Genomic DNA, 55,708 nt, shown 5'->3' on the forward strand with positions numbered 1-55,708 from the left:
CATCCAGCAGTCCTTTCGGAGCGAGCGCCAGGACGTCGTGAGCCTTGTAAGCCTTGTAGCGCAGGCGCTCTACCTCGACCATGTCCTCGCTGCTTTCCATGCGGCGGTATTCAATATGGTCTAGAACCTCAAGAAGCTTATTGCTGAAATCGCTCGTTGTTACAGGAGTATCCACCATAGTGCCTCGGCTGATCGGTTAATAATTCATTAATCATCCGAAAACTTATCCGAGGGCAAGGAGAACAAAGACAATTTGCATTATATTTGAATTATTAAGGTTAACGGCGCCCCATAGGACGCGGCGTCGCGCGGGTGCGGATCAACCAGCTAAAAGCGTGAGATTCATGCAACCTTGGGGCGACGACGCGGCGTGGGGCGGCGTATGAGGCTCTGTGAAAGAATCGCGATATTCTGCGCCGGAACAGCCGGCGAGAAGACGTAGCCCTGCACGAGATCGGTGGCGTGATACTTGTTGAGCAGAGCCAGCTGCTCTGTGGTCTCGACACCTTCGGTGACGATCTTCAGGCCAAGCTCGCGCGCCAGGTTGACGGTGCCGCGCAGAAGCTTGAGGCGACGCTCGTCCTCGACGATGTTGCGCAGGAACGACCTATCGATCTTGACGATGTCGAGCGGCAGCGTGTCGAGGTAGCTGAGGCTCGAGAAGCCAGTGCCGAAGTCGTCGATCGCGATCGTGATGCCGCGCGCACGCAGCTCCGCCAGGATGGCGCGAACGGCAGCCGGTTCGTCGATGAGGCAGCTCTCGGTGATTTCGAGATGCAGCCGTTCCGGCTCCAGCCCCGAGGTCGCCAGCGCTTCCGAAACGACGGAAAGAATATCCGCATCCCTCAAATCGCGGGCGGAGAGATTGACCGAGATCGCGATGTGCTCCGGCCAGGTCATGCAGTCCGCGCAGGCCTTCGTGAGGATGAAGCGGGTGATGTCGGAGATGATGCCCATCTCCTCGGCAAGCCGGATGAACACGTCAGGCGGAATGGCGCCCTTCTCCGGATGCACCCAGCGCGCAAGCGCTTCGGCGCACTCGATCCTGGAACCATCGGACTTGAACATCGGCTGGTAGGCGATGCTGAGCCCATGCGTGGTGACGGCGTCGCGCAGGTCGGCCTTAAGCTTCTGTTGCTCGATGTAGCGGCCATCCATCTCGCGCTCGAAGCCGGCAATGCCGCCGCGCTGCTTGGACTTGCTTTCGAACAGGGCGAGGTCGGCCTTGACGCTCCACTCTTCCATGGCGAAGGCGTCGCTTTCGAGAATCGCAAAGCCACCGCTCAGCGAGACCAGGAAGGTGACATCATCGGCTTCGTAATTGCCCTGGATCGCCGTGTGCACGCGGCGGATTTCCGCGTCCAGCGCGTCCTTGTCCTTCGCATGCGGGAAGAACAGGATGAACTGGTCGCCCATCAGGCGACCGACGATCGCCTTGCCGGCCTCCTCTTCGACCCGGTTTGCGATCGCGCAGAGCAGATGGTCGCCGGTGATATGGCCGCGCATGTCGTTGACATGCTTGAACTCGTCGATGTCGAGAACCATGAACCCGACCGGGCCGCGCCGCTTCGGATGCTTGTTCAGGTAATCCTGGACGAGGTGGCTGAAATACTCGCGGTTCGGCAGGCCCGTCAGCGCATCGAAGCGGACCATGTGCAGGATCTTCTGCTCCGCCTTCACGCGGCTCGAGACGTCCTCGAAAATCAGCACTGCGCCCCCATCGGGGCGGCGGCTTGCGGAGAATTCGAGCGAGAGATCCTCGGGGAAATGAATGAGCATCCGTGACAGCTTGCCATCCGCCACATGCGTCATCTGGCGAAGAATAAGCTCCGGCTGCGTGGAATCCATGAAGCTGTAGCGGGCGCCGTAGCGCAGCACCGCGCTGAGATCGCGCTCCTTCAACCGCTCCGGATCGCCGATCTTCAGCAGTTCGCAGGCCTTGCGGTTGATCACCTGGATCCGGTTCTCGGGATCGACCATGACCAGCCCGTGCGGCATGTTGTTGAGCGCCGTATCGAAACGGTCGGCGATCTCGGTAATTTCCCGGCGGGCAATGACGTTCTCATAAAGAAACTCGCGCACGCCGTTGGCCATGGCGCGCGTGGTCAGCCAGAAGGGGATGAGAAAGATCGACAGGATGCCGCGATAGAAATCCAGCACCATCAGGCTGCAGATGATCATCGGCAGGCAACAGGAGAACGTCTGCAGGTCGATCGCCATGCGCGATCCGTAGTTGCGCCCAACGACGGAGACCATGGTGGCCATGGTCACGGCAATACACGCAAGTTCCGCGAACCCATCGCCAAGGAAGAATATCGCGTAACCGCTTGCAAAGCCGAGAAGCGTCGTGGTGCCGGCGGCACCGGTCACCAAAATGCGCTCCCACCGCTTTATGTCGTCATAGGACAACGCCGCCTTGTTCACGCGGTCGTAGGCACGGAAGGTCGCGATGCGGCCTAGAAAGACGACGATAAAACCGATCGCCAGAATGACATAGAGGAGGGAATGGGTCTTGGCCGCAATCGCAAGGCAGGTCGCGGCATGGACGATAACGCCAACGAGCAACGTCATGCGGTTCCCGGAAAGAGAACTCACAAACGACAGATACACATCCGTTGGGACCCTGTTCGGGTTATCTGGCTTCATCCATACTTTCCCTGTGCGGCGAAACCTTACTGCTAACCCTTTAAAAATTGATTTCGGGCACACCATAGATTTTGTTGAATTTTTTAAAACCATAACGCGAATATCGTGGTTTCTTAAAGGTTTACGCACTTAAAAAGAGATGTTTGGTTCCGAACCAGCTCTATCCCTGGTTATCTGGGACACCTTGCATAGGCCGCTGCGTGTATAAGACTATAATCCAACATCCCGGCTTTATCCTTCCAATTTGAAAAACCCTGGTCTACCAATTGGGAGGGGAGAACGTGCCGAAAAAGGCACGAAAAAAGGGGAGAGGCATGTCGGCATTTTTGACCGTCAGCCGGCTGATCGATGCGATCAGCCAATTCATGGGCAAGCTGTCCGAATACATGGTCCTGCTATGCTGCCTGATCAGCGCCGCCAATGCCCTGATCCGCTACTCGTTCAACTACAGCTCCAACGGCTGGCTTGAGATCCAGTGGTATCTCTTCGCCTTCGTCGTGGTGCTCGGTGCGGCACACACGCTGCGCATGAACGAACATGTCCGCGTCGATCTGATCTACGGCGCCGTGTCGGACAAGGCGCGGATCTGGATCGACATCATCGGCCTGATCGTCTTTCTGATACCGGCCTGCATTTTTCTCACCTGGCTCTGCTGGCCTTTCTTCCTCTCCTCCTATCAGCAGCACGAGGTCTCGGCCAATGCCGGCGGGCTCATCCGCTGGCCGGTCAAGCTCGTCCTCCTTTGCGGCTTCGGCCTTCTAGCGTTGCAGGGTGTCTCCGAGCTGATCAAGCGGATCGCGGCCCTGACAGGCCACGTGGATATCGACACGAAATACGAAAAGCCGCTGCAGTAATCAGGACCGGGAGGAATAGCATTTGTTTGATTTCGGCATCATTCCGCCGGCCATGTTCGTGGGCATGGTTCTCTTCATGCTCTATGGTTTCCCGGTTGCCTTTTCGCTGGCCGCCGTCGGCCTGTTCTTCGGCATCATCGGCATTTCAACCGGCCATTTCAGCGAAGCCTTCCTGCAGGCCCTGCCGCTGCGCTTCTTCGGCATCGTGTCCAACGACCTGCTGCTCGCCATTCCTTTCTTCACCTTCATGGGGGCGATCCTCGAGCGCTGCGGCCTTGCCGAGGACCTGCTGGAAGGCATGGGAAAGCTCTTCGGTCGGGTGCCGGGTGGTCTCGCTTATGCGGTGATCCTGGTGGGGGCCGTCCTCGGCGCCATCACCGGCACCGTTGCCGCTTCGGTCATCACCATGGGCGTGATCTCGCTGCCGATCATGCTGCGTTATGGCTACAGCCCGCGGCTCGCCACCGGCGTTATCGCCGCCTCCGGAACGATTACCCAGGTCATCCCGCCCTCGCTCGTGCTCGTCGTCCTGGCCGACCAGCTCGGCAAGTCGGTGGGTGACATGTACCTCGGCGCCATAGGTCCTTCGATCCTGCAGGTCGCGATCTTCATGGCGTATATCCTGATCCTGTCGATCGTGAAGCCAAGCTCCGTGCCGCCGCTGCCGAAGGAGGTACGCGGCGACTTCAGCTGGGCCCTGCTGCTCCGAGTGTTGGCCGGCATGGTGCCGTCGATCGTCCTGATCTTCCTGGTGCTCGGCACCATCTTCATGGGCCTGGCGACGCCGACCGAAGCGGGCGCGCTCGGCGTCGTCGGCGCCATGGCGCTTGCCGCCATGCATCGCCGCCTCACCTGGCCGCTGATGCAGGAGGCGATGCGCTCGACCATGCACATCACCTCGATGGTGGTAATGATCCTGATCGGCTCCACCTGCTTCAGCCTCGTCTTTCAGGGCATGGACGGCTCGCGCTGGATCGAGCACATGCTATCGGGCATTCCGGGCGGCCCCGTCGGCTTCCTGATCTTCGTCAACATCTTCATCTTCGTCCTCGCCTTCTTCCTCGATTTCTTCGAGATCGCCTTCATCGTCATCCCGATGCTGGCGCCGGTCGCTTCGGCGCTCGGCATCGACCTGATCTGGTTCGGCGTGTTGATCTGCGTCAACATGCAGACGAGCTTCATGCATCCGCCCTTCGGCTTCGCGCTCTTCTACCTGCGCTCCATCGCCGATCGTAACGTCAAGACCTCGGACATCTACATGGGCGCCCTGCCCTGGGTCGGCATGCAGCTGATCCTCGTGGCGATCGTGATCTTCTGGCCGCAATCGGTGACCTACTGGCTGGACAAGGGACCGAAAGTCGATCCGAACTCGATCAAGATCGAGGTTCCGGGCTTCGGCGGCAACGGCCTTTCGCTGCCGCCCCTGGGCGCGCCGGGCGGCGCCTCGCCGCAATTGCCCGGGCTGACCCTGCCCCCGATGAATGGCCTGCCCGGACAACCACCAGCGCCAGCAAAGCCCGCGTCGCCGGCAACGGACCTGAGCCAGCCGCCACAGATCAAATGACAAAGAAAAGCCCCGGACGTCGACCCGGGGCTTTCATCTTTAGCCGTTACGAGTGCGATCAGATCTTTCCGGCTCGCTGCTGGATCATCATGAACGTGTCGAAGGTGTATTCGGACAGCTGCATCCAGAGATAAGCGTCACGCTTGAACGCCGTCTGGTCCTCGTAGATCTTCTTGAAGTAGGGGTTGGAGGCCGAAATCTCGCCGTAGATCCCAAGTGACGCCTGGAAGCAGGCTTCCATGATCTCCTGGCTGAACGGACGCAGCGTCGCGCCCTCGGCAACCAGCTGCTTAAGAGCCGGCGGGTTCTTGAGGTCGTACTTTGCCAGCATGTTGGTATTGGCAAAGGCGCAGGCATCGTTGAGGGCCGCCTGGTAATGCTTCGGCAGGCTGTTCCACTTTTCCAGATTGAAGAAGGCGTGAACGGTCGGACCACCCTCCCACCAGCCCGGATAGTAGTAGTACTTCGCCACCTTGTGCAGGCCGAGCTTCAGGTCGTCATAGGGACCGACGAATTCGGACGCATCGATGGTGCCCTTTTCCAGCGCCGGATAGATGTCGCCGCCCGCGATCTGCTGCGGAATGACGCCTACCTTGCTGATCACCTGGCCCGCAAGGCCGGCGATGCGCATCTTGACACCCTTCAGGTCGTCGAGCGTGTTGATTTCCTTGCGGAACCAGCCGCCCATCTGAGCCCCGGTGTTGCCGGCGGGCAGGCCGTAGATGCCCTGTGTGGCATAGAATTCGTTCATCAGCGTATTGCCGTTGCCCTGGTAGAACCAGGCATTGGTCAGGCGCCCGTTGAGACCGAATGGAATGGCCGTGCCAATCGCATAGGTCGGATCCTTGCCGACGAAATAATAGGAGCAGGTATGCGCCGCCTCGACGGTGCCCGCACTGACGGCATCCGCCGCCTGCAGGCCCGGAATGATTTCACCGGCGGCGAAGGGCTGGATGGTGAAATTGCCATCGGTCGACGCGGCAATATGCTTGGCAATATCTTCGGCGCCGCCATAGATCGTGTCGAGACTCTTCGGGAACGAAGATGTCATGCGCCACGAGATCTTCGGGTTCTCCTGTGCGATCGCCGGGGCCGCAAGCGCAGTCGCAGCAACCGCGCCGGCGCCGGCGGTTCCTGCCTTCTTCATGAATGAACGACGATCCATCAAAAACCTCCCAATAGATGGTACTGCGCGGCGAACCCTCATCCCTACCCGCACAATGGTGTGGAGCTAAGCATGTGCACGCATGTGTTTCAAGCGGTGCACTATTAGTCTTTGGGATCACGACGCCAATGTGGCGGGCTGATCATTTCCATCGAAATCAGCAGGTTAGAAAATGATTCCGCGAGCGGGAGAGTGGCAGCTGCCGCAATTTTGCCCGCGATTGGATCGAAACGTTGACTTCGAAGGCTTTCTGGTTTCACACATTAGCCAAGCGCATCATTTTCCGGGGTAGACATGACGAAGCCTATCGTCGCCGTTCCAGCCGACATCCGCACCTTCGACGGCGCGAGCTGGCATGCCGTGCAACATCAGTATGTCCGCGCGGCGCTGAATGCCGCCGGCGTCATGGCCTTCATCATTCCAGCCTTCGAAGAGGGATATGACACCGATGCGATCCTCGATCGTGTCGATGGCGTCCTCGTTTCCGGCTCGGCCAGCAACGTTCACCCCTCCTTCTACGGAATGCCGGCCACCGAGGCCGACGGACCGTTCGACGTCGCCCGCGACATGACCACCCTGCCGCTCATCCGCCGGGCGATCGATCGTGCGATCCCGCTGCTGGCGATCTGCCGCGGCATCCAGGAACTCAATGTTGCGCTCGGTGGCTCGCTTGCCAGCGAGATTCAGGACCAACCCGGCATCTGGGATCATCGCAAGCCGGCGGACGTCGATCGCGACGGCATGTATGCGATCCGCCAGAGCGTCTTCGTCAAGGAAGGCTCCTGCATCGCCCGCATCATCGGTCCTGGCGAGATCAAGGTGAACTCGCTGCATCGCCAAGCGATTGCAAACACCGCGCCGCGCCTGCAAGTGGAAGCCGTGGCCGAGGATGGCACGATCGAAGCCGTTTCCGTCATCGATGCCGCAGCCTTTGCGGTCGGCGTGCAATGGCACCCGGAATACTGGGCCGAAACCGACAAGCCCTCCAACCAGATCTTCTCCGCCTTTGGTGATGCGGTCAGAGATTACGCCACCGGCAAGCTGCCGATGGCACCGTCAAAGGCGATCGCCTAAACCATCGCTAGCCGCGCTTTATCCATCGAAGGCTCACGACAACGGCGATGGCGAGAAGCGGCCAGACCGCCCAGAACACGCCATGCCACGACAGAAGGTTGATGCAGACCAGACCCGCTGCGACAACCCCCAGGCCCGCAAGGCGCGGGTCCAGCCAGGTCTGGCTTCGGCTCCAGTTCATCGCCGCAAGGAAGACAATGGCAAGGAGCGGCCACTCTGCCCAGAACACCCCCTGCCAAGTCAGGATGTTGATCACGACCAGCGCGATGGCGATCACCGCGAAGAAAGCGACAGGCTTGTGGCTGAAGATCGCCGGTCGGCGAGCCTGCGCAACAGGCGCCATAGCAGGGCGGACGTCATCGGTCCTCGGTTGCTGTGGCGCATCCTCGCGCTCGCCGATCCGCACCGCATAGCTGGGCACGGCATCGGCCACGTTCTTCACCGCCAGCGGCCCCAGGAAATCGAAGCCGACAGCCACCTTGTTGCGCACCTGGTCGTAGACGGTATTGGAGATCACGATTCCGCCGGCCGGCGCCGAGCCCTGCAGCCGTGCCGCAATGTTCACGCCATCGCCATAGATGTCGTCGCCCTCGACGATCACGTCCCCAAGATTGATCCCGATCCGAAACAGCATCCGGCCGTCGGCGGGGCGTGCGGCGTTCAAGCCGGCCAATTCGTTCTGGACGTCCACCGCCGTCCGCACCGCTTCAACGACGCTCGGAAACTCGGCAATCAGCCCGTCGCCCCAGGTATTGATCACCCGCCCACCATGCACGCCGATCAGCCGCGACATCGCGTCCCGGTAACGCTTCAGCGTCGCAAGTGTCCCCTCCTCGTCCGCACCCATCAGGCGGGTGTAGTCCTGAACGTCGGCGGAAAAGATCGTCGTAAGCTTCCGCTGCGTCTCGCTCATGCGTCCCCACCCCTCCTCGGTTTCAGTCGGCGCTTCTAGCGCAGCGACTTTTCCATGCGGAAGTTCTGCAACAGCTGGCCCCGCTTTTCAACGCTCTGAGCTGCCAGCACGACGAAGCCTTTCCTCTCGAAGAAGGGCCGTGCCGTCAGGCTCGCCTCGGTGAACAGACGTACCAGTCCCTGATCGCGCGCTGCGGCCTCCACGGTCGCAAGCAGCAGCGAGGCCACGCCGATGCCCTGATACTCGGGATGAACGAACATCATGTCGAGATGTCCATCCGGCTCCAGGTCGCTGAAGCCGATGGACACCGCATCGTGCTCGACAATCCATGTCGGCCGGCTTGCCCGCCGTCTGGCCCAGGCGCCAGGGTCTTCCACCTTGGCCCAGGCGTCCACCTGTGCCGGATCGTAGTCTTTTGACGCAACCTCGCGGATCGATCTCAGGAATATTTCCGCGGTCGCCTCGCTATCAGCCGGACGATAAGTCCTGATGGTCAGCATGCGCGTCTCCGGTCCTTATGAGCATTGATTCCGCAACATCCTAGCCAGACCCGCATTGCTGGCAACGCCTCGCGTGCAGGGATGGAACCGCAACTTTCCCGCAGCGTTTTCTCAAGCAGAGCGAGCGCTACCAGCATCCCGCTGGCACTCCCGTTTTGGAGGTAATCATGAAAACGCTGATACTCTCTATCGGTTTGTTGACCGCAACCGCGTTTTCGGCCGTCGCAGCAGAACCGGCCATGATGGTCGACACGAAGATGGGCAAGGTCATGGCCGACGCAAAGGGCATGACGCTTTACACCTTCGACAAGGACACTGCGGGCAAATCGAACTGCGACAAGGCCTGCCTGAAAAAATGGCCGGCGTTCCATGCCGCGGCAAAGTCCAAGGCTGAAGGCGAATGGACGTTGGTCAAGGCTGCCGACGGCAAGGAAATGTGGGCCTATGGCGGCAAGCCGCTTTACACATTCAGCGGCGACATGAAGGGCGGCGACATGAACGGCGAAGGCATGGGCGGGGTTTGGCACGTCGCCAAATAACCGCCGGCAACGGTAAGCGCGCGATGATCGCCCGATCGTCGCGCGCCTTCAATCGTCAGCCCTTCACGGGCGTTTCCGGAACCGGCGTCAACGCCTTGCCCTTCCCGAACCACTCGACGAGATTATCGACGACGAGATCAGCCATCGCATTGCGGGTCGGGACCGAGCCGGAAGCAAGGTGCGGCAGAAGCACGGCGTTCGGCAGGTTCAGCAGTGCCGCCGGTACATGCGGTTCGTCGTAGAAGACATCGAGGCCCGCGGCACCGAGCTTGCCGGAAGACAATGCCGAGGCGAGCGCCTCCTCATCGACCGTCCAGCCGCGCCCGATATTGACGAAGACGCCATCCGGGCCGAGCGCTGAGAGCACTTCGGCATTCACCGTCTTGTGGGTCTGCGGCGTTTTCGGAACGATGGCGATCATCGTGTCGACGGCGTCTGCCAGTTCCTTCAATGTCGGATAGTAGTCATAGGGCGCGTCGGCATGGCGCGACCGCGTGTGGTAGCTGATCTTCACCTTGAACGGCGCAAGGCGATTGGCAATCTCCTGGCCGATGCGGCCAAGGCCATAAAGCCCGACATGGCGACCCTTCAGCGAGAAACGAGACAGGGGATAGTTCTGCCCCGGCTTCCAGTTGCCTTCGCGCAGCCAGTTTTCGGCGCGGGGAAACTCGCGAACGGTGTTAAGCAGAAGCCCGATCGCCGTATCGGCCACTTCGTCGTTCAGCACGTCAGGCGTGTTCGTGACGATGATGCCTTTGGACGCCGCATGCTTTGCGTCGACCCCATCATAACCGACGCCGAAGCTGGAGATCAGCTCGACATTCGGCAGTGCATCGATAGCCGCCGCACCGAACGTTCCGGAAACCGCAACGCCACGAATGCGCCCGGCGGTCGCGGCATCGAGCGACAAGGGATCGGCTTCGATGACATCGAAGGCTTCCTTCAAGCGCGCAAGAACGCGCTCGTGGATCTTCCCCGGGACGAGAACAGCGATGCGGGACATGGCATTTCCTCTGTGATTTACAGGCGGGCCCGGTATGGGCTGGTGGATTGGCGGATCCGCATCTCCGGCTTGATGAGATGGATCCCATCAGGCTCGTGACTGCCGGCAAGGCGATCAAGTAGCGCGCGAGCGGCAAGCCGCCCGACCTCGGCCTGACCATTCCACACGGTCGTCAGCGCCGGCATCGAAATCGATGCCTCCTCGAGATCGTCATAGCCGGTTACGGAAATATCCTTGCCCGGCACCAAGCCGGCGCGAGCGATACCGTTCATCAGACCGATCGCAACGAGATCGTTCCAGCAGACGGCAGCCGTAGGCTTTTGCGGCAGGGACAGGAAGTGCACGGCAGCCTCGAAGCCGCCCTGCATCGAGCGCGGGCCGGGAATGCGCAGACCCGGATCGACATCGATGCCAGCCTTGCGCAGCGCGTTCACGTAACCCTGGTAGCGATCACGCCCGGTCGACGTCTGGTCGGTGCCGCCGATCATCGCGATCGAGCGATGGCCAAGACCGATCAGGTGATTGGTGGCAAGCGAAATGCCGTAGCTGTCGTCGCCGCGATAAGTCGGCAGATCCGACCCCTCCATCGAGCGGGCAACGAGGATAGCCGGCATGCCGTTGTCTTCGGCGAGCTGCATGTCTTCGGGCGGCGTGCCGATGGCAGGCGACATGATGACACCGTCGCCGCCGAGCTGCAGCAGCGTTTCGATGAAGGTCCGCTGCTTTTCGACCGAGTCATAGTGGTTGGAAAGGATGAACGTGTGCCGGCTCCGGTCGAGCTCGCTTTCGATCGCCTTGAGAATTTCGCCGTAGAACGGGTTCATAATGTCGTGCACGACGACGCCGATAATCCCCGATCGCGATGTACGAAGGCTGGCGGCGCGGCGGTTGTAGATGTAGCCAAGCGCCCGGGCCTGTTCCTTGATCTTGTCGCGCGTGGCGCCGGCGACCAGCGGACTGTCGCGTAAGGCAAGGGATACGGTTGCGGTGGAAATGCCGAGCGTTTCGGCGATGGTCGAAAGCTTGATCTTCTGAGCCACGTGTCCTCCCCAGGCAACGCGCGGGTTTCTCTGCACCCGGCCGATCGGAAAGACGGGAGCTCTTAAAATGTTTAATTAAAAGATTAAATCCGAGGGCGCAATTTGTAATTTCATGAAACTGTCAAATTTCCTCGGGCTCTTCGAGAGGTATGGCTTCCGCCTGAAGATTGCCGTCGATTGCCTTCAGAAGCCGAACGAGGTTGCGGATCTCCTTTTCGGAGAACTCCTGCGTAGCCAGCCTGTCGCAGGCGGACGACGCCATTTCGATTGCCGCGACGCTGCTGCGCCCGAGTTCCGTGAGATAGACCTTGGTCAAGCGCGCGTCGTCGGCATCGGCCTTGCGCTCGAGAAAGCCTTGCGCCTCCATGCGCCCGATGGTGCGGGTCATCGTCGGCGCCTTGACGCCTAGCTTGTGTGCCAGAGCGCCCGCCGTCATGCCGTCGGCTTCGGCAAGCGAGAGGATGACGCCGTCCTGCCCGGCGTAGAGCCCGCTATCCAGCAGGTTGCGGGAGAGCACGGTGCGCATCGATCGGGCGGCCTGCGTCAAAGCCGGCGAAAGATCGACCACCGTATATTCGGTTTGATCCTTCTTCTTGGACTTTTGCTTCTTGCCGTCCTTGTGCTTCTTGCCCATCGCCATCCCTTTGATCTTTAAGCATTGAGAGCGCTGCGTTATGACATTGCGCATGATCTCGTCATAAACAAGAGGCATTAGCCGGATGATTGCGCCTTCACACGACTTGGAAGACAACGATCCGACCCTTCCGCCCGCCGAACGGAGCCGGTGGATCGCTGTCCTGCCGCTCGGCGCCCACGAGCAGCACGGCCCCCACCTGCCCTTCGACACCGATACGCTGATTGCCAGCGGCATCGTTGCCCGGCTCAAATCCGCCCTGCCAGACCAGCTGCCCGTAACATTCCTGCGCACCGAATCGGTCGGCTATTCAATCGAGCATATGGATGTGACAGGCACGCAAACCCTGGGCTACGCGGAGGCTGTCGAGCGCTGGCTTGGCATCGCGGAACGGCTCGCGGCTCAGGGTGTCCGCAAATTCGTGATGCTCAATGCCCACGGCGGCAACTCGCCGCTGATGACGATCGTCGCGACGGAAGCGCGCGTGCGCTTCAACATGCTCGCCGTCGCCACCAGCTGGACCCGCTTCGGCCTGCCGCCGGGGACCATATCGCCCGAGGAAAAGGCGGTCGACATCCACGGCGGCGACATCGAAACCTCGGTCATGCTGGCATTGAACCCCGACAAGGTGGATATGAGCAAGGCCGCGAACTTCCCCTCGCGGCAAAGCGACTTCGCGGAGCGCTTCAAACATCTGCGCGCTTATGGACCGCACGCGTTCGGCTGGAAAATGTCGGATCTCAACGCGCAGGGTGTTGCCGGCAACGCCGCTCTGGCCACGATGGAAAAGGGCGAAGCGCTTATCGCGCACGCGGTGAAGGGGCTGGTGGAACTGCTGCAGGATGTCGATGCATTCGACGCGTCACGGCTCACCTAGTTGCTCCGCTTACGCAATGTGATCTTATAACATACAAAACCCTTTGAACTGCCGGTCGCAACTCCTTATATGAGACCGACGAATTTTTATGCCCGGGTCCTCCGGTCCTTGGGCAAGCCCCCACTCTCGAGGTTCTCATGACCGACGCAATCCCCACTCAGCAGAAGCCGATCCCTGTCACCGTTCTCACCGGCTACCTTGGCGCCGGCAAGACGACCTTGCTGAACCGCATCCTGACGGAGAGCCACGGCAAGAAATACGCCGTCATCGTCAACGAGTTCGGCGAGATCGGCATCGACAATGATCTCATCGTCGAATCCGACGAAGAGATCTATGAAATGAACAATGGCTGCGTCTGCTGCACCGTGCGCGGCGACCTGATCCGCGTCGTCGAAGGCCTGATGCGCCGCCCGGGCCGGTTCGACGGCATCATCGTTGAAACGACGGGCCTTGCCGATCCGGTACCGGTCGCCCAGACCTTCTTCATGGACGACGATGTCCGCGCCAAGACCGAACTCGACGCCGTTGTCGCTCTCGTCGATGCCAAGCACCTGCCGCTGCGCCTGAAGGACAGCCGCGAAGCCGAGGACCAGATCGCCTTTGCCGACGTCGTCCTGATCAACAAGACGGACCTCGTGACGCCGGAAGAACTGGCGCAGATCGAAGACATCGTCCACGCCATCAACCCGTCGGCCCGCGTCTACAAGACCAGCCGCTCCGGTGTCGATCTCGCCCGCGTGCTCGATCAAGGCGCCTTCAACCTGGAACGCGCGCTGGAAAACGATCCGCACTTCCTCGACCATGACCACGATGATCATGTCTGCGGCCCGGATTGCGACCACGACCACCATGGTCATGACCATGATCACGAGCATCACCACCACCATGATCATGGCGCCATGTCGCCGATCCATGACGTGACAGTGCAGTCGGTCTCGCTGCGCGGCGGTGAAATGAACCCGGACCGCTTCTTCCCGTGGATCCAGAAGATCACCCAGACGCAGGGTCCGAACATCCTGCGCCTGAAGGGCATCATCGCCTTCAAGGGCGACGCCGAACGCTACGTCGTTCAGGGCGTCCACATGATCATCGAAGGCGATCACCAGCGTGCCTGGAAGGATGGCGAGAAGCGCGAGACCCGTCTCGTCTTCATCGGCCGCGAACTCGACCGTGAAAAGCTGGAGGCCTCCTTCAAGGCGTGCGAGGCCGCCGCCTGATGCCAACAGTTGCCCCATTCGATATCGACGGCCATATTCTGGCCGTCGAATTTTTAGGTGATATCCCCTTCTTCGCGAATGCCAGCGGCAGCTTTCACCGGCTGGATGGCGGCGAGAAGCTGTCCGAAGCCCATCAGGGCATGATCAGCTGCATTCGCGATCCCTATAGCGAAAGCCTGATCTCGGGCGGCGAGGACGGCAAGGTCCTGCGGATCGCAGCCGACGGCTCCGTGACCGAACTTGCCCACGCGCCGCGCAAGTGGATTTCCCAGCTGGCCGCCGGACCGCAGGGCGCGATCGCCTATGCCTATGGCAAGAGCTCGTTCGTCCGGCTGGCCGACGGCACGACGAAGGAATTCACCGAAGAGCGCACTGTTGAAGGCCTTGCGTTTGCGCCGAAAGGCATGCGCATCGCCGCGGCACGTTATAACGGCGTCTCGCTGCATTGGGTCGCCACCGAAGCAAAGCCCGTCGATCTCGAGTGGAAGGGCGCCCATACCGGCGTGACTTTCTCGCCAGACGGCAACTTCCTCGTGACCACGATGCAGGAAAATGCGCTGCACGGCTGGAAACTCGACATCAAGCCGGGCAGCGAAGCCAGACACATGCGCATGACCGGCTATCCCGCCAAGGTGAAATCTCTCTCTTGGTCCGCCAAGGGCAAGTGGCTCGCGTCATCCGGCGCGCCGGCTGCGATCGTCTGGCCGTTCCAGGGCAAGGACGGACCGATGGGCAAGGCGCCGCTCGAACTCGGCACCCGCGCCAACATCATGGCGACCGCCGTGAAGTTCCATCCGGTCGAGGATATCCTCGCCATCGGCTTCATCGACGGCATGATCCTCGCCGTGCGTCTCAACGACAGCAAGGAAGCCCTGCTCCGCCGCCCCGGCAAGGGCGCGATCACCTCGATGAGCTGGAGCAAGAACGGCAAGCTGCTTGCGTTCGCCTCCGAAGCGGGCGACTGCGGCGTCGTCGATATCGCCGCTTAGAAAAAGACCGGGCGAGATGGGATCAACCGACATCATCTCGCTCGAGGCTCGCCACATGGCAGAGGCGGCAGCGCTGCGGCGGGTCGCACTTGGGGCAAGGCTGCCTTGGCTGCCCGATGTTCATACCCCTGAAGAGGATGAGCATTATTGGCGCACCCATCTCCTCCCCGGATACACCCTTCTCGGCGCAACCGTCGAACATCGGCTTGTCGGCGTGATTGCCTACGGTCGAGGCTGGGTGGAACAGCTGTACGTCCTTCCCGCATTTCAGGACCGGGGCATAGGCTCCCTGCTCCTTGGCGAGGCCAAGGCATCCATGGACGATATCCAGCTCTGGACGTTCAGTAAGAATGCCGGGGCGCGCCGCTTCTACGAACGCCACGGCTTTGTAGCCCAGCGAGAAACGGATGGCGACAACGAGGAGCGCGAGCCCGACGTACTCTATCGCTGGCGCAGGCTTTCGGCCTAGTCAATCGCCGGGATGGCTCAGGCCGCGTGTTCCTGGGCGACAAAGGCCTCGACCCGGTTCCGGCCCTGCCGCTTGGAGAAATAGAGCGCCTCGTCCGCCTCTCTCAAAAGCTGCTCGAAATCCACTATCGGCTGTGCGCTTGCCGCCACGCCGATGCTGAGCGTGGGCGATACCGCGAGCTCCGGCACACGCGAAACGGCGACACTGAATGCCGCCCGGATGCTTTCGGCGGTCGCAACCGCCCCCTCGGCGGACACATCCTTGAGCACGGCCAGAAACTCATCCCCGCCCTGGCGCGACAGCAGATCGACAGGGCGAAGCACATTGCGCACAACGCCCGCGAAAAGCTTCAGCATATCATCGCCGACAACATGCCCATGCAGGTCATTCAGCTGCTTGAAGTGATCGATATCGATTGCCAGCACCGCGACCGGCAGCGACGTCTGGAGTGGAAGGCGCTGCGCGAGGCCGCAGCGGTTCAGCGCTCCGGTCAACGGGTCGTGATGCGCCAGCTCCATCAGCTCGTTCGTGCTGCGCTCCGCCGCCATCAGCACGACCACCATGCTGCGCAGCGCGATGAAGACGACGGCCGTGGTTGCCATCCAGCTGTGAACGGGGCTGCTGCCGAAAACATCGGGGCCGCCGATCACACCGGTCGCCGCAAGCAGGCTGCGGATGAAGAACATGACGGCCGTTGGAACGTAGAGCCAGGCAAAGAGCCACGCCGCGAACGACTTCTCGCGACGATAGATGCCAATGGTCTCGCGCAGGATCGCCAGATCGCAGAGGCAGCAGACGACCGAAACGTAGAAGATCCGCGCCGACACCGCCGTCGGATCGATCGTGAAGATCAGGACGGGCAGACTGATGCAGGCGAGCACTAGCCCGCACCGGCGCCCATCGATCGACCGCCCGGCAAAAATGCGAACGGCAAAAAACATCAGGAGATAGCCGGCGATCGTCGCGACGTTGCCGACATCAAGCGAGAAGAAGGACGGAACGAAGCCCCGCAGAGACACGAGAACCGTGCCCATCCCGACGAGGAGATTGCTGGCGCCCCACCATGCGGGCCAACGCCCAAAACGCCCGGTGTTATAGGCGGCGAGGTGAGCGCAGCCCAACACCAGGCATGTCATGGCAGAAACCACATAGATCGTTCTGAGATCCAGAAGCATCGCAAACCCCGAGGTAAGACGGCTCGCGTTATACACGCGGACATTTGCGATTTGATTGGAGCTACATCTAAGATTTTAACGGTCGATGCGCACCACTGTCAAAGCCGATATCAGTGGTGGATGCAGTTGCGCTTCAGTTCGCTTCGCTTCTGCGCCTTGGTGAATTTCGCGATCATTCCGGCCGGGCAACGCTTGTCGTCGTAAAGCACGGATTGTCCCGGCGACATGTTGGCCAATGTCGGCTGCGTTGTCACGACCTGCGTCGCGCCAGCGGCGGCCGTATCGAGTGCTGACGTCAGCAATGCGGCTGAAGCGAGAATGATGATTGCACGCACCATTAGAACACCTCCAGAAATTTATCGCTTGCTAATATACAATCCTACAGAACATGCCTATGCGCAAGCGGCGCGAGTACAATCGCGACTTGAAATGATTGCCGACGACCCGGATCATTCTCGGCAGCACTGATCACCGCGCGAAGAGCCTCCGCGACGGTCTGTTCAAGGGGAGAATAGGCAGGCAGCTGGGCGTTGATTGTGTGGTGTCAGGCATTGCCGCCTGCCCGATCGCTTGTGGTTTCCGGTCTCCTCAGAGCGGCAGGAGCGTCTCCCGTTCCGGCTATTCCGGACGAATCATTTGCCCTGACGGCATCCGACCCACCATTTTGCGACCGTCATCGAGCGCCGGAATATGAACGGAGGCAGACCGGTTCATGAACCCGGCTCCCTGCTCGATGACCATGCGATCATAGAGGCGCGCTTGTCGGGCGAGCATGATTCCTGCTGAAAATTTCAGCTACTTGATTGAAATAATTGCATTTTATTCGAACAAACCATGAATTTCCTCCCCGCCAAAGGCAAACTCAGGTGTTGCTAAAATATCGTTAAAATTTACCGTCACAGATTTTTGTTCATCTGCCGTTCAGAAAACTCTTGGGAAAGCCGCTTTTTGAGCCCACATTGAACTCCTGAGAATAGGAGTGCATGAATGATTCTAAAGGCCACTGCCGCAGCGACTATATTCGCGGTTTATGCTTTCACGATGTTTTTCATCGCCGCTATACCTGAAAATGTCGTTCAGACTGCCGGAACCCAACTGACGGACGCAAGCGTCGTAAAATGAACGGGTACCCCTCGGGGTAGGCAGGTAAAGCTTAAGGGATAATCGTCCGCCGGCTCTTCCGGCGCCCCTGAATTCTGATTTTCTAAAACCAGAAAACGAAAAAGCCCCTCCCCATCAGGGGAGAGGCTCTACCGATCACGCCGCCCTGCGGACCGGTGCGCTTGTCAGCATCCGCCCCGTCGGGACGATCATGCCGGCCGCGCCGTCAAGCCAGCCTTCGGTGAGCTCCAGCGCCAGGAAGCGCGAGCGTTCGAAGGGACCTGGCATGACGAGATGTTGAGCCTTCTCGGCAAAGAAGCCGAAACGCTCGTAGTAAGGCGCATCGCCGACGAGCAGGATCGCGCCGTGCCCACGGTTCTTCGCTTCCAGAATGGCGGCGCGCATCAGCGCCGAACCGACACCCTTGCCTTCGAAGCTGGAATCGACCGCCAGCGGCCCGAGCAGTAGCGCGTTGATCGCGGTTGCGTCAGCATTCACGCCGGCTTCGACGTTCCACAGGCGCACGGTGCCAATCACATGACCGTCGCGATCACGCGCAACCAGCGCCAGGCCTTCCGCCGGCACGCGGCCGCGGCGGATCTTTTCCGACGACTTCTTGCGGCGGTTCGGACCCATGGCGCGATCAAGCAAGGTTTCTCGAGCCACGACGTCGCCGGCGTTTTCGGCGTCGATGGTGAAGGCAGTAGGCGCAAAGAATGCGCGGACAGAATCAAGAACAGCGGCCATCGTGGCCTCCCGAACTCAAAACCGTTTCAAACGGTATCGTCAGATCATTGTGAGGGTGCCGCCCCGGCTGGCTACGGGGCGAGCTAAATCAGATGATGTAGGCCTTCAGCGGCTCGAAGCCGTTGAACGCGACCGCCGAGTAGGTGGTCGTGTAGGCGCCGGTGCCTTCGATCAGGATCTCGTCGCCGATCGAAAGGGTGAGCGGCAGCGGGTAGAGGTTCTTCTCGTAAAGCACGTCGGCCGAGTCGCAGGTCGGGCCGGCGATGACGCAGGGCTCCATTTCGTCGCCGTCGCGCTCGGTGCGGATCGGGTAACGAATGGCTTCGTCCATCGTTTCGGCCAGACCGCCGAACTTGCCGATGTCGAGGAACACCCAGCGAGCGGCGTCGTTGTCGGACTTCTTCGAGATCAGCACGACTTCCGTCTTGATGACGCCGGCATTGCCGACCATGCCGCGGCCTGGCTCGATGATCGTCTTCGGCAGGTTGTTGCCGAAGTGGTCACGAAGGCTCTGGTAGATCGCACGACCGTAAGCTTCCGCCGACGGAACGTCGCGCAGGTACTTGGTCGGGAAGCCGCCGCCCATGTTGACCATCTGCAGGTGGATGCCCTGCTTGGCCAGCTGAACGAAGACACGCTTGGCATCGGCAAGAGCCGAATCCCAAGCATCGACCTTGGTCATCTGCGAACCGACGTGGAACGACACACCGTAGGACTCGAGGCCCAACTGATGCGCGTAGACGAGAACGTCGACGGCCATCTGCGGCACGCAACCGAACTTGCGCGACAGCGGCCATTCAGCACCTTCGCCATCGGTGAGCACGCGGCAGAACACGCGGGCGCCGGGAGCGGCACGCGAGATCTTTTCGACTTCCTCGTGGCTGTCGACCGCAAAGAGGCTGACGCCGAGCGCATGCGCGCGGGCAACGTCGCGTTCCTTCTTGATCGTGTTGCCGTAGGAGATACGGGCAGCAGTCGCACCGGCGTTGAGCGCCATTTCGATTTCGGCGACGGACGCGCAATCGAAGTTGGAGCCCATGTCGGCGAGCAGCTTCAGGACCTCAGGAGCCGGGTTTGCCTTGACGGCGTAGTAGATGGCGCTGTCCGGCATGGCGTGACGGAAAGCGGAGAAGTTATCACGCACGACGTCGAGGTCGACCACGAGGCAGGGACCGTCGGGACGTCGGGTTGCGAGAAAGTCGCGGATGCGCTGGGTGGTCATATCGATTCCCTCTTCCAATTCCAGAGCTCCGGCAAAAACCGGAGGACAAAGGGCAATCACTCGCTCGCATAGGAACCAGCCGGTGGAGACCCCGGAACCTTAGCAAGCGCTTGATAGCGCGAATGATGAATCAACGCCGCGAAAGCGACATGGATCCGGCTTTGTCTGCCATGGATTGGAGGGAGATTCCCAACCGCACTTCCGGCAATGAAGGTGTGCCTCTTCAGTAACCCCCGCTGATGGAAAGCAGGGAGAGAACAAAAAGGCCCGCACCGTCGTTGCTTCAGGCGTCCTCGCATTTTCCGGTTGGCCGGAATAGCGACTGGAGGGGTTAATTCCAGGTACCTTACCGATTTCCTCACCAATTCGAGGGTTCGGCGGACACCCATGGGCACGTGCGACTTTGGGCTGATCCGGAAATAAGAATATTCGCAGTCATAATCAAGAATTATTTTGACTCACACTCAAAAAAATAAATTGAACAAACAGGCGCAATTTGTTCAACATTCCTCAACAACGGAGGACAGTCATGGACACCCTGACCCGCATACGCGCTTTCATCGATGTCGTTGAAGCGGAAGGCTTTTCTGCAGCCGCTCGGCGCACCGGACGTTCAAAGGCGCTGCTGTCCAAGTACGTGAGGGAGCTGGAAGACGAGTTGGGCGCCCTGCTCCTCAATCGCACCACCCGCCAGTTCTCGATGACCGAGGCCGGCCACACCTATTATCGCACCGCTTCCGACATCCTGAAGGAGATCGACAACCTCGCCGATCTCGTGCGTGAGAACAACGCGCAGCTCAAGGGCCGGTTGAAGGTCTCGGTGCCGCGCACCTTCGTGGACGCCGATGTCGGCCAGTCGCTGATCGACTTCGCCAAGGAGAACCCCGATCTTGCACTGGAGATCGCCGCGGACGACCGTTTCGTCGACCTCATCGAGGAAGGTTTCGACGTCGCCATCCGCGTCACGAAGCTCGAGGACTCGGGCATGATCGCCCGCAAGATTTCCGATTTCCGCGTCCATCTTTGCGCGACGCCCGAATTCGTCGAGCGCCATCCCGATCTCGCGCACCCGTCGGACCTGTCGAACGTCCCCTTCATCGTCGACACCAACTCGCGCAGCCAGGGCAGCATTCGCTTCTACAATCCCGACAACACCTCTTTTGCCGTGGCCGTCACCGGCCCGATGGAGGTCAACAGCCCGCACGCCACGCTGCGCGCCGCCCTTGCGGGCATCGGCGTTGCGCTGATCCCCGACTTCATCGCGCGCAAGCCGATCGAGAACGGCGAACTCGTGACATTGTTCAACGACTATATTCCGACCGATCGCGGCATCTATGCCGTCTACCCGCATCGTCGCTATCTGCCGGCAAAGGTGCGGATCTTCGTCGATTATCTTCACAATTGGTTCAAGAAGCACCCATGACCGGCCGCCACGGGGAACGGTCCCAATTCCGTCCCATTTTCTCGCAAGAAATCAAGGTGAACAACGGGATCGCGCGGTAACCGAACGCATGAAAAAATTGATACTTCTGGCGGCGTCGATGCTGTCGCTGCTACCTGCCGCCGCGTTTGCGCACCCGCACGTCTTTGTCGAAGCGCGATTGGAAGTCGTGGCTGGTGATGATGGAACCGTCTCCGAACTGCGCAACGTCTGGCGCTTCGATGAGGTCTTCTCCTCCTCTGTCGTCATGGATTTCGACAAGAACACCGACCTGAAGCTCGATCCCAACGAGCTTGCCGAAGTCGGAAAAACCGTGCGCGATTCCTTGGCCGATTACGATTACTACATGAACCTCACGATGGACGGAAAGAACATCAAGGTTCAGAAGCCCGACATCATTCATGTCGACTACAAGCAGGGCCAGCTGCTGATGTTCTTCGCCGTCAAGCCGGCCGAGACCATGCCGCTGAAGGGGCGGTTGACCTTCGGCGTCTACGATCCGACGCTCTACACATCGATCGACTTCCCGACGGACAACGAGCTCGTGCTCGTCGGCGATGCCCTGAAAAGCTGTAAGCATCAGGTGGTGCGGCCGGATGCCGACCAGGTGATTTCGGAGAACAAGCAGTCTCTCACCGACGCGTTCTTCAATGATCCGACGGGCACAAACATGTCCAAGCTCTTTGCCACGCGCCTGGACGTGACATGCTAGTGCGCGCGCTGAAGCCGATTGTCCTCGGCGCCGCCATCGCGGTTGTCGCGGGACTGGCTGCCGCCCACGCGCAATCGCCGCTAGGAATCGGCACCTCCGAGCCGAGCTTCCAGCCGATCGGCGGACCGCTTGCGCCGCTTCTTCATTTCATCAACACGCAGCAGCAGGCCTTCTATCGCGCCCTGACAGGCTCACTCAGCGCGATGCGCGAGAACCCCTGGCACCTTTGGACGCTGATCGGGCTTTCCTTTGCCTATGGCGTGTTCCATGCCGCCGGCCCCGGCCACGGCAAGGCCGTCATCTCCTCCTACATGATCGCCAATGAGATCGAGCTGAAGCGCGGCGTGACGATCTCCTTCGTATCCGCTTTCGCTCAGGGAGTCGTCGCGATCGCCTTGGTCGGCTGCGCCTGGGTGGCCTTGCGCGGCACCGGCATCACCTTGACGGCCGCGACACAGGCGATGGAGATCGCGAGCTTTGTGCTGGTCATCCTGTTTGGCGGCTGGCTGCTGCTGCGCAAGCTCTACGCGCTCGCCTCGGGCATGCAGCGGAGAAACGCTGTTGCCGCAACGCCAGCGGGACCGGTGAGCATGATGCTCGACTGGCAGGACAATCCCGCAGGCAAAGACGGCGGCAACTATGCCTTCGGCGATACGCAGGCGCGCGCGGCTGGACATAAGTTCATTTCCGGCATGGCCTGCGAAACCTGTGGCCAGTCGCACATGCCCGATCCTGCCAGCCTCTCGGCGGAGAAATTCAGCGTGCGCGAGGCGTGGTCGGCGATTTTCGCCGTTGGCCTGCGTCCCTGCTCCGGCGCCCTGCTGGTGCTGACCTTCTCGATGCTGAACGGGCTTTATCTCGGCGGCACCCTCTCGGTCTTCGCCATGTCCTTCGGAACGGCGATCACTGTCTCGATCCTCGCAACCCTGGCCGTTACGGCCAAGGGAACCGCCATGCGCCTAGCCGGCCGCGGCTCTGCGGCCTCGGTATGGATCGGCAACGCCATCGAGATCCTCGGCGCACTGCTGGTGATTGTCATGGGTGCGTTGCTGCTCGGCGCGTCGCTGCAGGGATAAGCCCGAGGGCCCTATCGGCCCTTGCTGCGCTGATAACGCGCCCTGAGCCAGAAGACGACGAAGAACGCCAGAACCAGGCAGGTGCCTACGGCGGTCGCGAGGTAGGGCGAATAGTTCCCCAGCCACAGCACGACGGTCGGCATGAAATAGATGACGAGACCCGCGGCGACGAGAATGATCGCTGCGGCGATAGCCGAAGATCGGCTCTCGGGTTTCGGGTCGGTCATGCCATTCACTCCTCCAGATGAGGAGATAGGGCTTAGGCCAGCCGCCCCGGAAAGGCAACCGGCCGTCGCATCAGGTCACAGGCTGTCTTTGGCAGACGAGACCGTGGCGTCGATATGGTCGACAAGTGCGTCGGGAAGACCAAGCCGCCCGGCAAGCAGGTCGAGATAGCCGCGCTCCGCGCGTGAATCGGGATCGATCGTCAGTCGCGAAGCGGTGTAAAGCTCCACGCGCTGTTCCTCGGTCACGGCTGCCGCGATAAGCGCGTCGAGATCCGTCGGCTGCGACAGTTCGCCTTCGATGAACTGCGCCGCTTCGCCGCTGACATCCGCTGCCTTGATCTTGTCGAGGATCAAGGCCCGCTCGCCGTCATCGATATGGCCATCGGCCTTTGCGGCCGCGATCATCGCACGGATCAGCACCAGTACGAACTCGTTGCTCTGCGCCGGTGACGCCGCGCCGAACCCGGATTCCTGGGGTGGTGGCAGAAGCGCAGGCTGTACGGATGGAGCGTCAGGAGGCGTGGCGGGCGACTGGCCAGCCTGATAGTTCTTGTAGGCCTGATAGCCAAGACCGGCGATGGCGGCGAGCCCGCCGATCGTCACGGCGTTGCCGGCAATATTACGGCCTGTCTTCGTGCCGAGAAGCACGGTCGCGAGCGCGCCGGCCTTCCACGGATTATCCTTGGCCATCTGGATCGCATCGCCTGCCCGGTCGCGGACGCTGCCGCCAACACCCGGCACCTGCGAGCCCAGAAACTGCTCAAGAAGCTTCTTCGCGTCGAACATCCGTCGTCATCTCCCTGTTGTGGCTTCTGGGGAGATAGGAGTGGGGACCGGCGAATGCAAATGATGGAGTAAAAGGAGGGCTTGAAGAAGCCCCTTCTGGCCTGCCGGCCATCTTCCCCACAAGGGGGAAGAGAACATTTGGCACCGGCGGCGCCCAGATGAGCCCCTCCCCCTTGTGGGAAGGGGTTGGGGAGGGGTCTTACACCCGCCCCGCTCAGCCCTTGAGCGCAGCAGCCTCGGCAGCGAGCTTGGTGATGCCAGCCCAGTCGCCGGCCGTGATCAATTCCTTCGGAGCGACCCAGGACCCGCCGACGCAGATGACGTTCGGAAGCGAGAGATAGTCCTTGGCGTTCTTCAGCGAGATGCCGCCCGTCGGGCAGAACAGCGTGCCAGCGAGCGGCGAAGAAAACGCCTTCAGCATGGCAGCGCCCCCAGCCTGCTCGGCCGGGAAGAACTTCAGCACCTGATAGCCTTCCTCGCGCAGCGCCATGACTTCGCTGGCCGTCGCAGCGCCCGGCAGGAGCGGTACGGAGGAACCACGCGCGGCATCGAGCAGTTCCTGCGTCGTACCGGGGCTGACGATGAACTTGGAGCCTGCGGCAACGGCCGCTTCCCAATGCGTGGCATTGAGGATCGTGCCGGCACCGACTTCGGCACCTTCGACTTCGTCCGCGACGGCACGAACCGCCTCAAGCGCGGCCGGCGTGCGCATGGTGATCTCGATCGCCTTCAGACCGCCGGCAACGAGTGCCCGCGCCAGCGATACAGCCGACTTGACGTCGTCGACGATCAGGACCGGAACGACAGGCTGAAGTTTCAGGATGGAAAGGAGCTTTTCTGTCTTCTCGCCCATGGCCGATATTTCCTTTGAATCGATTGAATTCCGAGTTGGAAATAGCGCCAAGGGTACACTTTGTCGAGACCGAAGCCATGTTTGGAATCGAATGGGTATCAACGCCTTCTAAATTGCGCTACGGTGCCAAGATCGTCACAAAAGGTTTACTGTCATGGCGAAAGAGATCGAACGGAAGTTCCTGGTACGCAACGATAGTTGGCGTGCAGGCGTTCAGACGCAAGCCAACCTGAGGCAGGGTTACATTGCATCGATGGACGATCGTTCCGTTCGCGTTCGGCTGCTGAATGGCGAGAAGGCCAGGCTGACGATCAAGATCGGCCGCAGCACCATGACACGGGAGGAATTCGAGTACGACATACCTGTCGCTGACGCCGAGCAGCTTCTCGATGATGCGATCGGCATCGTTATTGAGAAGACACGCTATCGCGTTCCGCACGAGGGTTTTGTCTGGGAGGTCGACGTCTTCTCCGGTCAACATCGTGGCCTGGTGATCGCCGAAGTCGAAATGAAGTCGGAAAGCGATCGGCCGAGTCTCCCGGCATGGCTGGGGCGCGAGGTCACCGGCGACTTCCGCTATTCGAACCAGGCGCTTGCCACCGAATTCGAGCATGACAGGCATGCCCTATCGCATTCGGCCTGACCGCGAATTCACCGCAGAATTTCGCAAAGCGGCCAAGGGGCAACTGCATCACGCAATCACCACCATCGAGGAAAAGCCTGACGGGCCGCATGAAGCGATTCATGATGTCCGCAAGAACCTGAAGCGCGTCCGTTCGCTCTATCGACTGGTCTCCAGGGAAATCCCGAAATTTCAGGAGCGCGAAAACGCTCGCCTGCGCGATATCGCGAAAACCATCTCGGCCGTCCGCGACGCCGCGGCCTTGGTTGAAACGGCAACCTACTTGAAGTCGTCTGCGCACGATGACGAGGAGGCGGAGGCACTTTGCCGCATCATAGCGATCCTCGAAGAGCGCCGCGACCGCATGATCGACGCCGAGGGCGGAATGGACGAGCAGTGCGCGCATGTGATCGCGGCCCTTGAAGCAGCGGAAGCCGCAGTTGACGATGTGACCTTCCCGCATGGTCGCCGGAACGCTGCTAGGCTGATTTCGAAAGGGTGGCGCAACACGTTGAGCAAGGCCCAGAAAGCCATGCATGCTTGCCAGAAGCGCTGCTGCACGGAAGCCTTCCATACGCTGCGCAAGCGCGCGCAGGACTACCGTGCCTACCATCTCCTGCTCGCACTGGTTTGGCCGTCGGCGATGGCTGCAAAGTACGACGCGATCAGCGACCTCGTCGATGTGCTGGGCCGGGTTCATGACCTCGACGTGCTGTGCGATCTCGTGGAACAGGAGCCGCGTCTGTTCGAGAACTCCGACGATCTGGCGTGGCTGCTGGCCGCAATCATCTTCCGCCAGCAGGTGGACCGACATACGGCGCTGGATCTGGCCGCGGATGTCTTGGCCGACCCGCCTCGCGAGGAAGCCCGCAGGATCAAGACACTCTGGCTCGCGCTCAGCAAGCCTTGATGGCTCTGGGCTTACAGGAACCGTCACCGCGTCTGAACAGCTCCGGGATCCGTGAGATTGCGGCGAAATGCCCGTCTCTCCGCGTTATTGCGCATTGCAAGCAGGCGCGAGAGCCTGTATTTCCAGCCGCATGACAGACACGTTGCTCCCATCGACGTCTGCGGCGAGCCCATCCCTCGTCGCGGCCCTTTATCATTTCGTATCCGTGCCGCGCTTCGAAAGCCTGCGCGAGCCGCTGCAGGCGCTGTGCGAGGCGAACGGCGTGAAGGGAACGCTGCTGCTTGCCCATGAAGGGATCAACGGGACGATTGCCGGCCCCGGCGAAGGCATCCGCACGGTTCTCGCCTTTCTGCGCGCCCAGCCCGAATTTGCCGGATTGGAGCACAAGGAAAGCTGGGCATCGAAAATGCCTTTCCTGCGCATGAAGGTGAAGCTGAAGAAAGAGATCGTCACCATGGGCGTCGAGAACATCGACCCCAACAAGGTGGTCGGCACCTACGTGGCGCCGCAGGACTGGAACGCGCTGATCTCCGATCCGGATACGATCGTCATCGACACCCGCAACGACTACGAGACGGCGATCGGGATCTTCCGCGGTGCGGTTGATCCGCAGACCAAGACCTTCCGCGAATTTCCGGAATGGGTGCGCCAGAACACGGGCCTGCACAACAAGCCGAAGATCGCCATGTACTGCACCGGCGGCATCCGTTGCGAAAAGGCGACGGCCTTCATGAAGGAACAGGGCTTCGAAGAGGTCTATCACCTCAAGGGCGGCATCCTGAAGTATCTCGAAGAGGTACCGCAGGAAGAAAGCCTGTGGGATGGTGCCTGCTTCGTCTTCGACGAGCGCGTTTCCGTCGAGCACGGACTGAAGGAAGGCGAGCACAAGCTCTGCCATGCCTGCCGCAACCCGATCACTGCGACCGAAGTCACCTCACCCTACTACGAGGAAGGCGTCTCCTGCAGCAACTGCTACCCGACCCGCACGGAAGAAGACCGGCTGCGCTACCGGCAGCGTCAGCACCAGATCGCGCTGGCCAAGAAGCGCGGGCAACGGCACATCGGCACCTAAGCAACTGAAATACGGCGCGCGCCCATCTTCTTGGAGCGCGCGTCCAGAAGCCGTTCGGTGATCTGTTCGGCTGGCATCGGCTTGCCGAAGAAATACCCCTGAAGCGTATCGCATCCGAAAAGGCGGACGGCGACAGCCTGCTGTTCCGTTTCGATGCCTTCCGCGGTCACCGGAATGTCGAGCGAACGCGCCAGGGCCACGGTGGCCTGCAGCATTTCGCGCTGGCCGTCGCTTTCCAGAATCTCCATCACCAGCGAGCGATCGATCTTGATGCGATCGAAGCCGAACTGGCGGAGGTAGCCGATGGACGAAAAGCCCGACCCGAAATCATCCAGCGCCACTTTGACCCCGAGCGTCTTCAGTCGCTCGATCGCCTGACGCGTGCGCTGCGGATTCTGGATCATGTAGCCTTCGGTGACTTCCAGCGTGACCCGCTTGGCTTCGATCTCGGTCTGCCGCAGGACGTAGCGGACATAATCGACGAAGGCAGGATTTCGGAATTGCCCCGGTGAAACGTTGACCGAGATGCGAAGCTCCGGCCATTGCTTGGCGGTCTCGCACGCCTTGCGCAGGACAAAGAGGCCGAGTGCCTCGATCAGCCCGCTTGTCTCCGCGACCGGAATGAAGACTTCCGGTGACACTGGACCATGCCCAGGGCGGTTCCAGCGCACAAGAGCCTCCACGCCCGTCATTTCATGCGTGGCGGCATCGATCAGCGGCTGGTAGGCAAGTGTCAGATCTCCACCTTCGATCGCCATGCGCAGATCGAGTTCAAGCGCATTGCGCTCCTCTCGGTCCGCATCCATCGCCGGATCATAGAGCGTCATCCGCGCGCGCCCTGCTTCCTTCGCCTTGTACATGGCAAGATCGGCGCGGCGAACCAGTTCTTCGCGATCGACCGTACCACCGACCGAAGAGGCAATGCCGATGCTCGCGCCGATAACGACGACGCGGCGTCCGATCTCCAGCGGCTCGGCCAGGAAATCGAGGATCTGCTCGGAGAGCTGCAGCGCCGCGGCATCCCCGTCCTCTGAGGTAAACGCGATCGCAAACTCGTCGCCGCCGATCCGCGCCAGAACGGCGCCCTCGGGGATCAGGACCTTGAGCCCCGCCGCAACCGCGCGGATGAGCTGATCGCCGGTCCCGTGGCCGTAGGCATCGTTGACTTCCTTGAAGCCGTCGAGATCGAGATAGAGGATCAGTACGTTGCGGTTGGTCTGCGCGGCGTGCTGGACAAAGCTATCCACCGCCAGTCGGAGACCGTCGCGATTCAAGAGGCCACTGAGCCGATCGAGAAGCGTTTCCTCGCGAGCGCGAACTTCCTCGGCGCGAAGCCTCCGGCCTGCCAGCAAGCCGATGACGAGCAGCACGACGAAAAAAAGGCCGACAAGGCAGAGCGCCTTGACGACCATCGGGCGAACCTCGCCGTAGCCGATATCACCCGGAGCACGCGACACCCAGACGAGCTTGCCCAGCGAAGCGCCGACCACATCCTCGATCTTCACGAAATAGGTGGCAGCCGTCTCTGCCGGAACCAGCTTCAGTCCGCCGATGACATAGGTCGTGCCGAGGTCATCGATCTTGCCCGCATCGAGGTGCCTCGCAAAGATCAGGTACCGGTGCTGACCGGGAGGCAGGTCGAGCTCGCCCGACTTCTTCCTCACCAGCGCTATGCCAACAGCCGCAATCCCGGTTTTCGTATCGACAAAGCCGGTTGCCTCCGGCGTCTGCCCCGGTCCGGCTGCCTTGACCCGGTCGAACAGCGCCCACAGGGACGGGGCGAAGAAGTCGTCCAGGGTGCCGTCCATCGGCTTACCTTCCTGGTAGGCCATGATCGACTTGCGGTTGTCGTCGACAACGATCGCCATGTCGAAAAGTGAACTGTTGACCGACATCTCGCCGTAGTTCGAAACGGTCCACTCCATGCCGTCGGAGGCATAGACATTGGTGGCTGCATCGTCCCAGGCCGCATAGTCATTGAGGGTCGCGCTCAGCTGTGCCGCGAAGGTGTGCAAGGCACCCGACATCGTCTCGCGTGAACGCTCATCATCCAGCACATTGGATTTGGACGCCACGCGCTCGAGTGCGCTCAAGACCATGATCGTGACGACAGCAACAACCACGGCAAACGAGAACAATACGCCGGTCACGGTCGCGTGCCGACCGATACCTGAACCCTTGTTTTTTGTCTTGAAAAGTGCCGGCATTCCTACTCCCCGATCGGGGAATACTGCCAGCCAAGCGTTCAGAAAACGTTTATGCCGCGCTGTAACGATTAATCATGCGACGACTCTTGAGCGCCGAGGAATATCGGCAAACCATCAGCGGCGCAATCAATATATCCGTTATTTTCCAGTTGTTTAGATAAATGGAAATTGAGTGGAAAGGTCAGCACGCCGATCGATCGCTTTTCGAAACTTTGCAAAGCAATCCGCGAACGCTCCAGATTCTGCAACCTGACAGATCGATGCCGTTTGCTCTTCGTCTGTTTTGCCGAGCACGGGAACGCGGATGAACGCCTCCCCGACAAGGTTGAATGACATCGTCTTCAAGACCTCGGTCAATTGCTCCAGCGCAATGTCCCCGCGATGCGAGGCGTGGGCGATCATGACAGGCTTGAACGGCACCTCGTCGCGCGACACCAGCCAGTCCAGTGCGTTCTTCAAGCCGCCCGGCAGACCATGGGCATATTCCGGGCAGGCAATGATGACGCCGTCGGCTGCGCGAACCTTGGCGGCGAATTCCTCGACGATCGCAGGCGTGTTTTCTCCCTCCCGATCCGGATTGAAGATCGGCAGTTCGCCGATCAGATCCGATATCGCGACGACCACGCCATCCGGCGCATAGTCCCTGAGCGCCTCAAGCAACCGGCGATTGGTTGAGGCCTCTCGCTGGCTGCCGCAGAGCGCATAGAGGAATAGAGGTTTTCGATCCATGCGTCCCGGCTTAGCGCAACGCGCCGATTCGGGCCATCATCCGCCCTTGTGATTGCCTTTCGGGAACTGGGCCGCCAGTTCGCTATACCACTTGCCGCTCTTCTTCACGGTGCGAACCTGCGTTTCGTAGTCGACGTGAACAAGGCCGAAGCGCATGCGGTAGCCTTCCGCCCATTCGAAATTGTCCATCAGGCTCCAGGCGAAATAGCCGCGCATAGGGTAGCCGTCCTTGATCAGGTCGGCAACGACATCGAGATGCTCGCTGTAGTAATCGAGACGCGGCTGGTCATCGACCTCGCCATTGACGACGTCCATGTTGTAGCAGGCGCCGTTCTCGGTGATGTAGCATTCCGGCAGTTCGTAGCGACGATAGAGGTCTTCGACGACGTTCTTCAGGCCTGGCGCGTAGACTTCCCAACCGATATCCGTCTTCACGTCGCTGACGCGCGGCGCCTCGACCGTCCACGGGAAATCACCACTCTTGGCCGGATCATCGGCAACGCGCAACGGCGTGTAGTAATTCAGGCCCCACCAATCGAGCTTCTGGCTGATGGTTTTCAGGTCCGCGTCCTCGACCACCGGCATGCGGTCGCCAAGCGCCTCCAGGAATTCCTTCGGATATTCGCCCTTGAAGACAGGATCGAAGAAGGCGCCGTTGTGGAACTGGTGCGCCCGCTCACCCGCTGCCTGGTCTGCGGCACTGTCGGAGCCCGGCATCACGGACATGGCGTTGAGCACGAGACCCACCGGCACTTTCGGGGCTTCCGAACGGATCGCCTCGACACCGAGACCATGCGCGAGGTTCATGTGATGCATCGCATGCAGCGCCGCCTGCATGTTGCGCTCGCCTGGCGCATGAATGCCGTAGAGATGGCTGAGCCAGACAATGCACCACGGCTCGTTGAACGTCGCCACGCTGTCGAGGCGGTCGCCGAGGCGAGCCATGACAGTCTTGGCATAGCGCTGATAGGCATAAGCCGTCGAACGCGCCGTCCAGCCGCCGTCGCCCGCCAATAGCAGGGGCAGATCCCAGTGGTAGAGTGTAGCGAAGGTCTTGATGCCACGCGCCTTGCAGCCATCGACGAGGCGATCATAGAAATCGAGGCCGGCTTCATTCACCGGGCCCGTGCCGTCAGGAATGATGCGCGGCCAGGCGATCGAGAACCGATAGGCCTCGACGCCCATCGACTTGATCAGGTCGAGATCCTGGTCGAGCCTGTTGTAGTGATCGCAGGCGACATCGCCATTGTGGCGGCCATAGACCCGCCCCGGCATGTTGCAGAAGGCATCCCAGATCGACGGCTTGCGGCCATCGGCCTTGCTTGCGCCCTCTATCTGAAATGCGGCAGTCGCAACGCCAAAGGTAAAATCGCCCGGAAAGCGGGCGGCGAGGGTCTTCGCATCGATCATCTGGAAATCCCGTTCTTCATGGTTTCGACGGCGGTTTAGCCAAGCGGACCGATGTTGTACAGAGCGGAAATGACAGGACTGCAACGTTTCAGTGGCTGGATAGGGGATTGCTCCCGACAGGCTTGAAGAGTCGCGTCCAAGCCCCGCGAGAGCCTTGCCTTGCAATGCACCAATTTTCGCGGAACAACGCTGCCATGAGTATTCCCAAGACGCACCCCTTCCCCTTCGACCCCACCTACGGCATGACGCTTGACCAGTTGCGTGCCATCGCCCCGCCGCCGGCACCGCCAGGTTTCGATGGGTTCTGGGCGAAGCGCTATGAGCGAGCGCTTGCCATCGATCCGCAGCCGAGGTTGAAGAAAAGCGCGTTCACCCACCCCGCCTGGCATGTGCTCGACATCACATACCGCTCGAGCGGCGACGTTGAGATCAGCGGTTGGCTGCTGCTGCCGCGCGACAGACCGGTGCGCCGCGGCGTAATCGTGGGCCACGGCTATGGCGGCCGCGATGCGCCGGATTTCGAGCAGCCAGTGGAGGAAACAGCCCTGCTCTTCCCGTGCTTTCGTGGCATGTCGAAAAGCCAGCATCCGCCGATCCCGTCAGATGCGCCGGGCCATGTGCTGCATGACATCGACAAGCCCGACCAATACGTCATCGGCGGTTGCGTCGACGATCTCTGGCTCGCCGTCTCGACGCTGCTTGCACTCTATCCCTGGCTATCAGGCCGGATCGGCTATATCGGCGCCAGCTTCGGCGGCGGCATCGGCGCGCTGGGCATCCCCTTCGATCCCCGCATCGCCAGGGGCTACCTCGTCGTCCCGACCTTCGGTGACCGCGCCCAATGGCTGACGCTACCGACCGTCGGCAGTGCCGATTCAGTCCAGACCTACCGCAAGACAAACCCCGACGTCCTCGATCACCTGCGCTTGTTCGATGCCGCGACCGCCGCCACGCGGATCAACGTACCCATGCTGGTCGCCCCCGCGCTGTTCGACCCCGCCGTCGCACCGCCCTGCCAGTTCGCCGTGGTCAACGCCCTGCCGGTGTCAAAAGACAACGAGATCTTCGTGCTCGATGCCGGCCACTTCGATTATCCCGGCATGATGGAGCAGAACTACGCCCTGCGCGAAAAGCTCCGCGGGTTTCTGCGCCTGCTGTAGCAGGATACCTCAACAAGCTGCTCTCCCCGCATGAGGGAGACGCCCGGCAGCTCGCCGACCCGATAACGCTGATGTCAGAAGTCGTGAATTGTCATTGCCGCAACCACAGCTAAAGGCTGCAGGCAGTCTTCCTCATGAAAGGTCTGCCATGTTCGCTTCGGTCAGCTCCCTGCAACCGCATCTTCTCAGCCTGCTGCGTATTGTCTCGTCGCTCGTGCTCTTCAGCTACGGCACGCAGAAGATCCTGCATTTCCCCGCCGCCGAGCGGGTGCCTGATGTCGGCTCCCTGTCCTGGATCGCCGGGCTGCTTGAGCTTGTTCTTGGTTTTCTGGTGCTGATCGGCTTCCAGACGCGCGCTGCAGCCTTCGTGCTGTCAGGCCTGATGGCCTTTGCCTATTTCATCGGCCACGCATCGAAAAGCCTGTATCCCGCCCAGAACGGCGGCGTCGCCGCCATCCTGTTCTGCTTCGTCTTCCTCTACATCGTCGCTGCCGGCGCCGGACCATTCAGCGTCGATGCCGTGACGAAGCGCAAGCAGGCGACGGCCTGACCGATACGCGGTTCGAAGCGGCGCATTGCCGCTTCGAACACAGAGCCGAACAACGCTCACGGGTTCTGTTTCGCGTCCTTGAGCTTCACTGCCATCGAGACGGTGCCGCGCACGATTATGTCATTGCGCGAGCCATCGCCTCGAGGATAGCGATTGAGATCAGCGGTGCTCGTAAGATTGGTGATCTGGCAGCTCTCGGCCAGGGTCTGCAGAATGAGATCGCACTGTCCACCCGCCATCAGGTAAAAACCCCTCTGCGCAGTGCTGATCTGCTCAGCAGTATCCTTGTCCGCTTCGACAGGTACGGAGAGCGACATCGTCGCCTGCACGTTGACCATTCCCGGCGTACGCTGCCCGGCATAGAAATTCGGCATGCGATTGGGCATGTCCTGCGACAGTACCGGAAACGCGACAAGCGCGAAGCCGCAGGTCATGACTCTGGCAAAAACTTTCATCGAACGTCTCCCCATCTGGTTGCGTTCGTTTCTGCCACAGCATTGTTAAACGACAATGAGCGCACTCCCTGAGAATGCGCTCAATAGTTGCATTTCATATCTGGATGAGGGATCAGACCTTGACCCAGGCGCCATTCTTCTTAGAGGAAGCCACGCAGGCCTCGACGAAGGCAACACCCTTCACACCGTCATCGACCGTCGGGTAAACCACGGCCTTGTCGACTGCCTTGCCCTTCTTGTGGGCATTGATGGCATGCGCGGCTTCCGTGTAGATCGTCGCGAAGGCTTCGAGATAGCCTTCCGGATGACCGGACGGAATGCGCGAAACGCGGGCAGCGGCAGGGCCGGAGCCGGCGCCGTTGCGGGTGATCAGGCGCTTCGGTTCGCCGAATGGCGTGAACCACAGGTAGTTCGGATCGGCCTGTACCCATTCCAGGCCACCCTTGGTGCCATAGACGCGGACCTTGAGGCCGTTTTCGTGGCCGGGCGCGACCTGGCTGCACCAGAGCATGCCCTTCGCCGGCTTCTCGGACCCCTTGGCCTTGAAGCGAAGCATGACGTGGGCGTTGTCGTCGAGACGACGGCCTTCGACGAAGCTGTCGAGGTCGGCCGCAAGGCTGTCGAGTTCGAGGCCGGAGACAAAGGAAGCGAGGTTATAGGCATGCGTGCCGATATCGCCGGTGGAGCCGCCTGCACCCGACTGCGCCGGGTCGGTGCGCCATACGGCCTGCTTTGCACCACTCTGCTCGACCGCTTCGGTCAGCCAGTCCTGCGGATATTCCGCCTGGACGATGCGGATATCGCCGAGTTCGCCATTGGCGATCATCTCGCGTGCCTGACGAACCATCGGATAGCCGGTGTAGTTATGCGTCAGGATGAAGAGCGCGCCGCTTTCGTCGGCCACCTTCTTCAGCTTCTTGGCATCCGCAAGGTTCGACGTCAGCGGCTTGTCGCAGATGACGTGAATGCCGCGACGCAGGAATTCCTTGGCAGCGTCGTAGTGGACGTGGTTCGGCGTGACGATCGAGACCGCTTCGATGCCGTTCTTCAGCTTCGCCTCGCGGATCGCCATCTCGCGATAGCTCGAATAGGTGCGCGACGGATCAAGACCGAGATCGCGGCCCGAGGCAAGCGCCTTCTCCGGCGTCGACGACAGGGCGCCGGCGATCAGGTCATATTGATCGTCGATGCGGGCAGCGATGCGATGCACCGCGCCGATGAACGCGCCAGCGCCACCGCCGACCATGCCGAGACGGATGCGCGGTTCGCGCGCCTGTTCTGTAGATGCTTCAATTGCCATTGGTTCCTCCAAAATTAGTCCCTGCGGGAAAGATCCCCCTCTGCCCTGCCGGGCATCTCCCCCACAAGGGGGAGAAAACTCGCGGCGGCGCCTCACCTAAGCCCCTCCCCCTTGTGGGGAGGGGTTGGGGAGGGGTTTTAGCTGATCAAAGCCCCAGCATGCGGCGGTTGGCCGCTTGGTCCGTGCCGCTGCCCGCGAAGTCGTCGAACGCCTTCTCGGTGACGCGGATGATGTGCGATTTGACGAACTCCGCACCTTCGCGTGCGCCGTCCTCCGGATGCTTCAGCGCGCATTCCCATTCGACAACGGCCCAACCATCGAAGTTGTTGGCTGTCATCTTCGAGAACACCGCGCCGAAATCGACCTGGCCATCGCCGAGCGACCGGAAGCGGCCGGCACGTTCGACCCAGCCCTGGTAACCGCCATAGACGCCCTGGCGACCCGTCGGATTGAACTCGGCATCCTTGACGTGGAACATCTTGATCCGGTCTTTGTAGATGTCGATGTTGTCGAGGTAGTCCAGGCATTGCAGCACGTAGTGCGAGGGATCGTAGAGCATGTTGGCGCGCGGATGGTTCTTCACGCGCTCGAGGAACATCTCGAAGGTCACGCCGTCATGCAGGTCTTCGCCCGGATGGATCTCGTAGCAAACGTCGACGCCGTTTTCGTCGGCGTGGTTGAGGATCGGCGTCCAGCGCTTGGCAAGTTCGTCGAAGGCGGTCTCGACGAGACCGGCGGGGCGCTGCGGCCATGGATAGATGAACGGCCAGGCAAGTGCTCCGGAGAAGGTCGCATGTGCCTTGATGCCGAGGTGCTTCGACGCCGTCAGCGCCATCTTCACCTGCTCGACAGCCCATTCCTGGCGGGCCTTCGGATTTCCACGCACTTCGGGCGCGGCGAAACCATCGAAGGCTTCGTCATAGGCTGGATGCACGGCGACCAGCTGGCCCTGCAGGTGGGTGGAAAGCTCGGTGATTTCGACGCCGTTCTGGCGCGCAACGCCCGCGAACTCGTCGCAATAGTCCTTCGAGGATGCAGCCTTCTTCAAGTCGATGAGCTGGCCCGCCCAGGTCGGAACCTGCACGCCCTTGTAGCCGATATCGGCCGCCCATTTGGTGATCGAATCCCACGAGTTGAAAGGTGCGGCGTCGCCCGCGAACTGCCCGAGGAACAAGCCTGGGCCCTTGATCGTTTTCATGTCAATTCCTCCCTGAATGACGACCGTAAACGTTTCTGGTAGAGTTCTACCACGCAATTTACCGTCTGCAAGCCGATTTCGGCGAAACAGTGAATTTGCCCGACGGGGCGAAAACCTGACGTGCCAGACTTAATCACGGCATGCCCTCACCCGCAAGATGTACGTACCGCATTTATGCCTTCTCCCGGCGATTGCCGATCGGAACGAGCCGTTTCGATGGACTTCCGGCCGCCCCGTGATACTCTCCTTGCACCAGGAGGTTAGCGCATGACGCGGCGACTGGCAGCAATCTTGGATGCGGACGTCGTTGGCTTCTCCCGATTGATGGGAATGGACGAAGCGGGCACCTTCGCGATGCTGAAAGCTCACAACAGCGAGATCATTGTTCCCGCGATCACGCGCCAGCACGGACGCGTGGTGAAGTTTGTGGGCGACGGCCTGCTGGCGGAATTCGCGAGCGTGGTGGACGCGCTGGCCTGCGCAATGGAAACCCAGATCGCGCTCCGCGAGCGCAATGAGAGTATCGCGTCTGAACGACAGATGCTCTGGCGTATCGGCATTCACGTCGACGATGTTCTCGTGGAGGATGACGACATCTTTGGCGAGGGCGTCAATGTGGCGGCGTGCCTGCAAGGCTTGGCACCGCCCGGCGGGATCTGCGTCTCGCAGCAGGTTCGCGACCAGGTGGGCTCGAGGCTCGCATTTCCCGCGACCGACTTCGGCAACAGGCGGCTGCAACACATCGATCACCCTGTCCGCGTCTGGCGCTGGTCGCCCTACCAGAACGGACACGTGTGGCCGGAGCCCGTGGCGAGTTCTCCGCCGCCTGTTCAGAAGCGCCCCTCGATTGCCGTACTCCCGTTCGCCAACATGTCGAGCATCGAAGGGCAGGAGCATTTTTCGGACGGCTTCACCGATGAGCTGATCGCGACGCTGGCGCGGTGCCGCTGGATGCTCGTCGCTTCGCGCAATTCCTCCTTCAGCTTCAAGGGACAGGCGGTGGATGCGCGAAAGGCCGCGCAGGACCTCGGCGTGAAGTATGTGCTTGAAGGCAGCATCAGGCGGTCGGGCGCAAAAATTCGGGTGACGGCACAGCTGCTCCACGGCAGCGACGGAACGCTCCTTTGGGCCGAGCGCTACGACCGCATGCTGGCGGATATTTTCGAGGTTCAGGACGAGATCGCATCCGAGATCACCGGAACGATCGAACCCGAGCTCGGCGTCATCGAATTCGCCGCCCTTCGCGAGCGCCCGCCGGTCGATATGACGGCATGGGAAATCTATCTGAAGGGGCTCTGGCACCTCTACAGGTTCACGCTCGACGATCTCAACATGGCCAAGGATCTGTTCGAGCAGGCAATCCGCGTCGATCCGAGCTTTGCCCAGGCACAGGCGCGGCTCGCCTACGTGCACATCCAGCTCGGCTGGTACGGCTCCGTGGAGGACCGCGGCGGACGCATTTGCGAAGCGATCGACCTTGCCGAGCACGCAATCCTGCTCGACCAGAAGGAACCGGCCGCGCATATGGCGCTTGGCCGGGCGCTCGCGCTTGACGGTGCGACGCAGGCCGGCATCGCGCATCTGCGCAATGCGATCGCATTGGACAGCAGCTTCGCGCAGGCGCATTTCGCTCTCGGGCAGGCGCTGTGCTACGCGCAACGGCCCGAGGAGGGAATGCCCGAGATCAGGGAAGCCTTTCGCCTCAGTCCGCGCGATCCGCATTTATGGACTTTCTACAACATGCTTGCGATTGCCCATTATCAAATGGGGAACATGAACGAGGCCGCCGAGGCGGCGCGGGCATCGCTGCGATCTCCGAACGTGACCTTCTGGCCCGCGCTGATCCTGGTTGCCATTCTCGGCCGGCAGCGCAAGGCAGACGAAGCCGGCGAGGCCATCGGCATTCTTCATCGTTTTCGTCCGGGAATGAATCTCGCTGCTGCGCGACGGGAATTCTACTTCGGCGACAATGCCACCATGACGGAGGCGTTCGTCGATCAGTTCGCCGCCGATCTGGCGAGCGCCGGACTACCGCAGTGACGAAAAGAGCGCCCGCTCCTTCGAGCGGGCGCTCTCGACTATCAATGGATCAGAACGGCGAATCCGGGAAGTAGAAGTCCTTCGCGTTGTCCTTCGTCACCAGCGTCGCATCGAGGATATAGGTGCCGCGAACCGGAACCTGATCGTAGAGCGAAGCAGCGGTCAGCTCCATGGCCGTGCCCACCATTGCCGGCGGATAGAGAACGTCGACCGGGATCAGCTTGTCGCCGTCCATGACCTTCTTGACCATGTCCTTGGAGCCGGCGCCGGCCACGACATACTTGATGTCGGTGCGCTTTGCCTGCTCGATTGCCTGCAGCACGCCAACAGCCATGTCGTCATCCTGGCACCAGACCACGTCGATCTTCGGATACTTGGTCAGGTAGTCCTGCATCACCTTGAAGGCATCGTCGCGGTTCCAGTTGCCGAACTGGCGGTCCAGAACCTTGACGTTGGAGCCGGCAATGCCCTTGTCGAAGCCATCCTGGCGCTGCTGGTCGATCGGGATCGGCAGGCCGCGGATAACGACAACCTGTGCATCGGGCGTCGTGTCCTTGATGTACTTGCCGGCGACTTCGCCGAGCGCCGGATTGTTGCCGGCAACGTAGATGTCACGGACGGAGTTGTCGTTGGTGCTCGGTGCACGGTCGACCAGCGCCACGAAGGTGCCCTTGTCCTTGACTTCCTTGATGGCGTTGACCAGCGGATCCGGATCCGACGGCAGGATGACCAGCGCGTCCATGCCCTGCGTCGCAAGATCCTGCACCGCATTGGCCTGGCTTGCGGCATCAGGCGACGTCTTGACGATCACGGTGAGGTCAGGGTGCTCGGCCATCAGAAGCTTGGCGACGCGCTCGGCATGGAACACCACGCCGGAGGTCCAGCCGTGGTCGGCCGCCGGGATCGATACGCCGATGGTCTTCTTGTCCGCCGAGTGAGCGACGCCGGCGAGCAGCGCCGCCGTCACGACCGCCAAACTGAATAGTGTCTTACGCATGTCTATTTTCCTCCCATTAAACCCCAGGGCTTGCGAACCTTAAGACCAGGCGCCCCGCCGACCCGGCCAATCCCTTGCTACCTGCGCGCCAGCGACCGCTGTACGAGCATGGCAATGATGATGATCGAACCCTGGATGGCGCCGATCAGATATTCCGAGATGAAGTTGGACAGCAGCATGATGTTGCCGACGAGTTCCAGGATGAAGGCGCCACAAATCGTGCCCCAGACACGCCCTGCCCCACCCTTCAAGGCCGTGCCGCCGACGACGACCGCGGTGATGGCCTGCAGCTCCCACAGGATGCCCGTGGTCGCGGACGTCGAGCCCAGACGCGGCACATAGAGCAGCACGGCGATCGCCACGCAGAGCCCCTGGATGACGAAGGCGATGGTGCGCACGCGGTTGACCGCGATGCCGGAATAGCGCGCCACGTCGCGGTTCGAACCGACCGCCACAACATGGCGACCGTAACGCGTGCGATAGAGAATGAAGGCAGCGACGGCGGTGACCGCGAGGATGACAACGATCGGCACGGGCACGCCGGCGATCGAGCCGAAATAGACCGGGCGATACAGCGCCTGCTGCTCGGCCGAGCGCAGCGTGATCGCTCCACCCTGCGACAACCATGTCGTCAGCCCGCGATATATGCCCATCGTTCCGAGCGTCGCGATGAAAGGCTCAATCTTGCCGAGCGTCGTGATCAGCCCGTTGGCAAGCCCGCACAGCGCGCCGGCAACGACAGTGAAGACCACGGCGACCACCAGCATCAGCACCGGGTTGGCGATGATGCCGGAATTCATCAGCAAGATCATAAGACTGGCCACAAAGGCCACCATCGAACCGACCGAAAGATCAAGATCGCCGGACGAAATGACGAAGGTGGCACCAACCGCGATGATGGCGATGAAGGCGCTGCGGGTGGCGACATTGGCGAGATTGGTAATGCCGATGAAGTTCGGATTGACAAGCGCACCGACGACGAGCAGCAGGGCCAGCGCCGCGAAAGGCGCGACTGCCCTGAGGTCGATATCCCGCCAGGAGCGTCGTCTGATCTCCCTGGTCTCCTCGTTCACAGCCATGTCCAAAACCATCCTCCCGTCGCGTCCCTGCTGGGCACGTAATCTGTCTTGCCGCGTGCGCCGCGGCTGTTGTTATTTGTCGCCTCAGGCGGCCTTCTTCTTCAGGCCCGCGGCATAGCGCATGATCTCCTGTTCGGAGATTTCGTCACCTTCAAGCACGCCGACGACACGCCCCTCGCGCATGACCGCCACCCTCGTACAAAGGCCTATGACCTCCGGCATTTCGGATGACACTACAATGATTGAGCGGCCGTCGCGGGCCAGCGCCGAGATGAAGTGATAGATCTGCTGCTTGGTGCCGACATCGATGCCGCGCGTCGGCTCATCGATGATGATGATCTCAGGCTCGGTTTCCATGACCTTGGCGAGCAGCAGCTTCTGCTGGTTTCCGCCCGACATGCGGCCGGCGACGATATTGGCGTCGCGCACTCTGATATCGAAGCGACGCCGCGCCTTGGCCAGCGCCGACGCCTCGCTGCTGGGGCTGAGATAGCCGTGGCGCGAATGTTGACCGAGCGATTGCAGCGTCAGGTTCGCCATCATGTTGGAGCCGAGCAGAAGTCCCTTCGACTTGCGATCCTTCGTCATGTAGGCAAGCCCGCAGCGGTTGGCTGCGTGCACATCACCGGCCGGAACCGTCTCGCCCTTGATGATGACTTCGCCCGATGTGCGACTGTGCAGCCCGGCGATTGCCTCCATCAGCTCCGTGCGACCCGATCCGATCATGCCGGAAAAGCCGATGATCTCCCCCTTGCGCACCTCGAAGCTTGCATCCTGGACATAGCCGGTCGACACGGATTCGACCCGCAGCACGACCTCCTCGTCGACATCGGGCTCCACCTTGGTCGGATAGAGACTGGAAAGCTCGCGACCGACCATCAGCTGCGCGATCGATTCTCCGTCGAGCAGCGAGGTTGGCGACGTCTTCACCCATTGCCCGTCGCGCAGCACCGTCACGCGATCGGTCAGTTCCATGACCTCGTCGAGCTTGTGCGACACGAAGACGAAGCTCGTGCCCTTGTCGCGCAGCTTGCGCACCTGTTTGAACAGGAAATTGGTTTCTTCCCGCGACAGAACGGCGGTCGGCTCGTCCATGAAGACGACACGGGCATCGCGGCTGATTGCCTTGGCGATTTCGACCATCTGCTTGTCGGCGATGGACAGAGTGCTGATCAGAGCGTTTTCGTCGACGTGCGAACCGAGAAGATCGAGCGCCTTGCGCGTTTCCGCACGCATGTACTTGCGGTCGAGAACACCGAATCGCGTGACCTCGCGGCCGAGAAACAGGCTTTCCGTGACGGTCAGGTGTTCCGCGAGATTGAATTCCTGGTGTATGATAACGATGCCGAGCGCCTCAGCGGCTCCGTTGGGCGGCAATGTCACCGGCTGGCCATCGAGGATGATTTCGCCTGAGGTCGGCTGCTCGAAACCCGACATGACCTTCACCAGCGTCGACTTGCCCGCGCCATTCTCGCCCATCAGCGCATGGATTTCACCAGCGCGAAGATCGAAATTGACGCTGAAGAGGACCTGCACACCATTGAAGGACTTGCATATGCGCCGGGCGGACAACACCACGGGCGCCGCCTCGACAGTCTCCACACTCATGATTTCCTCCCTGCGGACTCCCATCCGCCTGAGCCTATGTAAACCTTTACATACCGCATGTAAAGGTTTACATCGTTGCTTTACACAGATCTGTCTGGTTCGACCTTTGACGTACCGTTCAGTCTGTGTAGTGTCGCCGCGAATGCAGCCCCAAGGCAGAACGCAGTGTCGAATTCCGCGCCCGCAACAATCGAAGACGTCGCCAGAATCGCCGAGGTTTCCATCGCGACGGTATCGCGGGCAATCCACACGCCGGAGAAGGTCGCGAACTCGACTCGGCTGAAGGTCAACCAGGCGATCGCCATCACAGGATACACGACGAATGCCATGGCGCGCAGCCTGCGACTTGGCCGTTCGAACATGATTCTAGTGGTGGCACCCGACATCGGCGACCCCAATTTTTCCAACATTCTGGTCGGCCTAGAGAACGAAGCCCGCGCCCATGGCTACGGCATTCTGATCGGCCATACGCAGAACGATGCCCAGCGCGGCCTCGAATATCTCAAATTCCTGAATTCGAACCAGGCGGCGGGACTGATTCTCTTCACCGGCATCCTGCCCTTCGGCCACCAGACGATGACGGCGAGACTGCCGCCAAGCGTCGGTGTGTTCGAGCCGGTCTTCAACGGCGGCATTCCCTATGTCGGCGTCGACGATACCGAAGGCGCGCGCAAGGCCGTGGACCTGCTGCTTGCCGAAGGCCACCGCAAGATCGCCTTCATCGGCGATAGCAGAACCCGACTTGCCTATTCCCGGCGCCGACAGGGCTATGACGAGGGGCTCGATGCGGCCGGCGTTGCCCCGGATCAGCGCATCGTGCTCGAGGGCGACGGCACGCTTGAAAGCGGACGCCATGCCGTCGAACAGCTTTTCATGCGCGATACGCTGCCGACCGCATTCATGTGCGTCAACGACCAGACCGCCATCGGCGTCATGATCGGCCTCGGCGCCCGCGGCTATGACATTCCCCGCGACTTCTCCGTCACCGGCTTCGACGACGTGCCGCAAGCCGTCTTCATGTCGCCACCGCTGACGACGATCCGCCAGCCCCGGACAGCCATCGGCAAACAGGCGATGGCCCTGCTGCTGGAACTCCTGTCGGACGGACGGCCAACAGAGACCGAAATCCTGCTGCGCCCGGATCTCGTGGTCCGCAACTCCGTTTCGGCGCCGTCGCGCAAATGGACGAAGCGTTGAGTTCTGACGCCATGGCCCAACCGCAATCGGAGGGGCGGGATTTGAAGATACACCCGGCATCGCCTGGAGAGCGCTCGTGCGGCAATTGTACCCTGTGTTGCCGGCTGCCGGATATCGACGAACTGTCGAAGCCGGCAAACACGTGGTGTGTAAACTGCGTCGCCGGACATGGATGCGCGATCTACGACGACCGGCCGAAGCTTTGCCGGGATTTCCTTTGCCTCTGGATGACGGACGCCAGCCTTGGCCCTGAATGGGAGCCGTCAACGGCAAACATGATGGTGTATGGCCAAGGCCAGCAGACGACCATTCTCGTCGACCCCGCTCACCCCTCGGCATGGAAAGAGGAACCATATCAGGCGCAGCTCCGCCAATGGGCAATCGATGCCGAACAGCGCGGTGGCTACGTCATCGTCTTCGTCGGTGATGACGTTTTCAAGATCGACCCAGCAAGATCAGCCGCCGCATCTTGATTGCGGTACGCGCCGACGTTTGACATCGGACGCCGCGACAGCAATCAATACGCGAAAAGCGTTGGAGATCTGCACTGTGTGGGAATTGACCCAAAATCTGGCCGGCGTGCTTCTGATTGCTCCCCGGCTGCTGGTTGCTGTCGTGCTCGGCTCGCTGGTCGGCATCGAGCGCCAATGGCGGCAACGGCATACGGGACTGACGACGCATGCGCTCGTCGCCCTGGGTGCAGCCATCTACACCTCGTTGCCTGCCCTGCTGCACGACATCCCTGACGTCAGAATGGGCGGACAGGTCGTCACCGGCATCGGCTTTCTCGGAGCCGGCCTGATCATGCGGGATGGGACCAATGTGCGCGGGTTGAGCACCGCGGCAACGGTGTGGGCGACCGGCGCCATCGGCGTGCTCGCCGGCTACGCCATGCTGCTTGAAGCGATCGAGGCGACGATCCTGATCATTGCGATCAACATCGGCCTCCCCCGTCTGGCCGTCTATATCAGCGCACTGGCGCCGTCCCATGAGGCGATCGAGCGCTTCTACGTCATCGAACTGAAGTGCGCCGCCCATGACGAAGCCAAGGTACGCACGCAGCTTCTGCAGGCGCTGACCGCCAGTAAGCTTCGCCTTCATTCCATGGAAAGCCATGCGGTCGAGGATGCCAGCACCGCCGAGGTGAAGGCCGTGGTCTTCAGCGTGCGCGAAGAGGACAAGCTGATCGAGCAGGCGATCGGCCAGCTCAGCCTCGCGCCGCACGTCTTCTCCAGCAGCTGGACCTCCACCGGCCCGCCGGAATAATGGCCGACCTCCGGTGTTGCCCGACACCATTGCGGCGGTCATGATGGCGGCGATTCCATATCGGATAATGCGGGTTGGTTGATGCGTATCTTTCTCGTTCGCCACGGCGAATCCCTCGGCAACCTCAACGAACAGGCGTACGGCCAATTCGGCGACCACAATGTTCCCTTGAGCCAATGGGGCCATCGTCAGGCGCTGGACGCCGGCCGTGCCATCGCCTCGCATCTGGCCGCAGCACGAGACATCGGCTCCGTGAGGTTGAGCATCTGGTATTCGCCCTTTCTGCGCACCCGACAAAGCAAGGACGCGCTTCTCAAAGCACTCCCGGCCGAATTCGTGGGCGATGTCAGGGAAGACTACCTGCTGCGGGAACAGGATTTCGGCCTGTTCACCGAAATCTATGACCATGCCGAGCAGAAACAGAAATTTCCCGATGAATTCGAGAAATGGGCAAGGCTGCGCAACAATAGCGGCAAATTCTACGCCCGACCGCCGGATGGCGAGAGCCGTGCCGATGTGGCGCAACGCGTTCGCCTGTTCCTGCAAACGCTCGCGCAGGACATCGATTTCGGCAACGACAACATCGTCATCGTCGGCCACGGCGTGACCAACAGGGCGTTCGAAATGAACTTCCTGCATCGATCCGTCGACTGGTTTGAACGCTCCGACAACCCGGCCAATGCCGACGTCACTCTCATCGAAGGCACGCGAACGGACGGCTTTACCTCAACACTTCTCCACCACGCCGCCGATCGCCAGCCGGAGCAGGAAGCCGAATTGCGGGACGCGTATGGGGCGGAGGTGATCTTGACCACCCCGCCTCGACGCTGACGCGACCAACAAAAAAGGCCGGGAAACCTTCGCTCCCCGGCCCTCTCCTCCACAATCAACCGCCGATCAGACGTAACGGTTGACGATGTTTTCGAGCAGTTCCTGCTTGCCGGACTTCGGCTGCGGGTTGATGTCCTTTGCTTCGACCCACTCGGCGATCTGCTCGAGCGAGTATTCGCCGCGGGCGAGCTTCTGGCCTTCGGCCGAATCCCAGCCGGCGTAGCGGGCGTCGAGCGGGCCGGACAGAGCCTTGTCCTCGATCATCTTGGCGGCAGCCTTGAGACCGCGGGCGCAGGCATCCATGCCGCCGATATGGCCGATCAGCAGATCTTCCGCGTCGAGCGACTGGCGGCGCAGCTTGGCGTCGAAGTTGGTGCCACCGGTGGTGAAGCCGCCGCCCTGCAGAACCTGATAGTAGGCGAGTGCCATTTCAGGAACGTTGTTCGGGAACTGGTCGGTATCCCAGCCGGACTGGTAATCGTTGCGGTTCATGTCGATCGAGCCGAAAATGCCGAGCGCGTTGGCAAGTGCCAGTTCGTGCTCGAAGGAGTGGCCGGCGAGGATCGCATGGCCCTGCTCGATGTTGACCTTCACTTCGTTTTCGAGGCCGTGGTTCTTCAGGAAGCCGTAGACTGTCGCGACGTCATAGTCGTACTGGTGCTTGGTCGGCTCTTGCGGCTTCGGCTCGATCAGGATCGTGCCCTTGAAACCGATCTTGTGCTTGTACTCGACGACGAGGTTGAGGAAGCGGCCGAGATGGTCGAGTTCCTTCTTGAGGTCGGTGTTGAGCAGGGTTTCATAGCCTTCGCGGCCGCCCCAGAGAACGTAGTTGGCGCCGCCGAGCTTCATGGTGGCGTCCATGCAGGTCTTAACCGTCGCCGCGGAGTAAGCGAATACATCCGGATCCGGATTAGTGGCGGCACCCGACATGAAGCGGCGGTTCGAGAACAGGTTAGCCGTGCCCCAGAGCAGCTTGGTTCCGGTCGCGGCCTGCTTTTCAGCGAAGTAGTCGACGATCTCGTTCAGGTTCTTGGTGTTCTCGGCGAAGTTCTTGCCTTCCGGACGCACATCGGCGTCGTGGAAGCAGTAGAACGGTGCGTCGAGGATCTGGAAGAGTTCGAACGCGACGTCGGCCTTCAGCTTGGCAGCCTTCATCGAGTCTTCGAACCAGGGGCGCAGGAAGGTGCGTCCGCCGAAGGGGTCGCCCCCCTCCCAGGCAAACGTGTGCCAGTAGGCGACGGCAAAGCGCAGATGGTCTTCCAGGCGCTTGCCGAGAACGACTTCGTCCTTGTTGTAGTGGCGGAAGGCGAGCGGATTGGTGCTCTCAGGGCCCTCATACTTGATCTTCTGGATGTCGCCGAAGAATCCGGTGCTCATGTGTGTTTCCTCCTATGGAACGAATGCAACTGTCAAAGTTCCCCTATGCCTGCCGGCATCTCCCCCACAAGGGAGGAGAAGGCTGGTGGTCCGCCTCTCGTCTCGAAAGGTCGGCCCTGGGGCAAGAAGCCCCTCCCCCTTGTGGGGAGGGGTTGGGGAGGGGTCTTCCGACACCTCCCGGTATTTAAGTCTCAGTGCTGCAGCGATTTGATCGCCGGGTAGAGAGCGCGATAGCGCTTGTAGGCATCCTCGTAGGCGCCGGAGAGCGCCGCGACAGGTTCGATCGTGCCCGCCGTCTTCGGCGGCGTGCAGACGGCAACCGGATCAGCACCGGTGGCGGCGATCAGGCCGAGGCGCGCTGCGCCGAATGCCGCGCCGAAGTCGCCATCGGCGGGCAGGTCGACGGGAACACCCAGCGCCGTTGCGATCGAGGCCAGCCAGTAGCGCGAGCGCGAGCCGCCGCCGATCGCCGTGACGCGGGAAATATCCGTGCCCGCAGAGCGCAGCGCTTCGAGATTGTCGCGAATGGCGAAGGACACGCCTTCGAGAACCGCCTGGGTCAGCACCACACGGCTGCTCTCATGCTCGAGGCCGATGAACGCGCCGCGGATGACGGCATCGTTATGCGGCGTGCGCTCGCCGGAGAGATAAGGAAGGAAGGTGACGCCTGACGGAGCCTTCAGCGTTTCGCCGAGTTCAGTCGTCAGATCGGCAGCCGACTTTCCAGTCACGCTGGAATGCCAGTTCAGTGCGTCCGTAGCCGAGAGGATGACACCCATCTGATGCCAAGTGTTGGGCAGCGCGTGGCAAAAGGCGTGTACGGCGCTTTCCGGCTTCGGCAGATAGGCAGCATTGGCCGCAAAGAGAACGCCCGAGGTGCCGAGCGACACGAAGGCCGCGCCATCGCTGACCGTGCCCATGCCGCAAGCCGAAGCCGCGTTGTCGCCAGCGCCGCCGGCAACGACGACGCTGCCAGACATGCCCCACTGACCGGTCAGCTCGCCACGCAGCTTGCCGCCCTGCTCCGTGCCTTCGATCAGGTGCGGCATCTGCTTTTCATCGAGACCGGTCGCAGCAAGCAGCTCCGAAGACCATTTGCGCTTGCCGGTATCGAGCCAGGAGGTGCCGGCGGAATCCGACATCTCGGAGATGTGTTCGCCGGTCAGCCAGAGGCGCAGGTAGTCCTTCGGCAGCAGCACCTTGGCGACCTTGGCAAAGATCGCAGGTTCATGCTTGGCAACCCAGGCAAGCTTCGGCGCGGTAAAGCCGGGGAAAACGATGTTGCCGGTCAGCTTGCGGAAGCGCGGATCGGAATCCAGGGCAGCCGCTTCGACATAGGAGCGCGTATCGTTCCAGAGAATGCAGGGGCGCAGCACCTTGTCGTCGGCATCAAGCAGGGTCGCGCCATGCATCTGGCCGGAGAGGCCAATGCCCTTCACCGCGGCGAGCTCCTTCGGGTGTTTTGCCTTCAGCCCGGCAACCGCCTCTTCCGTTGCACGGATCCAGTGCGAAGGCTCCTGCTCCGACCAGCCGGAATGCGGGCGCGAGACGTCGAGCGAACCATTTGCCGAGCCGATGATCTTCTGATCGCCGTCGATCAGCATGGCTTTGACGCCGGAGGTTCCGAGATCGAGACCCAGATACATGTGTTTCTCCCTTTGCCGTTACGGCAGATTGTCTTTTAGGAATATGTCGAGACGGATGCGTTCCTGCGCCTCGATGACGGCAAGCCCGTCCGCCTTCGCCTTGAGGACGCGGATGGCGCTGCGCACCTCGTGGCCCGCATCCTGGTTCAGGATTGCGTCAATGGTTCCGTCGAGCAGCGCAGCGCGCGTATGGGTCGTCAGCTCATGGGCGATGACCGTCAGCGACCGATCCACCGCCTTTTCCTTCAACGCCCGGATCAGACCGCGATTACCGGCACCGAGGCTGTAAACCCCGATGATGTCGCTTTTTTTCGACAGTGCGTCCGCAACCAGCATATGCGCCATCTCGGGATCGTCGCGGCCTTCGATGACAGGCAGGATGGAAAGCGATGGAAACTCCGCCGCGATGACGGCCGCAAAACCCTCGAGGCGCTCACGGTGGTCGCGCACCAGCATCGAGCCCGCCAGCACGGCGATCTCGCCAGCGGCACCACCGAGAAAACGCCCGAGTAGCCGAGCAGCCGTACGCCCGGCCGCGATGTTGTCGACGCCGGCATAGTGGTGGCGCTGCGAACCGGTGAGATCGGAAACGAGCGTCACGACAGGAATGCCATCCTGCACCAGACGGTCGACGGCATCGCGCACCTCCGGCGCATCGGTCGCAACCAGCGCGATCCCCGAAGGCCGCTCCTCGCCAAGCTCATTGAGGATCTGCACCAGCGCGCCCGGATCGAACGCCGGCACTTCGATGGTCCGGATATTCGTTCGCTCCACCGACGAGCGCGCAACGGCGGCACGTACCTCGTCGTTCAGCCCATGCATGAAGGAATTGTCGCTGGCGGGCAGGATGAAGACGAATGAGTAGGTACGGCCCTTCGCGAGGTTGGCGGCAGCGACATCTCTGATGTAGCCGATCTCGCGGATCGCGTTCTCGACCTTCTCCCGCGTCACCTTGCGCACACCAGGACGCTGGTTCAGCACCCGGTCTACGGTCGCAAGGCTGACGCCCGCGGCAGCGGCAATATCGTGAACTGTGGGCCTCATCACTCCTCCTGACGAGACCTTTAGCTCCAAATTTGATGTACGTAAATCAAAATTTGCAAGCACGCTTCGTTATCGAATATCCGCCGGCAATTTTTCAACGAATGAAGCGCGATTTCCAGTGGAGAGAAAGGCCAGAAACAACAACGCCGGCCTGGTGTCCCGGGCCGGCGTTGCGAAAGTAATTATCGGATCATCAGTGGCCTCCGCCACCCCCGCCGCCGCCTTGCGGCGCCGGCTTATCGATCAGCACGATGCCGACGATCATGGCGACGAAGAGCACGGTCAGCAGCATGAAGATGTCGGCAAACGACAGCACCATGGCCTGCTTCGTGACCATGCCGACCATCTGCTTGATCGCGACGGCCGCACCGTCCATGCCATAGGTATCAAACTTCGACGTCATGTTCTTGATCTGGTCGGTGACGATCGGATTGCCCCAATCGAGACCTTCCCGAATACGCTGGTAGTGTACGTCCTGACGGTTTGTCAGCAGCGTGTTGATGACCGCCAGACCCACCGCCCCGCCGAGGTTACGGGTAAGGTTGAAAAGACCCGAAGCGCCGCGCATGCGCGAAGGCGGCATGGTTCCAAGCGCGATATTGTTGATCGGCACCATGCACATCATCAGACCGAAGCCGCGCAGGATCTGCGGAATGAAGAGTTCGTAGAAGTCCCAATCCGTCGTCACGCCGGTCATGATGTAAGTGCCTGCGGCGAAGCTCATGAAGCCAAGCGCCATCATCAGCCGCAGGTCCATCTTCGCCGAAAGCTTGCCGGCGATCGGCGCGGTGAAGAACATCGCAAGACCGGACACGAACATCGTTTCCCCGATCATCAGCGAATCGTACCCCCGGATGCGACCGAGATAGAGTGGATAGATGTAGGTCAGGCCATACAGACCGATACCCATGACGAAGGAAAACAGCGAGCCGACGGCGAAGTTCCGGTTGCTGAATGCCCTGAGATCAACGACGGGGAAATCGACCTTGAACGCACGGTAGAAGAACACCACGCAGCCGATGGCCGAAGCCACGGCACCGATCACGATGTTCTGGTCGTTGAACCAGTCGTTCGAATTGCCTTCTTCCAGCACGTACTCAAGCGCGCCGAGGAAAACGCCCATCGAGAGCAGGCCCCACCAGTCGAACTTCTTGATCAACGCAAATTCAGGCTTGTCGAAATCGATGAAATTCCAGGTGACGATCGTGACGATGATACCCGGGATGATGTTGACCAGGAACAGCCAATGCCAGGAGAAGGCATGGCTGAGATAGCCGCCGACCGTCGGGCCGATGGTGGGCGCCAGCGTCGCGATCAGGCCGATGATCGGCGAAACGATGCTGCGCTTGGACGGTGGGAAGATGGTGAAGGCTGCGGCAAACACCGAGGGGATCATACCGCCGCCGATAAAGCCCTGAATGGCGCGGTAGACGATCATCTGGTCGATATTCGTCGCCGTCGCGCAAAGCGCGCTTGCCAGCGTGAAGCCGGCGGCTGAGGCCGCGAACAGATATCGCGTCGAGACAATGCGCGCCAGCGTGCCGGACAGCGGAATCATGATGACTTCCGCGATCAGGTAGGAGGTCTGCACCCAGCCGATCTCGTCCGTACCGGCGCTCAGACCAGCCTGGATTTCCGCCAGCGAAGCCGACACGATCTGAATGTCGAGGATCGACATGAACATCCCAAGCACCATCGCGAAGAACGCGATGAGCTTGCGTGGATCCATGTGGTCCGTTGCGGCCGGGGTGGCCGGAACGGTTCCAACTGTTGCGCTCGCGGCCATGGGCCTACCTCGTCAGACGATATTACTTGGCGGCTTCCGGTGCCGTGCGCGTGTCGACGTCGACGACGACGCTGAGACCGGCGCGCAGGCGGCCGCTGTCGAGCGCGTCCTGCGGAAGCGCAATGCGAACCGGAACGCGCTGGATGATCTTCGTGAAGTTGCCGGTCGCGTTCTCTGGCGGCAGCAGCGAGAAGACCGAGCCGGAGGCCGGCGAAATCGATTCGACGGTACCGACGATCGGGTGATCGTCATAGGCGTCGACATGGACGTTCACCTTCGAACCAGGAACCAGATGCTGGATCTGCGTTTCCTTGAAGTTTGCGTCGATGTAGAGCTGGCGCACCGGAACCAGTGCCATCAGGCGCTGCCCGGGCGATACCAGATCGCCTTCCTGAACCGAGCGGTTACCGACGACACCGTCATAGGGCGCCTTCAGAACGGTAAACGACAGGTCGCGGGCTGCCTTGTCACGGGCAAGCTCGAGCTGGCGGATCGTGCCTTCGGCTTCGCGACGCTGCGCCTGCAGCAATGTAACGTTTGCCTCGGCAGACGCAATCGCCGCGTCACCACCAACGAGGTTGGCTTTCGCCTGGTCGAGCGCGATATTGGCGGTATCGAGAGAGGCCGTGGTACCGACAGACTTGGCCTGCAGGTCGCTCGCGCGTGTCTGGGTGATCTGGGCACCGCGAACGGTGGCTTCCAGGGCAACCTTCTGTGCCTTCGCCTGATCGAGGCTTGCCTCGCCGCCGGCGATCTGCGCGTCGATGCGCTGCAGCGACAGCTTTTCGGTATCAAGCGAGGCTTCCGCCTGATCGAGCGCAATCTTGTAGTCGCCATCGTCGAGCGTGGCGAGAACGTCGCCGGCCTTGACCTGCTGGTTGGCAACCGCGTTCACCTTGGCAACGTAACCGGTGACCTTGGGAGAGATCGTCGCGATATCGCCTTCGATATAGGCGTCGTCGGTCGAAACCATGAAGCGGCCGGTGGTCCACCAGTCGTAGCCATACCAGGCGGCGCCTGCCAGAAGGGCAAGACCCACGATCGGCAGGACAAGGCTGCGCTTTTTCTTCTTTTCACCGGGTGCTGCCTGCACGTCGGCAGGGGTCTGCGGCGTGCGCGGAGCCTCTGCTGTGGTGACTACTGCTTCCTCAGCCCGAGCCTCGCTATCAGCGGTTTCGCTAACGATGCGGGCGACATTGGCTTTTTGGCTGGACGACATGGGCGACTACCGGTAAATCGAGTGAAACTAATCGAACTGAACGGTTCGGTTCAGTTGACATAGAACCTTTTTACGTTCATATCAAGATGTATCGAACCACCGGGTTCGATTTTGTTAACGAAACATTCGCAATTGCGAACATGGTTAAGGAGCTATGACAGAGCTTTCCGACACGCACGTAGAAGAGTCTCCCTCGACCGGCGGCAGATGGGCCGCGGGTGAAGACCCTGCGAAGCGCAGGCAGATTCTCGACGGCGCTCGCCGCGTCTTCATGAAACTCGGCTTCGACGCCGCGAGCATGAACGATGTAACGCGCGAAGCCGGAGTGTCAAAGGGTACGCTCTACGTCTACTTCGCCAACAAGGAAGAACTCTTCACCGCAATGATGGAAACCGAACGCGCGGCCTTCGTCGCCAGCGTTCGCAACACATTGAAGGAAACGAGCGATCCTGCCACCGCGCTTCATAATTTCGGCATTACCTTCGTCGCGCATCTGACCGACGAAAAGGTCATAAACGCGATGCGCACCGTGATCGGCGTGCGCGACCGCATGCCACACCTCTGTCAACGCTTCTTCACCGGACCGGAGAACATTCGGACCGTGTTGAAGGATTTCCTGACATCGCAGGTTCAGGCCGGTCGGTTCGAAATCGACGATATCGATCTTGCCGCGCGCCAGTTCCTGGAACTCTGCGGCGGCAGTTTCTTCAAGCTGCGTCTGTTCGGCGATATGGACGTGCCGCCCCCGCAGCATGAGATGGATCATGTCGTCACCGGCGCCATACGCGTTTTCACCGCCGCCTACGCTGTGAAACAGCAGGGCTGACCGCCCGTTGATATCTTCGCGGGTCTATTCGAAAATCCCGCAATAGCGATCAAACCCGGTTGGCGGCTATTCCTTATGAAGGAGGCCGCAACCAAGGGAATGACAATGAGCGCTATCGGCAGGGCAATCTGGTTTATCGAAAGCCACTTCGGCGACGATATCTCGCTGGAAGAGATATCCGACGTGGCCGGGCTTTCGCGCTACCACCTGTCGCGGGTTTTCGGCCTTGTGACCGGCCACTCGATCAGTGGCTATATCCGTGCCCGGCGGCTGAGCCTCGCGGCGCTTGCCCTGATCAGACATTCATCGAGCATCCTCGAAGTTGCCCTCGACGCGGGCTACGGCTCGCACGAGGCTTTCACCCGTGCCTTTCGTGAGCAGTTCGGCATCACGCCCGATGCTGTGCGCAAGCAGGGGCACACACGCAACCTCATGTTACTGGAGCCGATCAGAATGGACCCCGCCCGCTTTACCGATCTCGAACCACCCCGCTTCGAAACGCTGCCTTCGATGCTTTTCGCCGGCCTGCAGGAAATTTATCCCTACGGCGGCAACGCCGCGATACCATCGCTTTGGCAGAAGTTCAACACCTATGAAGGCAGCATTTCCGGCCAGCGCGGCACAGCCGCCTATGGCATATGCACCCACATAGCTGGCGAAACCGAGAAGTTCCGTTACATGGCTGCCGTGGCCGTCGACAACGGCAGCGATCTGCCGGAGGGCTTTGCGACCCTGAAGATCCCGTCGCAGCGCTACGCGGTCTTCGCCCATCGCGGCCACGTTTCCGGTATCCCGGCGACGATGCACCAAATCTTCGGAACCTGGTTGCCCGTCTCCGGTATCGAATTCGCGGACATGCCCGACATGTTCGAACGCTACGACGAGCGCTTCGATCCCTATACCGGCATGGGCCTCACGGAAATCTGGATCCCTGTCAGGGAATAAAGACCGGCTTGCTTTCGTATATCCCCTTGCGCCCTTGCCAAGGCAGGCGGCGTCTTTACATTGCGAGCGTCCGTTCATGTGGCGCAAGGGGAAACATACGCCGATGCAAGACATCATGCTGCTCGTTCAGGACCCCGCCGCCTGGGTGGCGCTCATCACCCTGGTGGTGATGGAAGTGGTCCTCGGGATCGACAACCTCATCTTCATTTCCATTCTCACCAACAAGCTCCCGCCGGAGCACCGCGAAAAGGCCCGCCGGATCGGCATCGGCCTTGCGCTCATCATGCGCCTGGCGCTGCTCGGAACGGTTGCCTGGATCGTCAAGCTGACGACGCCGGTCTTCGAGCTCTTCGATCACGGCTTCTCGTGGAAGGACATCATTCTCATCGCCGGTGGTCTCTTCCTCCTGTGGAAGGCGACCAAGGAAATCCACCACAATGTTGACCCGGCAGACCAAGAAGAGGACTTCATTGCGACCTCGGCAACGGCCGGCTTTACCGCCGCAATCGGCCAGATCCTGCTGCTCGATCTGGTTTTCTCGGTCGACAGCATCATCACTGCCGTCGGCATGACGCCGCATCTGCCGATCATGATCATCGCCGTCATTGCGGCCGTCACTGTCATGCTGGTGGCAGCAACGCCGCTCGCCAACTTCATCGAAAGGAACCCTTCGATCGTCATGCTGGCGCTCGCCTTCCTGATGATGATCGGGACGACGCTGATCGCCGAAGGCATGGGCTTCCATGTGCCGAAGGGCTACGTCTACGCCGCCATGGCCTTCTCGGCGCTCGTCGAGCTTCTCAACATGCTCGCCCGCAACGCGCGGAAACGAAAGAAGGCAGCCGCGGGCGGGCACTGATGCAGCAACGCCCGGCGTCGCCAGGATGCCGGGCGCCATGACCAATGGCTCAGAGATCGAGCCGCATGCGCAGGCAGACCCCGGTGGAATCTTCTGCCGCCGCGCGCTGGCCGAAGTCCCGGAACCCCGCTTGCTCATAGAGCCGGCGCGCTGCGGTGTTGGAACCATAGACCCAGAGCGATAGCCACGGCGCGCCCTGCGATCGTGCGAAATCCGCGATCTGCCTGATCACTTCCCGGCACCCTGCCCGCGCAATCTCGGCGCCACGGCAAAGCGCCGGAGATGCAGGACGTTTTCGTCGAGCGTTTTCAGACCATAGATGGCGACGATATCGCCCGCACGATCGACGCCGACGAAATAGGAGCCATCCACGATCTCCTTTTCGAGCCACTCCGCGGTGAGCGGGTTCGGAACCTCTGGACCGCCCCAGCGTGTCGCATCGTCGTGGTTGGCAAACCATCCCGCAACGATCGCGGCGTCACTCCCAACGGCGCGACGATGGCCGATGTTCTCGATGCCGGATGCGGGCTGTTCCATTCGTCTTCGTCCAT

At 61.1% G+C, this 55,708-nt stretch carries 55 protein-coding genes (1 of these 55 only partly in view); 24 read left to right on the forward strand and 31 right to left on the reverse strand.

Going from position 1 to position 55,708, the window contains the following annotated elements; translation table 11 throughout:
- Both QTL94_RS10345 and QTL94_RS10350 read right to left on the reverse strand, forming a co-directional pair.
- Positions 1 to 178, reverse strand: the 5' portion of a protein-coding gene (locus tag QTL94_RS10345) for an N-acyl amino acid synthase FeeM domain-containing protein (RefSeq protein ID WP_289801464.1). 575 nt of this gene lie to the left of the window's left edge; 178 of the gene's 753 nt are visible here — the first part of the coding sequence; it begins with the start codon at positions 176 to 178; its stop codon lies off the left edge, out of view.
- Positions 179 to 342: 164 nt separating this feature from the next.
- The gene (locus QTL94_RS10350) at positions 343 to 2,646 is read right to left on the reverse strand and encodes a putative bifunctional diguanylate cyclase/phosphodiesterase (protein WP_289801465.1); all 2,304 of its coding nucleotides are present in this window, start codon (positions 2,644 to 2,646) and stop codon (positions 343 to 345) included.
- A 314-nt stretch (positions 2,647 to 2,960) separates the two neighbouring features.
- On the opposite strand from QTL94_RS10350, the gene QTL94_RS10355 reads away from it, so the two are divergent.
- Together QTL94_RS10355 and QTL94_RS10360 are read left to right on the forward strand one after the other, a co-directional pair.
- Positions 2,961 to 3,500, forward strand: a complete 540-nt coding sequence (locus QTL94_RS10355; protein WP_289801466.1) for a TRAP transporter small permease subunit — start codon at positions 2,961 to 2,963, stop codon at positions 3,498 to 3,500.
- Positions 3,501 to 3,522: 22 nt separating this feature from the next.
- On the forward strand, positions 3,523 to 5,064 hold the full coding sequence (locus QTL94_RS10360; RefSeq protein ID WP_289801467.1) for a TRAP transporter large permease: 1,542 nt from the start codon (positions 3,523 to 3,525) through the stop codon (positions 5,062 to 5,064).
- 58 nt (positions 5,065 to 5,122) lie between these two features.
- Here the strand turns inward: QTL94_RS10360 and QTL94_RS10365 are convergent, their stop codons facing one another.
- Entirely contained in the window at positions 5,123 to 6,229 is a 1,107-nt protein-coding gene (locus tag QTL94_RS10365; protein WP_065694736.1) for a TRAP transporter substrate-binding protein, read from the reverse strand.
- Between the two features lie 294 nt (positions 6,230 to 6,523).
- Between QTL94_RS10365 and QTL94_RS10370 the strand changes: the two genes are divergently transcribed.
- Positions 6,524 to 7,303 (forward strand): gamma-glutamyl-gamma-aminobutyrate hydrolase family protein, encoded by a 780-nt coding sequence (locus QTL94_RS10370; protein ID WP_289801468.1) that lies wholly within the window; start codon positions 6,524 to 6,526, stop codon positions 7,301 to 7,303.
- A gap of 7 nt (positions 7,304 to 7,310) precedes the next feature.
- Here QTL94_RS10370 and QTL94_RS10375 read toward each other — a convergent pair whose 3' ends face one another.
- A complete protein-coding gene (locus QTL94_RS10375) occupies positions 7,311 to 8,216 on the reverse strand; it encodes an adenylate/guanylate cyclase domain-containing protein (RefSeq protein WP_289801469.1) in 906 nt (301 codons plus the stop codon).
- A 35-nt stretch (positions 8,217 to 8,251) separates the two neighbouring features.
- Positions 8,252 to 8,716 carry a GNAT family N-acetyltransferase gene (locus QTL94_RS10380; RefSeq protein WP_289801470.1) on the reverse strand — a complete coding sequence of 155 codons (465 nt, stop codon included), beginning with the start codon at positions 8,714 to 8,716 and terminating at the stop codon, positions 8,252 to 8,254.
- 167 nt (positions 8,717 to 8,883) lie between these two features.
- On the opposite strand from QTL94_RS10380, the gene QTL94_RS10385 reads away from it, so the two are divergent.
- Positions 8,884 to 9,255, forward strand: a complete 372-nt coding sequence (locus QTL94_RS10385; protein ID WP_289801471.1) for a COG4315 family predicted lipoprotein — start codon at positions 8,884 to 8,886, stop codon at positions 9,253 to 9,255.
- Positions 9,256 to 9,310: 55 nt separating this feature from the next.
- Here the strand turns inward: QTL94_RS10385 and QTL94_RS10390 are convergent, their stop codons facing one another.
- The 3 genes from QTL94_RS10390 to QTL94_RS10400 form a co-directional block, all read right to left on the reverse strand.
- Positions 9,311 to 10,258: a 2-hydroxyacid dehydrogenase gene (locus QTL94_RS10390; protein WP_289801472.1), complete on the reverse strand. Its 948-nt coding sequence runs from the start codon at positions 10,256 to 10,258 to the stop codon at positions 9,311 to 9,313.
- Positions 10,259 to 10,275: 17 nt separating this feature from the next.
- Positions 10,276 to 11,298 carry a LacI family DNA-binding transcriptional regulator gene (locus tag QTL94_RS10395; protein WP_065694730.1) on the reverse strand — a complete coding sequence of 341 codons (1,023 nt, stop codon included), beginning with the start codon at positions 11,296 to 11,298 and terminating at the stop codon, positions 10,276 to 10,278.
- A gap of 121 nt (positions 11,299 to 11,419) precedes the next feature.
- On the reverse strand, positions 11,420 to 12,010 hold the full coding sequence (locus QTL94_RS10400; RefSeq protein WP_065694729.1) for a MarR family winged helix-turn-helix transcriptional regulator: 591 nt from the start codon (positions 12,008 to 12,010) through the stop codon (positions 11,420 to 11,422).
- Positions 12,011 to 12,017: 7 nt separating this feature from the next.
- Between QTL94_RS10400 and QTL94_RS10405 the strand changes: the two genes are divergently transcribed.
- The 4 genes from QTL94_RS10405 to QTL94_RS10420 all read left to right on the forward strand — a co-directional run bounded on the left by QTL94_RS10405 (position 12,018) and on the right by QTL94_RS10420 (position 15,484).
- Positions 12,018 to 12,809, forward strand: coding sequence for a creatininase family protein (locus tag QTL94_RS10405; RefSeq protein WP_289801473.1), 792 nt, complete (start codon positions 12,018 to 12,020; stop codon positions 12,807 to 12,809).
- 137 nt (positions 12,810 to 12,946) lie between these two features.
- On the forward strand, positions 12,947 to 14,026 hold the full coding sequence (locus QTL94_RS10410; protein ID WP_289801474.1) for a CobW family GTP-binding protein: 1,080 nt from the start codon (positions 12,947 to 12,949) through the stop codon (positions 14,024 to 14,026).
- Positions 14,026 to 15,015, forward strand: a complete 990-nt coding sequence (locus QTL94_RS10415) for a WD40 repeat domain-containing protein (RefSeq protein ID WP_065694804.1) — start codon at positions 14,026 to 14,028, stop codon at positions 15,013 to 15,015. Before QTL94_RS10410 ends, QTL94_RS10415 begins: the two co-directional genes overlap by 1 nt.
- A 16-nt stretch (positions 15,016 to 15,031) precedes the next feature.
- On the forward strand, positions 15,032 to 15,484 hold the full coding sequence (locus QTL94_RS10420; RefSeq protein ID WP_289801475.1) for a GNAT family N-acetyltransferase: 453 nt from the start codon (positions 15,032 to 15,034) through the stop codon (positions 15,482 to 15,484).
- A gap of 17 nt (positions 15,485 to 15,501) precedes the next feature.
- Here QTL94_RS10420 and QTL94_RS10425 read toward each other — a convergent pair whose 3' ends face one another.
- The 4 genes from QTL94_RS10425 to odc2 all read right to left on the reverse strand — a co-directional run bounded on the left by QTL94_RS10425 (position 15,502) and on the right by odc2 (position 19,729).
- Complete coding sequence (locus QTL94_RS10425) at positions 15,502 to 16,659, reverse strand: GGDEF domain-containing protein (RefSeq protein WP_289801476.1); 1,158 nt, start codon at positions 16,657 to 16,659, stop codon at positions 15,502 to 15,504.
- A gap of 110 nt (positions 16,660 to 16,769) precedes the next feature.
- Positions 16,770 to 16,997: a DUF6719 family protein gene (locus QTL94_RS10430; protein ID WP_065694724.1), complete on the reverse strand. Its 228-nt coding sequence runs from the start codon at positions 16,995 to 16,997 to the stop codon at positions 16,770 to 16,772.
- Positions 16,998 to 17,916: 919 nt separating this feature from the next.
- Entirely contained in the window at positions 17,917 to 18,507 is a 591-nt protein-coding gene (locus tag QTL94_RS10435) for a GNAT family N-acetyltransferase (protein WP_289801477.1), read from the reverse strand.
- A gap of 88 nt (positions 18,508 to 18,595) precedes the next feature.
- Positions 18,596 to 19,729, reverse strand: a complete 1,134-nt coding sequence (gene odc2, locus QTL94_RS10440; RefSeq protein WP_065694722.1) for an ornithine/lysine decarboxylase — start codon at positions 19,727 to 19,729, stop codon at positions 18,596 to 18,598.
- Between the two features lie 529 nt (positions 19,730 to 20,258).
- Between odc2 and QTL94_RS10445 the strand changes: the two genes are divergently transcribed.
- The 3 genes from QTL94_RS10445 (at position 20,259) to QTL94_RS10455 (ending at position 22,958) form a co-directional block, all read left to right on the forward strand.
- Positions 20,259 to 21,152, forward strand: a complete 894-nt coding sequence (locus QTL94_RS10445; protein WP_289801478.1) for a LysR family transcriptional regulator — start codon at positions 20,259 to 20,261, stop codon at positions 21,150 to 21,152.
- Positions 21,153 to 21,240: 88 nt separating this feature from the next.
- Positions 21,241 to 21,882 (forward strand): DUF1007 family protein, encoded by a 642-nt coding sequence (locus QTL94_RS10450; RefSeq protein ID WP_065694720.1) that lies wholly within the window; start codon positions 21,241 to 21,243, stop codon positions 21,880 to 21,882.
- Positions 21,876 to 22,958, forward strand: coding sequence for a nickel/cobalt transporter (locus tag QTL94_RS10455; protein ID WP_289801479.1), 1,083 nt, complete (start codon positions 21,876 to 21,878; stop codon positions 22,956 to 22,958). Before QTL94_RS10450 ends, QTL94_RS10455 begins: the two co-directional genes overlap by 7 nt.
- Positions 22,959 to 22,969: 11 nt before the next feature.
- On the opposite strand, the gene QTL94_RS10460 is transcribed toward QTL94_RS10455, so the two are convergent.
- From QTL94_RS10460 to QTL94_RS10470, 3 genes are all read right to left on the reverse strand, one after another.
- Positions 22,970 to 23,185: a hypothetical protein gene (locus QTL94_RS10460; protein WP_289801480.1), complete on the reverse strand. Its 216-nt coding sequence runs from the start codon at positions 23,183 to 23,185 to the stop codon at positions 22,970 to 22,972.
- Between the two features lie 75 nt (positions 23,186 to 23,260).
- Entirely contained in the window at positions 23,261 to 23,971 is a 711-nt protein-coding gene (locus QTL94_RS10465) for a tellurite resistance TerB family protein (RefSeq protein WP_289801481.1), read from the reverse strand.
- A 214-nt stretch (positions 23,972 to 24,185) separates the two neighbouring features.
- Positions 24,186 to 24,824, reverse strand: a complete 639-nt coding sequence (locus QTL94_RS10470; RefSeq protein WP_113524000.1) for a 2-dehydro-3-deoxy-phosphogluconate aldolase — start codon at positions 24,822 to 24,824, stop codon at positions 24,186 to 24,188.
- 154 nt (positions 24,825 to 24,978) lie between these two features.
- Between QTL94_RS10470 and QTL94_RS10475 the strand changes: the two genes are divergently transcribed.
- The 3 genes from QTL94_RS10475 to trhO all read left to right on the forward strand — a co-directional run bounded on the left by QTL94_RS10475 (position 24,979) and on the right by trhO (position 27,428).
- The gene (locus tag QTL94_RS10475) at positions 24,979 to 25,467 is read left to right on the forward strand and encodes a CYTH domain-containing protein (protein ID WP_065694715.1); all 489 of its coding nucleotides are present in this window, start codon (positions 24,979 to 24,981) and stop codon (positions 25,465 to 25,467) included.
- A complete protein-coding gene (locus tag QTL94_RS10480) occupies positions 25,445 to 26,356 on the forward strand; it encodes a CHAD domain-containing protein (protein WP_289801562.1) in 912 nt (303 codons plus the stop codon). Before QTL94_RS10475 ends, QTL94_RS10480 begins: the two co-directional genes overlap by 23 nt.
- A 130-nt stretch (positions 26,357 to 26,486) precedes the next feature.
- Positions 26,487 to 27,428 (forward strand): oxygen-dependent tRNA uridine(34) hydroxylase TrhO, encoded by a 942-nt coding sequence (trhO, locus tag QTL94_RS10485; RefSeq protein WP_289801482.1) that lies wholly within the window; start codon positions 26,487 to 26,489, stop codon positions 27,426 to 27,428.
- Here the strand turns inward: trhO and QTL94_RS10490 are convergent.
- From QTL94_RS10490 to QTL94_RS10500, 3 genes are all read right to left on the reverse strand, one after another.
- A complete protein-coding gene (locus QTL94_RS10490) occupies positions 27,425 to 29,635 on the reverse strand; it encodes a bifunctional diguanylate cyclase/phosphodiesterase (protein ID WP_289801483.1) in 2,211 nt (736 codons plus the stop codon). The genes trhO and QTL94_RS10490 overlap by 4 nt on opposite strands.
- A gap of 153 nt (positions 29,636 to 29,788) precedes the next feature.
- Positions 29,789 to 30,364: an NADPH-dependent FMN reductase gene (locus QTL94_RS10495; protein ID WP_065694711.1), complete on the reverse strand. Its 576-nt coding sequence runs from the start codon at positions 30,362 to 30,364 to the stop codon at positions 29,789 to 29,791.
- A gap of 36 nt (positions 30,365 to 30,400) precedes the next feature.
- Complete coding sequence (locus QTL94_RS10500; RefSeq protein WP_289801484.1) at positions 30,401 to 31,774, reverse strand: GH1 family beta-glucosidase; 1,374 nt, start codon at positions 31,772 to 31,774, stop codon at positions 30,401 to 30,403.
- 194 nt (positions 31,775 to 31,968) lie between these two features.
- On the opposite strand from QTL94_RS10500, the gene QTL94_RS10505 reads away from it, so the two are divergent.
- Together QTL94_RS10505 and QTL94_RS10510 are read left to right on the forward strand one after the other, a co-directional pair.
- A complete protein-coding gene (locus QTL94_RS10505; RefSeq protein ID WP_065694709.1) occupies positions 31,969 to 32,934 on the forward strand; it encodes an acetylxylan esterase in 966 nt (321 codons plus the stop codon).
- A 148-nt stretch (positions 32,935 to 33,082) separates the two neighbouring features.
- Positions 33,083 to 33,484, forward strand: coding sequence for a DoxX family protein (locus tag QTL94_RS10510; protein ID WP_065694708.1), 402 nt, complete (start codon positions 33,083 to 33,085; stop codon positions 33,482 to 33,484).
- 56 nt (positions 33,485 to 33,540) lie between these two features.
- On the opposite strand, the gene QTL94_RS10515 is transcribed toward QTL94_RS10510, so the two are convergent.
- The 3 genes from QTL94_RS10515 to QTL94_RS10525 form a co-directional block, all read right to left on the reverse strand.
- Positions 33,541 to 33,939, reverse strand: coding sequence for a hypothetical protein (locus QTL94_RS10515; protein ID WP_065694707.1), 399 nt, complete (start codon positions 33,937 to 33,939; stop codon positions 33,541 to 33,543).
- Positions 33,940 to 34,051: 112 nt separating this feature from the next.
- Positions 34,052 to 35,239: a Gfo/Idh/MocA family protein gene (locus QTL94_RS10520; protein WP_065694706.1), complete on the reverse strand. Its 1,188-nt coding sequence runs from the start codon at positions 35,237 to 35,239 to the stop codon at positions 34,052 to 34,054.
- Between the two features lie 145 nt (positions 35,240 to 35,384).
- Positions 35,385 to 36,437, reverse strand: a complete 1,053-nt coding sequence (locus QTL94_RS10525; RefSeq protein WP_065694705.1) for a sugar phosphate isomerase/epimerase family protein — start codon at positions 36,435 to 36,437, stop codon at positions 35,385 to 35,387.
- A gap of 267 nt (positions 36,438 to 36,704) precedes the next feature.
- Here QTL94_RS10525 and QTL94_RS10530 point away from each other — a divergent pair, with 267 nt between their 5' ends.
- On the forward strand, positions 36,705 to 38,477 hold the full coding sequence (locus tag QTL94_RS10530; protein ID WP_289801485.1) for an adenylate/guanylate cyclase domain-containing protein: 1,773 nt from the start codon (positions 36,705 to 36,707) through the stop codon (positions 38,475 to 38,477).
- Positions 38,478 to 38,526: 49 nt separating this feature from the next.
- Here the strand turns inward: QTL94_RS10530 and QTL94_RS10535 are convergent, their stop codons facing one another.
- The 3 genes from QTL94_RS10535 to QTL94_RS10545 all read right to left on the reverse strand — a co-directional run bounded on the left by QTL94_RS10535 (position 38,527) and on the right by QTL94_RS10545 (position 42,161).
- A complete protein-coding gene (locus QTL94_RS10535) occupies positions 38,527 to 39,474 on the reverse strand; it encodes a substrate-binding domain-containing protein (protein ID WP_065694703.1) in 948 nt (315 codons plus the stop codon).
- A 77-nt stretch (positions 39,475 to 39,551) separates the two neighbouring features.
- Positions 39,552 to 40,553 carry an ABC transporter permease gene (locus tag QTL94_RS10540; RefSeq protein ID WP_113523989.1) on the reverse strand — a complete coding sequence of 334 codons (1,002 nt, stop codon included), beginning with the start codon at positions 40,551 to 40,553 and terminating at the stop codon, positions 39,552 to 39,554.
- Between the two features lie 84 nt (positions 40,554 to 40,637).
- A complete protein-coding gene (locus QTL94_RS10545; RefSeq protein ID WP_289801486.1) occupies positions 40,638 to 42,161 on the reverse strand; it encodes a sugar ABC transporter ATP-binding protein in 1,524 nt (507 codons plus the stop codon).
- 165 nt (positions 42,162 to 42,326) lie between these two features.
- On the opposite strand from QTL94_RS10545, the gene QTL94_RS10550 reads away from it, so the two are divergent.
- The 4 genes from QTL94_RS10550 to QTL94_RS10565 all read left to right on the forward strand — a co-directional run bounded on the left by QTL94_RS10550 (position 42,327) and on the right by QTL94_RS10565 (position 45,455).
- Positions 42,327 to 43,358: a LacI family DNA-binding transcriptional regulator gene (locus QTL94_RS10550; RefSeq protein WP_065694701.1), complete on the forward strand. Its 1,032-nt coding sequence runs from the start codon at positions 42,327 to 42,329 to the stop codon at positions 43,356 to 43,358.
- 41 nt (positions 43,359 to 43,399) lie between these two features.
- Entirely contained in the window at positions 43,400 to 43,831 is a 432-nt protein-coding gene (locus tag QTL94_RS10555) for a YkgJ family cysteine cluster protein (protein WP_289801487.1), read from the forward strand.
- A gap of 76 nt (positions 43,832 to 43,907) precedes the next feature.
- A complete protein-coding gene (locus QTL94_RS10560; protein ID WP_244499587.1) occupies positions 43,908 to 44,624 on the forward strand; it encodes an MgtC/SapB family protein in 717 nt (238 codons plus the stop codon).
- A gap of 81 nt (positions 44,625 to 44,705) precedes the next feature.
- A complete protein-coding gene (locus tag QTL94_RS10565) occupies positions 44,706 to 45,455 on the forward strand; it encodes a histidine phosphatase family protein (protein ID WP_065694699.1) in 750 nt (249 codons plus the stop codon).
- A gap of 66 nt (positions 45,456 to 45,521) precedes the next feature.
- Here the strand turns inward: QTL94_RS10565 and xylA are convergent, their stop codons facing one another.
- The 5 genes from xylA to QTL94_RS10590 form a co-directional block, all read right to left on the reverse strand.
- Complete coding sequence (xylA, locus tag QTL94_RS10570; RefSeq protein WP_289801488.1) at positions 45,522 to 46,832, reverse strand: xylose isomerase; 1,311 nt, start codon at positions 46,830 to 46,832, stop codon at positions 45,522 to 45,524.
- Positions 46,833 to 47,023: 191 nt separating this feature from the next.
- Positions 47,024 to 48,478, reverse strand: a complete 1,455-nt coding sequence (xylB, locus tag QTL94_RS10575) for a xylulokinase (protein WP_289801489.1) — start codon at positions 48,476 to 48,478, stop codon at positions 47,024 to 47,026.
- 18 nt (positions 48,479 to 48,496) lie between these two features.
- A complete protein-coding gene (locus QTL94_RS10580) occupies positions 48,497 to 49,522 on the reverse strand; it encodes a LacI family DNA-binding transcriptional regulator (protein WP_289801490.1) in 1,026 nt (341 codons plus the stop codon).
- A gap of 193 nt (positions 49,523 to 49,715) precedes the next feature.
- Entirely contained in the window at positions 49,716 to 51,308 is a 1,593-nt protein-coding gene (locus tag QTL94_RS10585) for a DHA2 family efflux MFS transporter permease subunit (protein WP_289801491.1), read from the reverse strand.
- Positions 51,309 to 51,330: 22 nt separating this feature from the next.
- Positions 51,331 to 52,527 carry an HlyD family secretion protein gene (locus tag QTL94_RS10590; protein WP_113523656.1) on the reverse strand — a complete coding sequence of 399 codons (1,197 nt, stop codon included), beginning with the start codon at positions 52,525 to 52,527 and terminating at the stop codon, positions 51,331 to 51,333.
- A 154-nt stretch (positions 52,528 to 52,681) separates the two neighbouring features.
- Between QTL94_RS10590 and QTL94_RS10595 the strand changes: the two genes are divergently transcribed.
- The 3 genes from QTL94_RS10595 to QTL94_RS10605 all read left to right on the forward strand — a co-directional run bounded on the left by QTL94_RS10595 (position 52,682) and on the right by QTL94_RS10605 (position 55,157).
- On the forward strand, positions 52,682 to 53,353 hold the full coding sequence (locus QTL94_RS10595; RefSeq protein ID WP_289801492.1) for a TetR/AcrR family transcriptional regulator: 672 nt from the start codon (positions 52,682 to 52,684) through the stop codon (positions 53,351 to 53,353).
- 105 nt (positions 53,354 to 53,458) lie between these two features.
- Positions 53,459 to 54,298, forward strand: a complete 840-nt coding sequence (locus QTL94_RS10600) for an AraC family transcriptional regulator (protein WP_289801493.1) — start codon at positions 53,459 to 53,461, stop codon at positions 54,296 to 54,298.
- A 103-nt stretch (positions 54,299 to 54,401) separates the two neighbouring features.
- A complete protein-coding gene (locus QTL94_RS10605) occupies positions 54,402 to 55,157 on the forward strand; it encodes a TerC family protein (RefSeq protein WP_289801494.1) in 756 nt (251 codons plus the stop codon).
- 49 nt (positions 55,158 to 55,206) lie between these two features.
- On the opposite strand, the gene QTL94_RS10610 is transcribed toward QTL94_RS10605, so the two are convergent.
- Together QTL94_RS10610 and QTL94_RS10615 are read right to left on the reverse strand one after the other, a co-directional pair.
- The gene (locus QTL94_RS10610; protein WP_289801495.1) at positions 55,207 to 55,389 is read right to left on the reverse strand and encodes a GNAT family N-acetyltransferase; all 183 of its coding nucleotides are present in this window, start codon (positions 55,387 to 55,389) and stop codon (positions 55,207 to 55,209) included.
- A complete protein-coding gene (locus tag QTL94_RS10615; protein ID WP_289801496.1) occupies positions 55,386 to 55,694 on the reverse strand; it encodes a GNAT family N-acetyltransferase in 309 nt (102 codons plus the stop codon). The genes QTL94_RS10610 and QTL94_RS10615 overlap by 4 nt, the downstream gene beginning before the upstream one ends.
- Positions 55,695 to 55,708: the final 14 nt, after the last annotated feature.

Source organism: Rhizobium sp. S96, from assembly GCF_030382195.1.
Classification (GTDB): domain Bacteria; phylum Pseudomonadota; class Alphaproteobacteria; order Rhizobiales; family Rhizobiaceae; genus Rhizobium.

Bases quoted from the DNA above. Each gene is read 5' to 3' on its own strand.
- QTL94_RS10350 (WP_289801465.1), bottom strand. From the start codon at position 2,646: ATGAAGCCAGATAACCCGAACAGGGTCCCAACGGATGTGTATCTGTCG.
- QTL94_RS10355 (WP_289801466.1), top strand. From the start codon at position 2,961: ATGTCGGCATTTTTGACCGTCAGCCGGCTGATCGATGCGATCAGCCAA.
- QTL94_RS10365 (WP_065694736.1), bottom strand. From the start codon at position 6,229: ATGGATCGTCGTTCATTCATGAAGAAGGCAGGAACCGCCGGCGCCGGC.
- QTL94_RS10370 (WP_289801468.1), top strand. From the start codon at position 6,524: ATGACGAAGCCTATCGTCGCCGTTCCAGCCGACATCCGCACCTTCGAC.
- QTL94_RS10375 (WP_289801469.1), bottom strand. From the start codon at position 8,216: ATGAGCGAGACGCAGCGGAAGCTTACGACGATCTTTTCCGCCGACGTT.
- QTL94_RS10380 (WP_289801470.1), bottom strand. From the start codon at position 8,716: ATGCTGACCATCAGGACTTATCGTCCGGCTGATAGCGAGGCGACCGCG.
- QTL94_RS10385 (WP_289801471.1), top strand. From the start codon at position 8,884: ATGAAAACGCTGATACTCTCTATCGGTTTGTTGACCGCAACCGCGTTT.
- QTL94_RS10390 (WP_289801472.1), bottom strand. From the start codon at position 10,258: ATGTCCCGCATCGCTGTTCTCGTCCCGGGGAAGATCCACGAGCGCGTT.
- QTL94_RS10400 (WP_065694729.1), bottom strand. From the start codon at position 12,010: ATGCCTCTTGTTTATGACGAGATCATGCGCAATGTCATAACGCAGCGC.
- QTL94_RS10405 (WP_289801473.1), top strand. From the start codon at position 12,018: ATGATTGCGCCTTCACACGACTTGGAAGACAACGATCCGACCCTTCCG.
- QTL94_RS10410 (WP_289801474.1), top strand. From the start codon at position 12,947: ATGACCGACGCAATCCCCACTCAGCAGAAGCCGATCCCTGTCACCGTT.
- QTL94_RS10415 (WP_065694804.1), top strand. From the start codon at position 14,026: ATGCCAACAGTTGCCCCATTCGATATCGACGGCCATATTCTGGCCGTC.
- QTL94_RS10420 (WP_289801475.1), top strand. From the start codon at position 15,032: ATGGGATCAACCGACATCATCTCGCTCGAGGCTCGCCACATGGCAGAG.
- QTL94_RS10425 (WP_289801476.1), bottom strand. From the start codon at position 16,659: ATGCTTCTGGATCTCAGAACGATCTATGTGGTTTCTGCCATGACATGC.
- QTL94_RS10430 (WP_065694724.1), bottom strand. From the start codon at position 16,997: ATGGTGCGTGCAATCATCATTCTCGCTTCAGCCGCATTGCTGACGTCA.
- QTL94_RS10435 (WP_289801477.1), bottom strand. From the start codon at position 18,507: ATGGCCGCTGTTCTTGATTCTGTCCGCGCATTCTTTGCGCCTACTGCC.
- odc2 (WP_065694722.1), bottom strand. From the start codon at position 19,729: ATGACCACCCAGCGCATCCGCGACTTTCTCGCAACCCGACGTCCCGAC.
- QTL94_RS10445 (WP_289801478.1), top strand. From the start codon at position 20,259: ATGGACACCCTGACCCGCATACGCGCTTTCATCGATGTCGTTGAAGCG.
- QTL94_RS10450 (WP_065694720.1), top strand. From the start codon at position 21,241: ATGAAAAAATTGATACTTCTGGCGGCGTCGATGCTGTCGCTGCTACCT.
- QTL94_RS10455 (WP_289801479.1), top strand. From the start codon at position 21,876: ATGCTAGTGCGCGCGCTGAAGCCGATTGTCCTCGGCGCCGCCATCGCG.
- QTL94_RS10460 (WP_289801480.1), bottom strand. From the start codon at position 23,185: ATGACCGACCCGAAACCCGAGAGCCGATCTTCGGCTATCGCCGCAGCG.
- QTL94_RS10465 (WP_289801481.1), bottom strand. From the start codon at position 23,971: ATGTTCGACGCGAAGAAGCTTCTTGAGCAGTTTCTGGGCTCGCAGGTG.
- QTL94_RS10470 (WP_113524000.1), bottom strand. From the start codon at position 24,824: ATGGGCGAGAAGACAGAAAAGCTCCTTTCCATCCTGAAACTTCAGCCT.
- QTL94_RS10475 (WP_065694715.1), top strand. From the start codon at position 24,979: ATGGCGAAAGAGATCGAACGGAAGTTCCTGGTACGCAACGATAGTTGG.
- QTL94_RS10480 (WP_289801562.1), top strand. From the start codon at position 25,445: ATGCCCTATCGCATTCGGCCTGACCGCGAATTCACCGCAGAATTTCGC.
- trhO (WP_289801482.1), top strand. From the start codon at position 26,487: ATGACAGACACGTTGCTCCCATCGACGTCTGCGGCGAGCCCATCCCTC.
- QTL94_RS10490 (WP_289801483.1), bottom strand. From the start codon at position 29,635: ATGCCGGCACTTTTCAAGACAAAAAACAAGGGTTCAGGTATCGGTCGG.
- QTL94_RS10495 (WP_065694711.1), bottom strand. From the start codon at position 30,364: ATGGATCGAAAACCTCTATTCCTCTATGCGCTCTGCGGCAGCCAGCGA.
- QTL94_RS10500 (WP_289801484.1), bottom strand. From the start codon at position 31,774: ATGATCGATGCGAAGACCCTCGCCGCCCGCTTTCCGGGCGATTTTACC.
- QTL94_RS10505 (WP_065694709.1), top strand. From the start codon at position 31,969: ATGAGTATTCCCAAGACGCACCCCTTCCCCTTCGACCCCACCTACGGC.
- QTL94_RS10510 (WP_065694708.1), top strand. From the start codon at position 33,083: ATGTTCGCTTCGGTCAGCTCCCTGCAACCGCATCTTCTCAGCCTGCTG.
- QTL94_RS10515 (WP_065694707.1), bottom strand. From the start codon at position 33,939: ATGAAAGTTTTTGCCAGAGTCATGACCTGCGGCTTCGCGCTTGTCGCG.
- QTL94_RS10520 (WP_065694706.1), bottom strand. From the start codon at position 35,239: ATGGCAATTGAAGCATCTACAGAACAGGCGCGCGAACCGCGCATCCGT.
- QTL94_RS10525 (WP_065694705.1), bottom strand. From the start codon at position 36,437: ATGAAAACGATCAAGGGCCCAGGCTTGTTCCTCGGGCAGTTCGCGGGC.
- QTL94_RS10530 (WP_289801485.1), top strand. From the start codon at position 36,705: ATGACGCGGCGACTGGCAGCAATCTTGGATGCGGACGTCGTTGGCTTC.
- QTL94_RS10535 (WP_065694703.1), bottom strand. From the start codon at position 39,474: ATGCGTAAGACACTATTCAGTTTGGCGGTCGTGACGGCGGCGCTGCTC.
- QTL94_RS10540 (WP_113523989.1), bottom strand. From the start codon at position 40,553: ATGGCTGTGAACGAGGAGACCAGGGAGATCAGACGACGCTCCTGGCGG.
- QTL94_RS10545 (WP_289801486.1), bottom strand. From the start codon at position 42,161: ATGAGTGTGGAGACTGTCGAGGCGGCGCCCGTGGTGTTGTCCGCCCGG.
- QTL94_RS10565 (WP_065694699.1), top strand. From the start codon at position 44,706: ATGCGTATCTTTCTCGTTCGCCACGGCGAATCCCTCGGCAACCTCAAC.
- xylA (WP_289801488.1), bottom strand. From the start codon at position 46,832: ATGAGCACCGGATTCTTCGGCGACATCCAGAAGATCAAGTATGAGGGC.
- xylB (WP_289801489.1), bottom strand. From the start codon at position 48,478: ATGTATCTGGGTCTCGATCTCGGAACCTCCGGCGTCAAAGCCATGCTG.
- QTL94_RS10580 (WP_289801490.1), bottom strand. From the start codon at position 49,522: ATGAGGCCCACAGTTCACGATATTGCCGCTGCCGCGGGCGTCAGCCTT.
- QTL94_RS10585 (WP_289801491.1), bottom strand. From the start codon at position 51,308: ATGGCCGCGAGCGCAACAGTTGGAACCGTTCCGGCCACCCCGGCCGCA.
- QTL94_RS10590 (WP_113523656.1), bottom strand. From the start codon at position 52,527: ATGTCGTCCAGCCAAAAAGCCAATGTCGCCCGCATCGTTAGCGAAACC.
- QTL94_RS10595 (WP_289801492.1), top strand. From the start codon at position 52,682: ATGACAGAGCTTTCCGACACGCACGTAGAAGAGTCTCCCTCGACCGGC.
- QTL94_RS10600 (WP_289801493.1), top strand. From the start codon at position 53,459: ATGAGCGCTATCGGCAGGGCAATCTGGTTTATCGAAAGCCACTTCGGC.
- QTL94_RS10605 (WP_289801494.1), top strand. From the start codon at position 54,402: ATGCAAGACATCATGCTGCTCGTTCAGGACCCCGCCGCCTGGGTGGCG.
- QTL94_RS10615 (WP_289801496.1), bottom strand. From the start codon at position 55,694: ATGGAACAGCCCGCATCCGGCATCGAGAACATCGGCCATCGTCGCGCC.